The following is a 54,372-nucleotide window of genomic DNA, read 5'->3' on the forward strand; positions in this document are numbered from 1 at the left end:
CGCATCGATCGCTAGTCGCAGCTGTTCCTCGCGCTCGCTCAGCGCAGCCTCGGCCAGTTTGCGGTCGTGGACATCGGTAGATGTACCGAACCACATGACAATCTGGTCCGACTGAGGGTCTCGGTAAGGCTCCGCACGCGCCAGGAACCAGCGGTATTCGCCTGAGGCTGATCGGATACGGTGTTCGACCCCGAAATTCTTCTCGCTTCTTTTGGCAAGCTCCCACGCCTTCATGGTGATACCCTGATCGTCGGGATGTAAGAATTTCCCAGAAATCTCATCAAGTGTATTGTTGTCCGAGACGACGCCGGTATAGGCAGACCACTGCTTGTTGAAATATATGATTCGACCGCTCTCGTCAATGATCCAGACCATCTGAGGAATGGAATCGGCCATCAGCCGAAAGCGAAGTTCGCTTGCACGGAGTTTTTCTTCCGTTAAGCGTTGCGCTTCGGTTCGTGCCATCACACGTTGCTCGAGTGTGTCGTTCGCTTCTCGCAGACGCCTGTTTGCAATCTCGATTTCAATTGCTTGATCGTCGATCTTGCATACCATGCGAGCGGTATTGTCTTTCGCCCTGACAAATTCGGTAACGTCTTCGACGCGGTGAATGATGTGTGTTACCTCCCCGTCGGCACCAAAAACCGGGGTGTTAATCGGGATCCAATAGCGCTCCTCGAAACATGTGCCATGCGGCCCTGGCACCCGAATGTCATATTTTTGGATAGCCATCGTGTCTGCAGACCTGGTTTGCAACACGCGCAGGAGCGACGCCTCCAGCTTTTCAACGCCGTTAGCGGCTGAGTCCGCAGGGTTGTCGGGAAAAACCTCGAACATACCCTTGCCGAGGATATCTTCACGGACTGTACTGGTCGCACGGAGATAAGCACGGTTGACTGAAACAATACGGAGGTCTGATGACAGCACCAGATAAGGAGATGGTGTGGCGTCGAATAGCGCGCTGAAATCCGGTTCAGTTGCTGCTGGGGAACGCAAGTTCGTTTCCATGTTCACGATGTCTGTGCTATGAGCCATAAGTGCCCATACTACAGGCAGTCCGCGTGGCTCTGGTGCAAATTATGGACAAAGGTACGCCAACCTGCCGGTGCGCCGGCTGAGTTTACGCAGCCAGAACAGCTGCCCAGATTTCGGACGAAGTTTGCCCCTGAGTTCCCAGACCTCGTAGGTCGAACTGCCCTTTGCGAATGCGATGCATGAGCTCAATACCTTGTATTGTCGTGGTAGCGGAAGTGAAGCTTTTCAACCCCAGCATCGGTCCAAGTCTGGATTTGACATTGCGATGGTCCTGCTCGATCAGATTGTTCAGATATTTTGACGAGCGAAGCTTCGTCAAGTCAGGAAGACGTCCCTGCTCTTGAAGTTCGCGAACGGCACGGTGGGAAGCGGCATAACCGTCCAGCGTAATAGTCTCGGGCGACCGGCCTTGAGAACGTATGGCTTTACGAAAGAATGCCTTGGCCGAAGCGACGTTGCGCCGCGGGCTGAGCCGGAAGTCGACGGTATTGCCGGTCGAGTCGACAGCCCGGTAGAGATAAGCCCACTGGCCGCGGATCCTGACGTAGGTCTCGTCCACCCGCCAGGAGGTGCCAGCCGACGTCGCGAAGCGGCTCCAGCGTTTGTCGAACTCCGGTGCGTACCGCTGAACCCAACGCAGGATTGTCGTGTGAGCGATCGGCAGGCCTCGCTCAGCCATCATCTCGACCAGGTCTCGGTACGACAGCTTATAACGCAGGTACCAGCGCACGCAAAGGATGATGATCTCTTGTTCGAAGTGTCGGCCCTTGAACAGGTCGCTCGTGCTCGCGTGACTACGCATGTCAGGCAAAGGCCGTCATTCTAGCTGAGCTGCAGGTTTGCACCAGAGCCGCCTGGATCAGGATGTCGAGCGCCTTTGCCGTGATCGCGCCGCCTTGGCGGGCTCCCTGCAGGATGCTGGCGATATGCGGGTTGTGCTCGATGGCCCGTTCGACCAGCCTGTTCCGCATGTCGATGAGCCAGCGCTCCAGGCCCTGTTCGAGCTGGGGGCTGTCTTCGCTGTAGTAGAGGTCAGCGATGCGCTGCAGCGGAATTTTGAGGCAGTAGGCACGCAGGGCCGTATAGTCGGCCCGGTCGTAGGTCAGTTCGGGCAGTTCGACGTCGGTGTGCTGCGTCATGCCACCACCATGAAGGCGATGAGCGGGAGCGCAGTGTGACCGCCAAGCGGTGCGCGTGTGCCGGTCCGGGTTTGTATGAACATGCGGATGGTCAGTATCAGACTGTTTGGGGCAGTACAAACTGCCGGGATACCTCATCCTAAACCTGTTTCACGACCAAAACAAGCAAAAAAGCTTCAATGATAATACCAATTATCACCTAAGCCCAACTCGAGAATTTTTGGCAAGATGTCTGCAATATCACCGGACACCGCCACCAAACGGTTTTTTTCGAGAACGTTTCGTCGTCAGTCGACCCGTGCGTTGAAGATCGCTCACGTGGATCGATGATGTAGCGCTAAACGCATGATCACTGCGCTTTCTCGTGCCGCCTGCCGCGGTCAGACTTCAATCAGCACCACACGGAACGCCAGTTGCTAGCTGCGCTCATATGAGCTATTCTGTAGTCTCAAAGGAGCCAAACATGACTACTCGATCTGCGATCGGCAAGCCTGCCGCCAAGCGCTCAGCGCCGCCGGCGGTAGCAAAAGCTGCAGCGACGCCGGCAGCCCGGAAAACGGCGCGTACGGTGACTGTGTTCAGCCTCAAGGGGGACGCAAAAACCGGACAGTTAACTTCCTGGTACAAAATGGACATTGCCGACAAAATCCACGTTATCCGGTCGGGCGTACCCGCGCAGCGCGTAGGAGAACTGTCTTCGGTTATGAACATGCCGAAAGAAGCGTTGATGGATTCGCTGGGCCTTTCCCGGGCCACTATCAATCGCAAGGTGCAGCGCGAGCAGCGGCTGTCTCCAGACGAGACCGAACGCGTAATGGGAATGCAAGCGCTGATCGGCCAGGTGCAGGCAATGATCGACACAGAGAGTACGCCAGAATTTGACGCCGCGAAGTGGTTGGCAGGCTGGTTAGCAGCTCCCCTGCCCGCGCTGGGCGGCGCCACGCCCGCGAGCTTCATGGACACGGTCGAGGGCCAGAAGTACGTTGGCAATCTCCTGGAGATGGTGCAGAGCGGAGCGTACGCATGACGGTGTCGCTTTGGCGCATCGCAGCCACCACACCAAAGTATGTTGCCGATGATATGTCCGGTACGGGCGCAAAGAACACGGGCGGGCGTTGGAACCCGGTGGGCATGGCCGTCACGTACAGCTCAGAGAGTATTGCGCTGGCCGTACACGAGACGGTCGTGCACCTGCGCAGCGGCGGTTTGCCATTGAACCGCTACTTGGTGCGCATCGATGTGCCGGACGATGTGTGGACCGCGCGCCAAGTGCTGACACCGCCGATTGGCTGGGACGCGCTACCTGCGGGCATGGCCAGCGTACAGACGGGCGAGGCCTGGCTGCTGAGCAAGGCATCCGCGCTGGCGGTGGTTCCTTCGGTGATTGTGCCCGAGGAATTCAACGTGCTGATCAACCCGCTGCATCCGGACGCGACGCGCATTGTGGCCACGGCCGTGCGCAAGTGGCACTATGACCCACGCTACTTCTGAGCAGCGGCAGGAAGTCGGAACGGCCGATGGCCTGCTTGGCACAAAGAAGACTTGGGGATGTCCGCCTTTCTCCCCTGATGTGTTCTGTGGGCTGTGGTGCGAATTATGGATTAGAGACGAGCTGACTTGGGCGCCGTCCTACGAGCTCAGCCAGCCAGGACGGCATTGTCAAGTTGCTGGAATCCGCCACTGCTTCCTAAAATGGAGGCTGTGGTGCAAACTGCCGCTGGGCTAGAATGACGGTCTTTGCCCATCTTCGTTTCGGACGTTCGCCTTGGTGCTACTGCAGCAGTCTCCGTACTGATGCATGAGGTGCCTCATCACATAGGTGATTTGGTTATATTGCGTCAAAACAATCATCGCAGGGCGGCACTGAGGAAACTCTTCATGGCTGGATCCATGACAGCTGTGGGTGGCGTTAGCGGATTCATGCTGGCGGGAAGTCTGCAGCATTGGCAGCCATTTCTAATGGCCGTAGCTGGGAGCAGTTTTATCTTCGTAGCCCTTTCGGACTTGATCCCTCAATTGCAGCAACGCCGATCAACCAAGGAGACCACGATGCAGGTAGTCTGGTTGCTTATCGGCATCCTATCAGTAGTGTTGGTGAATGGAATGCCTCATGAACGTGTCTCTTGAGTGGCAGATTTGAGAGGCGGCTGACGTGGATTTCTAAAATTTAACGAGGTGAAAAAAACACAAATTTCAGCAAAAAATCGGTTGCTTATACTATAGGGCAGTATGGTATAGTGGGGACGCTTAACTAGTAGAGAGGTGTTCGATGCCACATAGTCCGGAAGAAAAGAAACAAGCCCTCACGCGTATCAGGCGTATCAAAGGACAGGTAGCTACTCTTGAACAAGCACTTGATGCAGGTGCTGATTGCCCTGCGATTCTTCAGCAGCTCGCGGCAGTCCGCGGAGCGGTTAACGGCTTGATGGCCACGGTCTTGGAAAGCTATCTGCGAGAAGAATTTCCGAATAGCGAGATCAGAAGTGATTCGCAGAACAAGTCCATTGACGAAACAATCTCTATCGTCCGGTCGTACCTGCGTTAGAGAGATGAAGTGCCCTCGATGAGAACAAATTCACCTAGATTAGAAAGAAACCACATCATGAAATCACGTGCAGCAGTTGCCTTCGGGCCTGGAAAGCCGCTGGAAATCGTTGAGATTGACGTTGAGCCGCCGCGCAAGGGCGAAGTTCTTGTCAAGATCACGAATACTGGCGTATGCCACACCGATGCCTTTACCTTGTCGGGCGATGACCCCGAAGGTCTTTTCCCGGTCGTTTTGGGCCATGAAGGAGCGGGTATCGTCATGGAGGTAGGGGAAGGGGTAACCAGTGTGAAACCTGGCGATCATGTCATTCCACTCTACACCGCTGAATGTGGCGAGTGTCTGTTCTGTAAGTCCGGTAAAACCAATCTGTGTGTCGCGGTTCGTGCGACCCAAGGCAAGGGGCTGATGCCCGATGGCACGACTCGCTTTTCTTATAACGGCCAACCGCTTTACCACTACATGGGCTGTTCGACTTTCAGCGAATATACGGTTGTTGCGGAAGTGTCACTGGCCAAGATCAACCCGGATGCTAATCCGGAGCACGTCTGCCTGCTGGGTTGTGGGGTAACAACCGGTATCGGTGCCGTCCACAACACGGCCAAGGTGCAACCGGGCGACTCGGTCGCCGTCTTCGGTCTTGGCGGCATTGGGCTCGCTGCAATCCAAGGTGCGCGCCAAGCCAAGGCGGGTCGCATAATTGCCATCGACACCAATCCAGCCAAGTTCGAGTTAGCTCGTAAGTTTGGCGCGACCGAATGTCTCAACCCTAAGGACTTCGAGAAGCCGATCCACGAGGTTCTCATCGAAATGACCGGCTGGGGCGTGGACCATACATTCGAGTGCATTGGTAATGTCAACGTAATGCGCTCTGCGCTGGAAGCAGCCCATCGCGGCTGGGGCCAGTCAATCGTCATCGGCGTCGCCGGTGCTGGCAAGGAAATCTCGACCCGTCCATTCCAGCTGGTCACTGGTCGGACTTGGAAGGGCTCGGCTTTTGGCGGAGTCAAAGGGCGCACCCAACTTCCCGGCATGGTGGAAGACGCAATGAAAGGTGAGATCGATCTCGCCCCATTCGTTACCCACACCATGGGTCTCGAGGATATCAACAAAGCCTTCGATCTGATGCACGAAGGCAAGTCGATTCGCACGGTGATCCACTATTGATTCACGAACACTAACTATTCATTTAACATCAAATATCAAGAAAAAGAACTATGTCTACTCCAGTTATTTCCGGTGACAGCATTTTCTCGCACGTCTTTATCGGCGCCGCCGACGTTCAGAAGTCGGCCGCGTTTTACGATGCGACTCTGGGGGCTCTTGGCATCAAGAACCTCGGTCCATTCGGTAACGGTTGGGTGCTCTTCGGCCGTGAAAAGCCGGCTTTTATCATTGCACGTCCTGGCAACGGTGAAGCGCCCTCCAGCAATGGCGTGACGATCGGCTTTGCTGCTGCAACTCCCGCCGAGGTAGATGCATTCCACGCCGCCGGCCTTGCCGCAGGCGGCACCGACGAGGGGCAGCCTGGCCCGCGTGGCCACCTGCCTGGCGCCTACGCAGCTTATCTGCGTGATCCGGCGGGCAACAAGATCTGCTCGTACACCTTTGTCTAAGTAGTCATCCAAAATTTATCGTGAACTTCGTCCCGAAGCTGCTCATCAAGGATTGAATTTCGTGAAGCAGGTCTGCGCCGTTCTTGGCAACGAAGCGGTGCCAGAAATGCTTAGCGTGCTTCCACAAAATCTCGATTCGGTTGAGCTCTGGACTGTAGGGCGGCAAATAGTACAGATGCAGCCCATGTTTAGCCCACTGACGCCGCTTTTTATCCATGATGGCGCCTTTGTGTATGCCGGCGTTATCGATCAAGACGATTCGCGGAACGTTATGCGGAAGCACCGCGATCTGTTCGAAGAATGCAATGACATCGTCTCGTGTCGTCGGTCGCTGCTGAGTTATCCAGGTCGGTTGGCCATCGTGACGCAAAGCCCCAAGCACGTTCACGCGCTGCCGGTGCGCGAGAGGCTCGACGGCTCGGGTCTGGCCGATTTTCCCCCAGCCGTACTGCACCAGCGGATTCGGGCTGAAGCCTGATTCGTCGAAATACAGCAGCTCGCACCGCTGTTCCTGATCGAGCCTGACCAGAGCGTCGATCACTTTGCCGGCGTGCTCGAACGCTTCCTGATCTCGCTTTTTTTAAACTGTACCGATAGCGCTTGTACGTGAAGTCCATCTCCTTGAGGTACCGTTTAGCCGTGCTTTCGCTGATCGAGGCGTGGTCCTGGCCTTGCTCGATCTGGCGCAGCAGTGCCCCCACGGTACCGGATTCCGAATCGGCCAACTTGCCAAGAGCTTGCTGCTGCTCGGGTGTCCATTTCCTGGGGCGCCCGGTATGACGCCCCTCGTACAGCCCCGCCAAGCCGAGCTTGCTCCAGCGTTGTCGCCAATGCTCGACGCTGTTCAAGTGCCCCCCGAACTCGTCCGCCGTTCTTTGAAGCGTCAACCCCTGGCTCAACCGCAAAACTCCTTGCGCTCGCATCCGCGTTCTCGGGTGTGGGTGGAAAACGCCCATCTCACGCAGCGTACGCCGCTCGTCTTCGGACAATTTCAGGTGCTTCATCGTTTAACCTCCGCTGCATCGTCAATTTGGCTTTGACAGCAAAAATTGCGCGACTACTTAGAAGTAGCGAAAGTGACGGCATTCGGAAAGAGCTTGCACAAGCCTCTATAGGGGCGAGCATTACTCAAACCCTTTAGATGGTGTCGGCTCAAAACGGTCGGCCCGCAGCGGTGTACATCGTGCGCCGCTGCGGGTATTTACCGTGAAGCGAGATCCTTTCAATCAATGGTAACTATGAGGGCGTGATGAAAGAACCGGCCAACATTCACATGACGAACGCACAATCTACGGTTCTGTCGCATTAGGGAACGTCGACGGGTCAATCGGGTAAACTGCGGCGCCCGAACCCAGGACGAATCGATATGCTCAACTTCAAAGGGATGCGTTTTCCTATCGACGTGATCCTGGTCTGCATCCGTTGGTATGCAGCCTACCCGCTGAGTTACCGGCACCTCGAGGAGATGATGGAAGAGCGCGGCGTGTCGGTCGACCATTCGTCGATCAACCGGTGGGCGGTTCGTTTCCTGCCGCTCATCGAGAAGATGGCCCGGAAATACAAGCGCCCCGTCGGTGGCAGCTGGCGAATGGATGAGACCTATATCAAGGTCAAAGGGGTCTGGAAATACCTCTACCGCGCCGTCGACAAGCAGGGCAAGACTGTCGACTTCCTGCTAACGGCCAAGCGCGACATGCCTGCAGCGAAGCGCTTCTTCGAAAAGGCGATGGGTGCGAACGGCAATCCCGACAAGATCGCGATGGACAAGAGTGGTGCCAATAAGGCGGCGATCGACGAGGTCAACGCTGGTCGCGACGTCCGGATTGCGGTACGCCAAGTCAAATACCTCAACAACATCGTCGAGCAGGACCATCGCGCTATTAAGCGGGTGACCAGGCCGATGCTCAACTTCAAATCGTTCCGGTCCGCCAGTTCGGTGCTGGCTGGAATTGAGCTGATTCACATGATCCGCAAAGGTCAGTTCGAGATCGACGGCGCCGAGGCGATGTCGTTCGCCGACCAATTTTCTGCGATGGCAGGAGTGGTCCGTCCAGTGTGAGGGGCGCAGCTCCGTTTTCGGCCAATTTCCGCCGTTTGATCAACAACGCGACAGAACCCGACAGCGAGCGCGCCATCATGGCCATGTTGTCGGCAAAGGTGGGCAGCATCGGCGACAACCGCCTGGGTGGCTGGTACAGCTATCGCGCTTCCAAGGCAGCGCTCAATATGATGGTCAAGACAGCCGCCATCGAAGTCGCACGCAGCCAGAAAAACAGTGTGCTCGTTGCACTGCACCCCGGCACTGTCAGCTCACGCCTGTCACAACCATTTCGGGGCGAAACCATCGGGCGCCCCGCACGTGACGCCGCTGCCGACATGCTGCACGTACTCGATGGGCTGACGCCTGCCGACAGCGGCTCATTCCGATCCTACACCGGCGCCGAATTGCCGTGGTAACTTACCGCCCCCTCCTCACGGCTGTACGATTACTGCCATGAAGATGCGCAAGAAATCCGGGCTCCCGTCCAGGGTCTGCGCATACTGCGCGCTGCCTTTTACCTGGCGCAAAAAGTGGGAACGCGACTGGGATCAAGTAAAGTATTGCTCGGAACGCTGCCGCCGCGCCTCCAGGCCGGCAGGAGCAGAATGCCGGCATAACAAGGATTGAACATCCTTGCGTCCCGGCCGGCCCGGGGCTGCGCCGCTGAAGGTGTATGCTGTAAGCCATGCCCACTGCCCCAGGAAACCGCGCCATGACTGCTCCCACCCAGCACTCCCGCCGCGCCGCCCGGCCCTGGCCCACACGGCGGCTGATCGGCCTTGCCTGCGTCCTGGCGCTGGCGCTGCTGCCTGCGGCCAGCCAGGCGGTTGAAGAACCCGCCTTTACCATCGTGCGGTCCTTCCCCACGTTCGAGATTCGCCAATACGCGGCCTACACCGTCGCCGAGGTGGTGATGCCCCCGCCTGCCGATGACGCGGGCAACCGCGCCTTCCCGATCCTGGCCGGCTATATCTTTGGCAAGAACAAGGGCGAACGCAAGCTTGCCATGACCGCCCCGGTGACCCAGGCGCCGGTCCCGGCCAAGCTGGACATGACGGCGCCGGTGACCCAGAGCGCAGGCCCGGACGGCATCCTGGTGCAGTTCGTCCTGCCTAAAGACATCAACATGGACAATGCGCCGCTGCCGCTCGATGCGCGCGTCAGGCTGCGCGAAGTGCCGCCCAAACAGGTGGCGGTGATCCGGTATTCCGGCTTCTGGTCGCAAGCCAATTACGCCAGGCACCTGGCCGAACTCCAGGCGGCGCTGCGCGCAGCCAATATCACCTGGACCGGCGAACCGGTGTTGTCGCGCTACAACGGCCCGATGACGCTCTGGTTCATGCGGCGCAACGAGATCTGGCTGAACCTCGACTGAGCGGCGCCGCCCCTCCTGCGCCCCGCTACCGGGGCGCGGGCATGCGCCCCCATTTGGCCAGGCCGACAACGATGAACATAAGCGCCAGGCCGAGCAGCACGGCAAGCTCCATGCGCACCTCGTACAGGGAGGCGCCCATCTGGTTGGTGGCGACGAAGCCCTGGATGGCGGCAGTCGATGGCAGCAGCGCGCCGAGCGAGCGCAACGGCAGCGGGATGGCGCTCGCCGGCCAGGTCAGGCCGGACAGGAACATGACCGGCAGCGAGGTGGCAACGAGCAGCTGCATGCTGCGCTCGCGGGTGCGGAAGAACATGCCGGTCAACATGCCCAATGCCGCCACGCCATAGGCGAACAGCAGGGTCAGCACGGCCGTGCCCGCCAGGTTGCCGCCGCGCGGATAATCCTGCCACCAGAAGACGAAGCCGAAAAAGTACAGCGCATTCAGGACCACGACCAGCGCGAACGCACTCAGGGCGCCGCAGTACGAGGCCGTGTCGCGCCCGTAGGGGAAGGATTGCGCGCTCGACCAGCTACCGAACAGCAGCCCGATCCCGAGCAGGAAGGTTTGCTGCATGACCAGTACCACGACGCCGGGAACAACGTACGAGGCGTAGCCTTCGCGCACGTTAAACAGGGGCAGTGCCTCGACGGCAAGCGGCTGGCGCGCCGCCTCGGCCTGCACGCCGGACGGGGTCGCCGCGCCCAGGCGCTTGAGTTCGATTCCGGCGGACACCGTGCCGGCAACCTCGGCCAGGCCGTTCAGGACCACCTTGTTGAGCAAGGGATAGGAACCGTGGCCGCTGACCTCCACTTCGGGCTGCGCGCCGGCCAGCACCTTGCGGCTGAAGTCGGCGGGAATGAACATCGCGCCGGCCGCCTGGCCCTGCCAGATCAGCGCCTGGGCGTCTTCCGGCCGCGCGCTGACGCTGGCCACGACAATGCCGGGGTGCGCACCGGCGTAGCGGATCAGCTGGCGCGACAGGGCCGACTGATCCTGGTCGACGACCGCGACCGGCACCCGGCGCACCGTCTCGGCACTGTAGGGCAGCGGATAGAAAAACGAATAGATGATGCCGGAAATGAAGAACAGCAGCAGCGCCGCCTTGTCCCGCAAGATGGCTTGCCAGGTCAGTACGAAGGCGCCCCAGGCGCGGCGCGGGGCGCTCATTGCTTGCCCCAGGTGTCAGGCTGGTGCACGCGCCGCGCCAGGCGCAGCCAGGCGGCCGCGCCCAGCCCGAGCGTAAAGGCCAGCAGGATCGCCAGCGGCGCGATATTGAAGCGCAGCGGCGCGCCCGCCATCCAGGTGTTGTTGAGCATTTGCAGGTAATGGGTCAGGGGCAGCGATTCGGCCCAGATGCGCGCGCCGACGGGCATGGCCAGCAGCGGAAAGCCCTGGCCGGCGAACGCGAACGCGGGCGCCGTGATGAAGGCGCTGGCCGACAGCGCCGCGCGCAGCGACGAGGAGAAGGCGGCGATCACCGCGCCAAGCGCGAGGCAGGCCGTGATGAACAGCGCCGTCCCCGCCAGCATGGCCGTGGCGCTGCCCTGCACCGGCCAGCCAAGCACGACGCCGAACAACAGGAACAGCAACAGTGCATGCACGGCGAAGACGGCGCAGGGGATGAGCAATTTTCCGAGCAGGGCCGCGCCCAGCCGGCCGTGGGCGGCGGCCAGCCATTCGGCCACCGTAGCGGCGCGCAACTCGCGGCCAATGGCTGTCACCGCCGCCAGCGTGACGAACATATGCAGCAGCGTGAAGGCCACCGGCAGCGCCAGCGACGGGATGTAGCTGCCGTTTTCGTTGAACAGCGTGCTGGTGCGAGTACGCACCGGCTCGAACCGGGCGCTGGCTTGGGCGGGGCCGGCGCCGCGCCGCGCACGCCCCTGCAGTTCGATACCCGCCGACAGGGTTGCCACCACGGTGCGCACGTCGCGCGTCATGCCGCCCGAATGCGCCGCGAACTGGGCGTTATAGGCCCATTGCACCCTGGCGCCCCTTCCCGCGAGCACCGACTCCTGCAGATCGGCGGGGATCGACACCAGGCCGAAGGCCTGGCGCGCGCGGATCAGGCGCAGGGCCGCGGCTTCGTTGTCTGCCGCCAGCACCACTTTCAGTCCGGGCGAGGCGTCGAGCATGCGGATCAGGTTGCGCGAGATGGCGGAGTGGTCGCGGTCATGCACCACCAGCGGCAGGTCGCGGGCCACGCCGGCGGAAAAGATCCACCATGTCAGCAGGTAGAGCGCGAGCGGGATCGCGCCCAGCATGGCGATGTCCCACGGATCGGCGCGCAGGCGCGCCCATTCGCGCTGCAGGGACGATGCGATGGCGTTGCCGGAGCGGGTCATCGGCTGCGCTCAGCGGTCGAACACGACCGTCATGCCCGGGCGCAGTCCCGGCACGGGGGCGGTCGGGCGCAGCCTGACCTCGAAGGTGCGCAAATCCGTGCCGCCCGGGCGCGCCGCGCGCCAGGTGGCGAAGGCCGGCAAGGCCGATACTGCGGTGGCCTTGAACGCGGCCCGGGTCTTGAGCGCGGGAATGGTGGCCTGGTGCACGGAACCCTGCGCGTAGGCCTTGAATTCGTCTTCGCGCACGGCGATTACGGCCCAGACATCGGCCAGGTCGACCAGGGTGATGACGGGGAAGCCCTGCGGCGCCAGCTCGCCGGCCTGGATCGCGAGCTTGGTCACTTCGCCCGCGGCGGGCGCCTTGATGCGCGTCTCGTCGAGCGCGACGCCGGCTTCGTCGGCCACGCCGGCCACCTGGCGCGCCTGCGCCTCGGCAGCCTGGCGGTCTTCCGCACGGGCGCCCTGGCGCGCCAGCGCGTATTGCGCCCGGGCGGCGGTGGCCAGCTCGCTCGCCGAGCGCGCCTGGGCTTCGGCGTCGTCGCGTTTCTGGCGCGCGACGACGCCTTCGGCATACATCGCCCCGATGCGCTGGAACGTGACCCTGGCGAGCCTGGCGCCCGCCTCCGCGCGCTCCCAGTTGGCGCGCGCGGCGACGATTTCCTCCGGCCGCGCCCCGGCCTGCACCTTCTGGCTGGTCGCGCGCGCCGCATCGCGCGCGGCTTCGGCCTGCGCGACCTTGGCCCGCACTTCAGGACTGTCGAGCTCGAACAGCAGGTCGCCGCGGGCGACGCCCTGCCCCAGCTGCACATGGACCCGGCCGACCCGTCCCGGCACCTTCGACGCCACATTGATTTCCTGCGCCTCGATCTGGCCCTGGACCGGATCGTGGACGGGCTGGAAGGCCTGGTACAGGCCCCATCCGAGCAGGGCGAGAATGACGATGCCGGCGCCGCCGGCAAGCAGGCCTTTGGTGGAAGGTTTTGCCATGATGCTTATTCTTTCGTGAGGTCGACGATGTGCGTGGCGGTCCGGGAGAGCGCGTACAGGCGGTCAGGATCGCCGCTGGTGGCCAGCAGTTTGGCGAGCGCCATGACGTAGTCGTAAGCCGCCTGGGCACGCTCGAGGCCCGATTTGGTGTAATTGAGCGAAGCGTCGGCCACGTCGGTCGAGGTCGCCTGGCCGTTCTGGAAACCCACCTGCGCCAGGCGCCGCGTCTCGGCCGCCAGCTCGATCGCCGACGCCATCGCCAGGTAGCGCTGGCGGGCGTCTTCCATGGTGCGCCACTGGCTTTCGGCCAGGGTCGGGATATCGCGCCCGGCCTGTTCGGCCGCGACCTCGACGCGCTGCTGCTCGAGCCGGGCGGCGGAGGTCATTTTTGCGCGGTCGATGCGCTCGACCAGCGGGATGCTGACCGACACGCCGACCAGCCAGTTGGCGCGGCTCGAGCTGCCGCGATTGAGGTTGTAGTTGGCCACGCCGATGACGGTCGGGCTGAAGGCGCGGCCCTGCAGCTGCAAGGCGCCGTCCGCCTGCTTGCGCTTGCTTGCGATCTGTTTCCAGGCCGCGTTCGACGCCATGGCCGCGTCGATGAACGAAGCCAGCGAGCCGGGCGGTTGCGCGTTCACGAACAGCGGCGTGGTCGGCGTGATGGCGCCGGGCGCGTCGAGCAGGCGGCGCAGCGCGAGCTGCGCGATCTCGAGGTCGCTGTCCGCCTTTGCCGCTTCCCTGAGCGCATTGTCGACGGCGACATCGGCTTTCAGGCGCTCGACCCTGGCGATCAGTCCAGTCTTCTCCATCTTGAGCGCCATGCGCTGGTGTTCTTTGGCTACTTCTGCCGCAGCGCTGCGCAACTGCCAGGCCTTGCTGGCCAGCTGCACCGTGAAATAGCGTTGCGCCAGCTGCGTCGATGCATCGTCGAGGGCCGCCTGGACGCTCGCGCCGGCCTCGTCGGCGCGGCCCGCGGCGATCTGCTTCACCGCATCCAGCCGTCCGCCCGTGTAGAGCGGCCAGACCGTGTTCAGGCCGAGCGAACGCACATCGAATACGCGGTCGACATTCAGGGCCGGCGGGATGTCCGGCAGGTTCAGCCCCGGCAGGGGCGGCAGGGAGTCGAGCACCGGGTTGGCTAGTTGCGCAATGGCGCCGGTGTCGACGCTGAGGGTGGTCGAGACCCGCCCGGCGAAGCCGGACAGGCGTACGTCGGGGCCGTCGATGCGGCGCAGTGCCTCGGCCTGCAATTGCTTCGCCTGGAAATCGAGCCGGGCCCCATTCACCGATCCCGCACTGGAGCGCACCCAGCGCAACGCCTCGGCGTAGTCGACGCCGGCATCGGCGTGCGCGGCCTGGGCCAGCGCCAGCAGCGCGGCGGCCGCGATTGCCCCAGGCAGGTTAGCCTTCATTCTCATGCATTACTCCGGTATTCGATCGTCGACCCGCCATCCGCGGCGCGGACGCTGTTGCGCCGTTCATGCGTAGTGCATGGCAGGCATTGTAGCCGGAATGATAACGCTTCGAGCGTAAAGACGCCCGCCGGCTTGCGTGCGCGGCTCAGGGTGCGACTGCCTCGGCGCCGACCAGCCAGTCCTGCTCGCGCAGGCGGGTTCTGTCGCGTTGTTGATCAAACGGCGGAAATTGGCCGAAAACGGAGCTGCGCCCCTCACACTGGACGGACCACTCCTGCCATCGCAGAAAATTGGTCGGCGAACGACATCGCCTCGGCGCCGTCGATCTCGAACTGACCTTTGCGGATCATGTGAATCAGCTCAATTCCAGCCAGCACCGAACTGGCGGACCGGAACGATTTGAAGTTGAGCATCGGCCTGGTCACCCGCTTAATAGCGCGATGGTCCTGCTCGACGATGTTGTTGAGGTATTTGACTTGGCGTACCGCAATCCGGACGTCGCGACCAGCGTTGACCTCGTCGATCGCCGCCTTATTGGCACCACTCTTGTCCATCGCGATCTTGTCGGGATTGCCGTTCGCACCCATCGCCTTTTCGAAGAAGCGCTTCGCTGCAGGCATGTCGCGCTTGGCCGTTAGCAGGAAGTCGACAGTCTTGCCCTGCTTGTCGACGGCGCGGTAGAGGTATTTCCAGACCCCTTTGACCTTGATATAGGTCTCATCCATTCGCCAGCTGCCACCGACGGGGCGCTTGTATTTCCGGGCCATCTTCTCGATGAGCGGCAGGAAACGAACCGCCCACCGGTTGATCGACGAATGGTCGACCGACACGCCGCGCTCTTCCATCATCTCCTCGAGGTGCCGGTAACTCAGCGGGTAGGCTGCATACCAACGGATGCAGACCAGGATCACGTCGATAGGAAAACGCATCCCTTTGAAGTTGAGCATATCGATTCGTCCTGGGTTCGGGCGCCGCAGTTTACCCGATTGACCCGTCGACGTTCCCTAATGCGACAGAACCGTTGACACTACCGTCAAGCTTTACGATAGAGTGTTCACTCGGTTGCACTGCAACAAATTATCTCCTAACATACAACTTAATGATGCTTTTAATGCAACTTTTTTAAGGAGTGTCGCTGTGCGTCCTGTTCCGTACTACGCCGATGTGGAAACAGTTTCTGAAGACGAAGCACACCTGACAGACCAGATCGTCGAACAGATGGCGGCCGCCAACGGCCGCGCCTTCGAGCGCCACCGCCATGCAATCCGCGACGCCCATGCCAAGTCGAACGGCCTGCTGGTCGGCGAACTGGAGGTGCATGCGGATCTGCCACCCGAGCTGCGTCAGGGGATTTTCGCCGAGGCGCGCAGCTACCACGTTGTCGCGCGCCTATCCTCGGCACCCGGCGACATCCACTCCGACAAGATTCCGGCACCGCGCGGCTTTGCGCTCAAGGTGATGGGCGTGGAGGGCGAGCGCCTGTCGCCCGGCATTGCTGGCGCCAACCAAGACTTCCTGATGGTGAACTTTCCGGTGCTCGCCTTCGGCACCATCCCCAAGTACAAGCAGATGCTAGCGCTGCTCGAAGCCAATTCACATGCGCCGGATACCTTCCAACGGCTGGTGGCTGGCACCGCGCGTGGCGCGAAAGAGCTAGTGCAGGCACTGGGTATGGAACCAAGCGCAACGCTCGAAGGATTGGCGCGCGATAATTACCATCCGCTCGGCGAGACTTACCACACACAGGCGGCGATCCGCTTTGGCGACTACATTGCCAAGCTCGCGCTCGCGCCCAAGTCTGCAGAGGTGCGTACGTTAACAGGGCAGCCTCTGACAGAGGTGCATGATGCCTGCATGCGCGACGCCGTCAGTGCCTTCTTTGCCGAGCATGGCGCCGAATACGAACTGTCGGCGCAGTTGTGCGTCGATCTGGCGGCGATGCCGGTCGAAGACGCCGCCGTACGATGGAGCGAGGAGCGTTCGCCACACTGCCCTATCGCCACGCTGCGCTTCCCTCCGCAACCGACTGCGACGCCGCAGCGCCAAGTGTATGGCGACGATGTCCTTTCCTTCAACCCCTGGAACGGCATCGAGGCGCACCGGCCGCTGGGCGGCATCATGCGCATCCGGCGCGCGGCCTACGAGCGTTCGAGCGCGTATCGGCACACGATGAATGCGCGTCCGCGCACGGAGCCATCGCAGCCTTCCGACATCCCAGACTGAGGAACCCGAACCATGACCGACAAGACCACCGACCCACGCCTGGACGACGAAACCTGGCTGCAGGAAGTCCGGCGCCGCATCGACGCGGTTGCGCACGACGCGCCGCATCTTGCCAAGATCGCACTGGAAGCGATGGTGCGCAAGCACAATCCCGACCTGAAAGGCAGCGCCAGATCGGCCGGGCGCGCCGGCAAGCAGTCCGGGAACGTGTCCGAGCTGACGGCCATCGCGCCGCTTAAGCCGGGCGGCGCCGACCGTCTGCGCCGCATCTTCGATCTCACCAACGGCAATATGGATGGCGCCCAGCGCGTCTCTACCTTGCACGACATGCGCTTTGTTTTCTTCGACAACGACACACGCATCCTGTTCGCCACCACCTATGACGGCGACTGGGACAGCTACATCAATGACTTCGCGACCAAGATTCCAGAACTGATGGACCTGCTATTCGCGAACGTGGAGGGCTGGCCCGGCATCACCAGCCCGAAGGTGAAAGACTTCATCGCATCGCACCAGATCGACGCCGCCGGCTGGTTTGTCGCCAATCCGCAGGTGACCGTGGTCGACACCCGCCGCTACCAGCGGATGGAAAAGGCGCTGGACACCTTCTTCGACGCCATGGCCCCGCATCCGCCTGCGGACGAGGCGACACGCAAGGCGCTGGACACCCTCACTGCCACGATCTCGCAGCCAGAAGGGGTGGATTACTGACATGGGCCTGCTCAACGATCTGAAAGCGCGCTTCCAGCGTGAACGGGTGACGCTGGCCCTAGGAGTCTGCGCGGCAGAGAGGATCGTGTCATCGGATGAGGCAGGGCAAACGTTGAGGGAGGATGACGACCAGTTATCTTCCCTACGATCCTCAGCAGCAGTTTTTGTTGCCGCCCGCGCTGGAGGAATGGCTGCCCGAAGGGCATCTGGCTTATTTCATCAGCGATACGGTCGATTTGCTCGACCTGAGTGCTTTTCATGTCCGCTACGCCGGCGGTGGTCCGCGCAACCAGCCGTTCCACCCCGGGATGATGGTCAAGGTGCTGCTCTATGCCTACGCGAGCGGTGTCTTCTCGTCGCGCAAGATCGCGCGTAAGCTGCATGAGGACGTGGCATTCCGGGTTCTCGCGGCCGGTAACTTTCCGAAGCACCGGACGATCTGCGATTTTCGCGCCTTGCATCTGGATGAGTTGGCCGGACTATTCGTGCAGGTGGTGAAGTTGGCGCGCGAGTGCGGCATGGTAAAGTTGGGGACAGTCGCAATCGATGGCACCAAGGTCAAGGCCTCAGCGTCGCGCCATAAGGCGATGAGCTACCAGCGCATGATCGACACCGAAGCAGAGCTCAAGGCGCAGATCGATCAATTAATGGAGCGTGCCAAGCAAACCGATGCAGCCGAGCGCAATGAGCCGGAACTGGATATTCCGGCCGAGCTTGAGCGACGCGAGCAGAGGCTGAAGGTGATTCAGGCGGCACGCGAGCGGCTCGAAGCGAGGCAGCGCGAAGCGGATCGCAGCAAGGGGCGCAGCGAGGATGACGAACGCATCCCGCGCGACAAGGACGGCAAGCCAAAGAACAAAAACGGCAACCGCTACAAGCGCGACTTCGGCATTCCGGAAGACTCGGCGCAGGAGAATTTCACCGACCCCGACAGCCGCATCATGAAACGTGCTGGTGGCGGCTTTGACCAATGCTACAACGGCCAGACGGCGGTCGATGCCCATGCCCATATCATCGTCGCCGCTGAACTTACCAATTGTGGAGCCGATGCTGGCAACCTGGCACCGATGCTCGCCGCCGTCGAGGCCGCGACAGGCCATGCTCCATGCATCACACTTGCCGATGCCGGCTACCGGGCCGAGGCGACGTTTGCCCAGTTGGCATCACACCCGACCGACCTATATGTCGCTCTTGGCAGAGAAGGACAGGATCTCGCCAAGATCGACGCCAAGGCCAACCCGCATACGCTAGCCATGCGCAGCAAGATGCAGACGCCTTTGGCAAAGGCGGCATATCGACGACGCAAAGCTATCGTCGAAGCTCCCAACGCCTGGATCAAGCATGTGCTGGGCTTTCGCAGCTTCAGCTTGCGGGGCCTTCAGAAAGTGAAGGCCGAGTGGAAGCTCGTTTGTGCCGCTTTGAATTTGCGGCGGATGGGGCAATTCGCCACCTGAAGTGCGAAAAGGAGCGGGCAAATCCGCCGCTATCAGCCTTTGAAAACCCGCGAGAACGAAAATCCGACACGACGCGGCGAGAATCCGACATCAAGCACCCGGCGCGACCTGATTGCGCAACGCCAACCTCATATCAAACCTTCTGCCGCGCAGACTCCTAGACGACATCCAGGCCCTGATCCTGCGTTCTCGTCCCGAACCCTATGTCGGCATCCACGCGATGCTGCATTTCGAGGATGAGGAAGGAGGACGCGACCTGGTGCGCCGTCTGGCCGCCCACATCCCTTCTGCGGCCGGCTGGACCGACGACCGCGATGCCTGGACCGGCGCCGCGCTCAGCTTCCAAGGCTTAAAGGCCCTGGGCCTGCCGGAGGCCTCGCTCAAGAGTTTTCCGCTGCCCTTCCAGCAAGGCATGGCGGCGCGCGCCGAACAGTTGCGCGACGTCGACGTCAATGCGCCCGAACACTGGGACGAAGCGTTCCGCCCCGGCGCCTGCCACCTGGCGCTGACGATCTATGCACGCGACGACGCCGCGCTCGAAACAGCGCGCGCTAAGGCCATGGGCGAACTGGCGCGCTCGCACGGCGTGACTTTGCTCGGTACCCACACATTCGGCGCTGATGCCGATGCCAAAAACCCCTTCGGCTTTCGCGACTCAATTTCGCAGCCTGCCGTTGAAGGCAGCGGCGTCGATGCGCTACCGGGCCAGGAGCGCGCGATCGCGGCCGGTGAATTCATCCTCGGTGAGAACAGCGAGACCGGGGCGCCAGTGGCGATGCCCAATCCGCCCGAGTTAGGACGCAATGGTTCTTTCGTGGTGCTGCGCAAGTACGCCAGTCAGGTGGGCGCGTTTAACGACTTCGTGCGTAGCCAGGCGGCCAGTGAATCTGACGAAGAGCTGCTTGCTGCTAAGCTGGTCGGCCGCTGGCGTAGCGGGGCGCCACTGATCCTGGCGCCGGGGCGCGACGATCCGGCACTGGGCGCCGACCCGAACCGCAACAACGATTTCGATTTTTCGACGGATCCGCGCGGCCTGGTCTGCCCGCATGCGTCCCACATGCGGCGCCTGAATCCGCGCGACAGCAGGCTGACGATCCTGACCGATGTGAACATCCACCGCATTATCCGGCGGTCCTCGACCTTCGGCCCCAAATGGAGTCGCGAGGTAACGGCGGCAGACGATGCACGGAGCGAGCGCGGCATCTTCTTCATCTTCATCAGTGCACGCGCCTATGACACCATCGAGTTTCTTCAACAGGAATGGATCAACCGCGGCAATTTCATCGACTTGGGCACGGAGCGCGACGCCATCGTTGGCCTGCACGAGACGCCTGGTAGTTTCACGATGCCGCAGGCGCCGGTGCGGCGCCGGCTGGATGGCGTGACCACTTTCAACCGGCTGAAGGGCGGAGAGTACTTGTTCATGCCCTCGTTGGGTGCGCTCCGCTGGATAGGTGAGGCTGGCTGGTCAAGCTAAGGACGACTCGCAACTGCTGACCTACACTATCAGACGAAAGCATTTTGGCTCTGGTGCAAATTATGGATAAAGGCACGCCAACCTGCCGGTGCGCCGGCTGAGTTCACGCAGCCAGAACAGCTGCCCAGATTTCGGACGAAGTTTGCCCCTGAGTTCCCAGACCTCGTAAGTCGAACTGCCCTTTGCGAATGCGATGCATGAGCTCAATGCCTTGTATTGTCGTGGTAGCGGAAGTGAAGCTTTTCAAGCCCAGCATCGGTCCAAGTCTGGATTTGACATTGCGATGGTCCTGCTCGATCAGATTGTTCAGATATTTTGACGAGCGAAGCTTCGTCAAGTCAGGAAGACGTCCCTGCTCTTGAAGTTCGCGAACGGCACGGTGGGAAGCGGCATAACCGTCCAGCGTAATAGTCTCGGGTGACCGGCCTTGAGAACGTATGGCTTTACGAAAGAATGCCTTGGCCGAAGCGACGTTGCGCCGCGGGCTGAGCCGAAAGTCGACGGTATTGCCGGCCGAATCGACAGCCCGGTAGAGATAAGCCCACTGGCCGCGTATCCTGACGTAGGTCTCGTCCACCCGCCAGGAGGTGCCAGCCGACGTCGCGAAGCGGCTCCAGCGTTTGTCGAACTCCGGTGCGTACCACTGAACCCAACGCAGGATTGTCGTGTGAGCGATCGGCAGGCCTCGCTCAGCCATCATCTCGATCAGGTCTCGGTACGACAGCTTATAACGCAGGTACCAGCGCACGCAAAGGATGATGATCTCTTGTTCGAAGTGTCGGCCCTTGAACAGGTCGCTCGTGCTCGCGTGACTACGCATGTTAGGCAAAGGCCGTCATTCTAGCTGAGCTGCACGTTTGCACCAGAGCCATCCGGGCCTATGCCCGTTTTCTGCAGCGTTTAAGCTTGCTCTGGGGCTTCCTTTGCTCAAATTGCAGAAAGTATCGGGCAGCGGTCAGGAGGCGCCACAGCCTTTCCTGACACTCCACAGTTAACCGAACCTTGCTGTAACTGGTCCCGCCGCTCGGTTTTATGTTTTTACACAGCCTGGGCCCATTGCGGACGTTGCATTGCGGTAGGCGACAGGGGCGCTTACCTCAATAGTCACTGTCAGCGTCGTTCTGTTGACGAAGCCAAGGACCCCCTACGCTTTCGTGCAAGGCAAGCCATCCCGGAGGAAGATCAGCAAGCTGGCTCAAGGAGGGGTCCAGATCGACCGCATCACTTAAGTCCAATGCATGACGTTGTCGCACGAGCGAATTCGACTACGGCACAACCATGCACTGCGCATGATCGCGCACGGCAACACATGACACTTGCACTTGGCAGTCGTAATCTCTCTCCATCATGAGGATGCGAGGGTGCTCACATGGATACGATGCTCGACCTTTACCAGGTTATCGCAGAGCGCGAGACTGGGTTTTGGATCACGCTACCGGTGGCAACAGGCCAAACTGTTTCCCGCGACGAGTGGCTTCGCCTAAACCAGGCAGACCCTGATCACTGCCAAATCATCGCATTCGCGCCCGATGCTGGACTTCCACTTCAGTCCATGACGGATGAAATTATAGTCGAGCATGCCCTCGCGGTAACCTGGTCAGACGAGACGCTCCACTAGCGCCCAGCACCATGGCGCGACCGCTTGGCTCTGGTGCAAACTTGCAGCTCAGCTAGAATGACGGCCTTTGCCTAACATGCGTAGTCACGCGAGCACGAGCGACCTGTTCAAGGGCCGACACTTCGAACAAGAGATCATCATCCTTTGCGTGCGCTGGTACCTGCGTTATAAGCTGTCGTACCGAGACCTGGTCGAGATGATGGCTGAGCGAGGCCTGCCGATCGCTCACACGACAATCCTGCGTTGGGTTCAGCGGTACGCACCGGAGTTCGACAAACGCTGGAGCCGCTTCGCGACGTCGGCTGGCACCTCCTGGCGGGTGGACGAGACCTACGTCAGGATACGCGGCCAGTGGGCTTATCTCTACCGGGCTGTCGATTCGGCCGGCAATACCGTCGACTTCCGGCTCAGCCCGCGGCGCAACGTCGCTTCGGCCAAGGCATTCTTTCGTAAAGCCATACGTTCTCAAGGCCGGTCACCCGAGACTATTACGCTGGACGGTTATGCCGCTTCCCACCGTGCCGTTCGCGAACTTCAAGAGCGGGGACGTCTTCCTGACTTGACGAAGCTCCGCTCATCAAAATATCTGAACAATCTGATCGAGCAGGACCATCGCAATGTCAAATCCAGACTTGGACCGATGCTGGGTTTGAAAAGCTTCACTTCCGCTACCACGACAATACAAGGTATTGAGCTCATGCATCGCATTCGCAAAGGGCAGTTCGACCTACGAGGTCTGGGAACTCAGGGGCAAACTTCGTCCGAAATCTGGGCAGCTGTTCTGGCTGCGTAAACTCAGCCGGCGCACCGGCAGGTTGGCGTACCTTTGTCCATAATTTGCACCAGAGCCCTTGATTATCCCATGTCGTCTTTTGGGCTTAAATGAGCACAAAGGCAACGGAATTTGGGATGTACTACGTTAGTATGTAATTCAGTATGTTATTTCGTAGGGTACGTGATGGCTCGCTCAGGTGTGTATTTTTCAAATGTCAAACGCGCCCGTGACGAGGTGATTGCTCAGGGCCGACACCCATCAATCGACGCGGTCCGTGCTGCGTTGGGCAATACAGGGTCCAAAACGACGATCCACAAATACCTGCGCGAAATCGAGGTCGAGGAGGGCGGCTCGACACAGGCTGTCAGTGATGCCATCCTCGCCCTGGTGACGCAGCTGGCAGAACAGCTCAAACGGGAGGCTACGGCTGAGCTCGACGAGGTGCGGGCGCGGATGGACGATCAGCGCGCCGCTGACGAACGTGCCCGGGCTGAACTGGAAGCGCAGCTCGGCGAGGCGCGACGGGCTGTCAACGATGTCTCGCGACGCCTTGAAGCGCGCGAGCAGGACCTTGCGACCGTCCAAAACCAGCTCGGCGCCGAGAAGATCGCGCGGCATACCGCGGAGCAGCGCGTGCTTGATCTGAATGGCAGGCTGGCCGACGCCGAACGGCACCAAGCGTCGCTGGAAGAAAAGCACAAACATGCGCGGGACGGCTTGGAACATTATCGTACGGCGGCCAAGGAACAGCGCGAACAGGAGCAACGCCGGCATGAGCACCAGGTCCATGGGCTACAAACGGAACTGAAGCAGGCGCAGCTTGCGTTTTCGCTCAAGCAGGAAGAGTTGACGCGATTGAACAAGGAGGCGGCCGCGCTCGCGACCGAACTCGGTTCGGTCAAGCAGGCTCTGCATCTTGAACGTGAAGCCAGCCGCAACCAAGCGAAGAAGGTCGAGCAGCTGCAGGCCGTCGAGGCGCGGGCTGCCGTGCTCGAGGCACAACTGGTCGAAAGCAGGACGCGGTTAGCTGAGGCTGGGGAAACGGCCGCGCGCGCGGACATCGCGTCCGACGAATTGCGGCGGCAAATCTCCGCGCTCGAAGTGGAACTGTCTGCGGCGAAAAGTGCAATCGCGTTGGAAGAACGCTTGGCGAAGCTGGACAAAGCAGTGTTTGGTGGTGAACCGACCAGCAGGCTGAACGCGCAGTCGGGAAGCGAGTGACGATGGCAGTGCGGTTGGAGATCGGCGCGCCGTCCGGGTTCGGATTCCTGGCCGGGGCTGACGGCCGCTGGCGCAGTTGAAGATCGACACCAGATCATCTAAGCTGAACGATGCGTCGCCCGACGCATTTCCCGGAAGCGGTTGGAAGCAAATTTGTGAGACAGATGCGGACAGCGGCATCTAACAGTTTTACTTCCAAAGATCTAACAGCTTTGCTTCCGAGAGCTAGAGCTGATACGGCAGACATCTTGCCGAAAATTCTCAAAGAGTCTTAGATGATAATTGGTATTATCATCTAAGGATTATTGCTTGTTTTGGCCCTGAAACAGGTTTAGGATGGGCTATCTCAGCCATTTAAAATCCGCTTCATGCCCGACACGTCCGCGCCGTACATTCCCACCCTCGACGACCTGCAGCGCTGCGGCGCTGACGACCTTCTCACCAATCCGACACCGGCTGCCGCCTATCACGAGATGTGGTCGCGGTTGTTCGCCGGCGCCCAAGCCGCCGCTGCCGAAGACACGCCGAAGGGGGCCGCGCTCGACTTCCTCGCGAAGATCTGTTCGATGATGCTGGTGCCGGACGAACCGGCGACGCCGTTCAAGGCGATGCTCGTAACGCCGAACGGCAGCAGCATGGTTCCCGAGCACCTGACGGCGGCCGATATCAGTCTGCTGGCCGATCTGGCTCCAACCGTAGAGCATGCGCTCTTGCGGGCCCGCTTGGCGGACCTGATCTGGCTAAAGGACCGGCGCAGAGGCGTGGCATTCGCGCACATCGCCATCGAGGCGTATCGCCAGCCCCCGATCTACAGCGAGAAACGCGGCGACGATGTGTTACGGTGTCGGCAGCGTGCAGTCCAGCTGGCGCTGTCGATCGGCAAAGGAGGCGGCGCCCTAGCCGCCCAGGTTGCCGACGAACTGCTCGGGGCGTTTTGGAAAGCGGTGGAGGTCAACGATAGAGCCGCAGCTTTGCGTTACCTGCGCCCTCTTTATACCCAGCGACTATGCCGCGATCACGCTGGACCGATTGCGGGCGCGCTTGAGGCGCTAGCGCGTCTCCAGTTGGAAGCCGATGATCCTTTCGGCTCGTTGCAACTTGCCGAGGCCGCCCAGGAATGGTTCGAACGGGCGCGGGACGACGAGCACCGGGCAGCGGCGCTGATCCTCGTAGCCGAGAGCTGGGTCGCGCAAGGAGACATGGATGGCGTCGGCATCACCCTGCATCAATGCTACACAAAGGCGATTGATGCCTACCGCCGTGTGCCCGCCCGATACCGCGAACAGTTCGGCGTCGCCGGCGCGACCCAAGTGCTGAGGTCCAAGCTGCCTAAAGCCGGGATGGAGATTCTGGCGGGCATGCAAACCTTCAGCCACAGTATCGACATCAGTGACGTGGTGAACGAAGCTGTCGGCAAAGTTCAGGGATTGCCTTTCGATCAAGCGTTATTTTCGTTTTGCCGCATCGCGCGGTGGCCAACGTTGGAGTCACTACAGGCCGACGCTGCGATGTACATGGATGGCATTCTGGGCATGTCTTCTGCCATCAACGTCGACGAGGACGGCCGTGTCATCGCTTATGTGGAAGGCGTCGGTGACGAGGACAGTCGTAAGCGACGCCTGGCGGCCGAGATGATCAAGGCGTGTGCAAGCAGGGTCGATTACGCAGCCCGTGCTTTGATCGACCCGACGCTGGACGTCATCCGCCAGCAATTCCACCTCTATCCCTACGACTTTGTAATCATCGCCCAGCTGTCCGCGCTGGTGCCGGGCGACCGGGTCGACCTGGTCGCCAAGGGGCTGTATGCCGGCTACTGCCGTGACTTTGTCCAGGCCATCCATATTCTCGTTCCCCAGTTCGAGCACATGGTGCGCATGGTGTTGAAGGAGGCCGGTGCACAGACCACGAGCCGTCAGGATGGGATCGAGATGGAATTGGGGCTATCGTCGCTGGTCGACCTGCCGGAAATGAAGGAGCAATTCGGAGAAGACCTGACGTTTACGATCCGATCGCTGATGTGCAAGCCGCTCGGACCAAACCTGCGCAATCAGGTTGCCCATGGCCTGGCCGACTCCAAACTGTGCGCCAGCGGTTACGGTGTCTATGCCTGGTGGCTGATACTCGCCCTTGTTATGGAGGGCTTTCACATGACGCAGCGCGCAGAGAGCGTGAATCATCCTGATACCGCCGGGGAGGCTTGATCATGGCTCAAAACACCGACGTCGAGCTGCCCGAACTCACTTATGACCGCGGCGACTACACCGCGCTGCGCGCTTACTGCCTTAAAATCCCGTTGCAGCGCATCGCTGACCTGTACTACAGCGAAGACAGCCCGCAGGTCGAACAAGGCCTGGAGCGCTGGCTGATCGATATGAGGGCGAACCTGATCGAACGGGCGATCGAGCACAATCCGCTGATGGCCGAGACGCTGCAGGGAGCCCGGCAAGGCGGTGCGATTACCGCCAAGGCACTAGACATCCTGATCCAGGCCGCGGATATGCCGAAACCGGCGCCCAGCCGCACGCACAAGGTTTCGCAATGGTTCCGCCCCAGGACGGCAGGCGCGTTCAAGGCTGAGGGCGTGCTGACGCTCGGCGACCTGGCCGACCTGATCAACCGGCGCGGGCCAACCTGGTGGCGCTCCGTGCCGCGGATCGGCGCCGGCCGCGCCGACGCGATTCTGCGCTTCCTTCACCGTTGGCCAGACCAGCTTGGCGAAGTCGGAGTCGAACGCGCGCATCCGGAACCGGCCGACGACTTCAATCTGCTGCCAGTCCTGAATCCGGCGATTAAGCGCGAGCTTGCGCCGCTCGGTACCTTCCAGCTGCCGGCCTGGCTCTCCGGCCAGGACGGCGCCAACCGCTCGCCGGCGTTCTGCTTCATTTCCGCGCGTAGCGACCTGGAGGCCATCAACAGCTATCTGAACCGCTACGAGGGGCAGCATCACACGCAACGGGCCTACCGCAAGGAACTCGAGCGCTTCATCCTCTGGTGTGCCCTGGTGGTGTGCAAGCCGATGTCGTCGCTGTTGGTCGATGACTGCGAGGCCTACAAGAATTTCCTACGCTCGCCATGGCCGGAATTCTGTGGCCCTCGCACCGTCAAGACCAGCAAGCGCTGGCGACCGTTCGCCGACGAGCCGATGAGCGCGGAGTCGCAGAAACAAGCGGTGCTGGTGCTGCGCGCGGCATTCGAGTGGTTTGTGAAAGTGCGCTACCTGGCCGGCAATCCATGGGTAGCGGTAAAAGACCCGAAAATCGTCAAGCAGGCCGAGCAGATGCAGATTGATCGTGCGCTCACCAGGTCCGCATGGGACACCGTAGTCGACGTGCTCACCCAGATGGCTGCAGCTGCCGAGAATCACCGCGACCGGGTGGCGCTGGCCGCCATCTTGCTCATGGGTGACTCCGGCCTGCGCCGTGCCGAGGTCGCCGGCGCCCGCCGGCACAACATGAAGCCGAGCCGGCATGCCTCCGGCGTGTGGATGCTTTCCGTCCTCGGCAAGCGCAGCACCGTGCGCAAGGTGCCGGTCAGCCAGCGGACGACTGACGCATTGCGTGCGCATTGGCGCGATCGCGGGCTAGACTTCGATCAGCAGCTCGATGACCTTCCATTGCTGGCGCCGGTCATCGTTCCTGGTACCGAAACGGCCAAAGCGAAGCATGCTTCCGGCACGACAAATGGATATGTCGCCAATGCGTTCTACAACCTGGTATCAGGGGCCCTTCGCCGGGTGCGCGACCACGCAGCAGCTATATCGGATACGGATGCACCGCAATTCACGCTGGAGGACCTGGCCCAGCTTGAGAACACGTCGCCCCACGCTTTCAGGCACACGTTCGGCACCCTAGCCGTCGAAGACGACATGCCGATCGTGGTGGCGCAGGACATCCTTGGCCATGCCAGCGCATCGACTACGTCCATTTATGTCAAAGCCAAGGAGAAGCGCATCGCCGAGGCTGCTGAGCAATACTACGCGGGGCGCAGCGCCGGCGATCGCAAGCTGGCTGCCAAGAACAAACCTTAACCAAGGCAACTTCAGGCTGCACTTGTCGATGTGCAGCTGGCATGCCTGTCTGGCGCTGGGTAATGTCCCAATTTGTCCTAATCCAGGACGTGACTGGACATCGCAGCTCCCTTATCGTTCCTTCCATACCAATCAACGTATGGAGAACATCATGACGAAGCAGACTAAAGCAGGCGTTAGCAAGGCCGCAGCCGGGAAGCCCCCAATGACGCAAGAGCGCGCTTCTGCGATCCAAAGCCGGACAATGAAGGAAAAAGGCACAGTGTCAAAAAGTGACTTCGCGGCACGCGCGGCACGGGCCGCCATCCGCAATGGCAAGGCCAGCGGCGGACGTTGAGAACTGGGACGAGCAATGACGAAACATACCATCCAGCTCAATTCGGATAAGGTCCGCCTGCGCATCGCGGAGGCCGGCGGCCCAGTCAAGAAGTACGCCGTCGGTATAGAGGAAAGGACGATCAACCGTATCAAAAAGGGACAGCGCACCACCCTGGCCACAGCACATCGTCTTGCGACGAACCTTGGTACGACCTTCGACGATCTGCTGCACCCGCCCGGACGCGAAGAGGTGGAGCGGCATCTGCCGCGTAACTGGCTTTACGAGAGCATTACGCCGTCCAGCGCATTCCGAAAGCATCTCCCCGCGCAGCTGGCAATCGGCGGCGATTACGAAGGTTACATCGTCGACCAGCCGCCGTCCGGCTGGCATGGGCCACTTGACGCGCTGCTAAAGTGGTATCCGCAAAGCGGGAGGAAGATCATCTTGCGCCGCTCGGAGGACGCATACGTGATCGAGCTGCACTACTTCGAATATACGTCCGATCGAGCGCAGGAACTCGATTATTTCGCGGCCAGCGCCTGCCGATTCTTCCCGCTGGCGCGCAGTAGCGATACCTTCAAAAAAACAGCCTTGAGCGAGCTGAACGCCGATTGGGTATGGGGTGATCTGCGGCGTCTGGCGATGGAAAGGGGAGACATCGTCGACATCGAGGGGCACGACATGCCTGTGCATCCTCGCGACTATATGCCGGTTGCCCGCTTCTACCGTGGCATGATCGTACGGCGCAAACTAGAAGGCGTACGCGTGTTTCGACATTTCCATCGTGACTTCCGAAGGGCGCTGATTGAGTATCTGGAAGGGCTTGATCCGGGCCGCGTGCACGTATCGACGCGCGGCTTGGGCATTGAGATTCGGGTCGTCCCTTTGCGACCGGAGGTGTACGACCCGTATTGGCAGGATAACGAGCTCTGCATTGAGGTGGATTTGGCGTGGTGGAGACCCGACGGACGTCTGGCGCCTGCGCCCTGGCGCCAGGAGCATCGCGAACGCATCGTCGCATCAATCAAGGAGCGCAACTGGAACGCTATTTATTCCCCAGGCCTGCCGATAGGCTATCCAACGGAAAGCGAGGACGACGATGGGGATCCGCCGCTGACGCCCGACCTGCATGTCCCAGCTCGCGTAGCGAAGGCCGTGATGGACCTATACTGTCCAGAGCCCGACGAGTGGCATGTATCGTCCGATGCTGGCGTCTAATGAGTTACAACAGCACTGGCGCCGACCCAAGCCATAATGTCGTCTCCTGAGCAAAGGGTTGGCCAGTGTAAGGCAACTTGACGATCCTGCATCGCAAGGACGGGCGCCGGAGCAGCTCGCTGGAGACTCAGCTTTAGTGCTCTGGTGCTAGGACTAGGTCTCATGCACACCCGCTCGAACGCGCTGGGCACTCTCAGGTACGGCACAACAGAGGCCAGCCGTGCGCCAGGCGCCAGCAACGCTCTAGGGACTTGGCGTGTTCGGCGAAGCCCCATTCTGGACCGAAGTCAGCAGCGGATTTCTGCATCTCGGAATGCAGCGTCACGTATGAGAAACGCCACCGTGCAAGATCATTGACCGCGGATTGCATAATGCGGAGCGAGCCGGTCCTGATGTCCGGCGCGGATATCTCCTGCAGGATGCGCCTGCGAAGCCCGTAGCTGCCGCCGGCGTAACCGCCGATGCCGTTGTAGACCAGCCTGAAGCCATCCTGCTCGATCTGGCAGACGTTCGGCAACAGATGATGCGCCTGCGTTAGACGCGCGATCGGCACTGATGCCCCGGGAAGTTCTGCAATAGTGCACAGCTCATCGATGCTGTATGACGTGTACAGAAAGTACAAGCCGGCGCAGGCGTTGAGCGGTTCGTTGATGACCGGGTACCCTTTGGCGTTTGTGCTGATCGGAAGGAACCGCGTGGTTCGCAGATTGTCGATTTCGTTAAGGATGTCGAGATACATCGGTGCCCGTTCATAGATCCACCGTCAGGACCGAAACTGCGCTGAGGCTACTGCGGCCGGTGACACGGCCGGAAGGCGCGCAATCAAACGGGCGAGTGTAAGGCATGTGCGCCGGTACTGGCAAGGAGTGCCGGTACCATTCACCCGAACGGCCGGGTGTACAGAAAACCGTCCGTTCTGGGCGTCGTTACGAAGCTTGGCCCAGTCGCCTTGCGAAAGGCAGGTATCAGAGGTGGTAGCGCCAGACTCTACTTTCCAAGGCGCGCGTCGTACGCCCATTTTCGGACCTTACGCACCACGAGTTTCGCCGCATCGGCGCGTCAACGGCATGTTGGTATAGAGCGCGGGAAGATCAATAATTCGTCAGGTCGTGGACGATACGTGTAGGCTGCTTTTTGAACGTCACGGACACCTTATTATTGACAATGTCCTTCTTGATCTCGTAATCCGGATTCAAGGTCGCCACGTTATGCGCCACAATCGCGGCAACAGCCGCGACTCCCAGCCCCGTCACTAGCGCGGCCCCGCCCGCTGCCACGATCCTGTTTTCGGTGTAAATCCGGCAGGTCATGCTTTTTTCTTCAATGGCTCGTTCCAACCGGCGCACCATTACCGCTTGGTCGACACAGGCTAGCACGACAAAGGAGGCCGTTCTGCCGATAAGGACTCGTAATAGCGCGTCGCTGAGATCCGTAGCATTCAGCTCTCCCCTGCCGATAACGGACTGCGGGATCAAAACGCCGTCAACCATGACTTCCTTCTCCCACTGGTCTGCGGCCGGTTCATTCATGAAATCCGCGATCTTGTCCTGCCAACTCTTCGATGTCGATGTCATATGTACCATGGCCTTTACGAATATTATTCTCCCGACATTATAGGCAACATACGCAGCAATTTATGTTTAATGGCAAACGATTTGTGCTGCGCGCCAGAGGGTTACGGCACGCGCCCCGGCGCGCCAGTACTCCGGGTTCACTAATCGCACGGATCGATCATGGTCGGCACAATGGCGCGAATGACGGGCTTTCTGCTTATTTGCCTGCAGCGAAGTTCTCTGCACTTGAACCGAGGTTTCCGCTCTTTGGCTGCGATCTGCCTCATGATTCGATAGCGTTTCTCGCCGCTATCGCCTTCAAACACACCTTCGGAACGCTGGCAGTCGAAGATAACATGCCGATTGTGGTGGCGAAGGACATCCTAGGCCATGCAAGCGCTTCGACTACTTCAATCTACATCAAGGTGAAGGACGAACGTATTGCAGAAGCAGCAGAGCAGTACTACGCCAAAAACGGAGGCAACAGGGGCAGCAGCAGGGGTAAAAAGTAGCTTTGGGATCCAAAGCGGTTGCAACTATGGATTGAGCTGGACTGTACACGGGTCCTGCAACTCGGCATAAATTAGTGCGTTCAACAGCTCCCCCGCGCGAACTGCCCGATCGGAAAATGCATTTACATCAGAGAGTGCCCACTCGACTCCTCTTTTGAACAATCGCTGATCATTATTTTGAGCGGTTCCTGGCTTTCCGTGTAAAAGACCATTTCGCTCTCTGACGACTTCACGAAACTCTTTCGCGAACGGGACGATCTTGGCTCGCAAGTTAGCGTCGGAGACGCGAGAAAACAGGGCTTCGAGATCCTGGCCAATAGTGCCAGCCGTTTTCCGCCTCGGCTCAATGCTGTTGATATAGCCAGGCTGGTTCATTGCCGGCTCCGACGGTAGCGACTACTTTTTTAACGCCAATTACGTTCGTGGAAGTGTTCCATCCTCAGGTGCGGAAGTCGAGTTCCAGCCGGAACGGTCTACGCGTGGGTACATTGCGAAAAACGTTAGAGTGCTCGTAACTGCCTAGATCGCGCAAGCAAAATGGCCTGGGTAACCAGGCCATTTTTTCGAGTCAAACCAGCGCAATACCATAGCGGTCCAAGAAGTCAGGAAGTCTTGGGTCAGCCAACAGCTTTATCGTTTCGTCCACCGTTGTCTCGACACGGTCAAATAGCGCTACTGACGGTAGATTGGAAAACCGCGACAAGAAGTACAGCCCATCGTAGTCCTTCGGGTGATCGAAAAAGCCCTTACTCCAACGATTTGGAGCGAAATAATCCGAGCACGCGGAAATAACTGAAGTTCCCCCGAGAGGGAATAGCGGCGCAGTTAAGTCAACTAGCATCAAATCTGTTCGCCCAACAATTCCCAAGGTAGAGATGCTGCGTTCTGCGATCTCGGACTCGTCTAGCACCAAAGGCCAGGTCTGAAACGCATCACGGACCAGCGTCTCAGCCATACATACATCAAATTCTGGGGACGCGTACAGCACCCCATACTCGTCCGCAGGGGCATCAAAACGATAAACTGTCGAGCTCGACGAGCGCCTGTTATAGAACAATGGCGAAAACGCGCTTCTGTGAATGCGCAGCAGAGGGAAGCTGGCAACGTCCAAGATCCGGACAGGGATTTGACGAAGGTGCAAGTCAGAAGGCGGCAGCGGGCAGTCTAGCAAAGGCGATGCGGGAGGTGTGCCAGTCATGAGGCCCCTTGTTGCTGATCTACGCGCCGTCGTGCGACCTCTACAATACGATCAAGTGGGAAGGTGTTGTCAGCGATTACGTCTTTTGGTGCTCTGCTGTCCAAATCTGTATGCGGGCGCCCAAGGAAGCTGTGAAGTGCCCAACAGCTCATTGAAGTCCCGATAAGCACTTGAAGGACAGCGCGAAGCCTCGACGCTTCAACGTCAAATTGCCACTTCGGATATCGGAAGCCACGTGTATTACCCTCGAGTAGAAGTGCGTAGAGTGCACCACGATTTCTCTCTTGATTTATGACGCGGTCTGAACGGCCCGAATACTCACTGGCGGCGGAGAGCGATAGGTTTTCTGGACTGTCAAACTCTGACCGCATGTATGAGGCTCCACGAGCCTTTGCGTTGGCCAGGGAGGGCGATGCGTGCTCTGTTCGAAGATTTACCAGTCCTGTCAGGACAGCTACTTGCTGTTTTAAATCCTCAACCTCTTGTTTCAAGTTTAGAACCGCTTGATGGTCCGTATCTGGTTCCGAGATCGAAACTAGGTCCAGTGTAGCGTAGTCATGAGGGAGAGCGAAGTAGTACAGAATCTTTGGCGCATTACCATGGAGAGCAGCACGACGGATGCGCTCCTCACGTGCCGCAGCGCCGGCAACAGTGGCGATGTGTGCCCAGGTGTTTCCGTCCTGAGCGTCGATCGTTCGTATAGCGGCGTCTACAAGAGCTTTATGCTCAGGTGACTCGTGCTCAACGTCGATTTGTTTGAAGCGGGCATCGCTTTCTAGCCAATTTCGAGTGTTAATGCGGTATCGGTGCGCATCGTTCAGTCCCAAACGTAGAAAACCCCAATCGTCACCAAGGGCATACTCTGGTGAGAGCCAAGAAGTGTTAGAAGATCTGGTCATGAAAGCAGTGTAGTTCATGACTTCCATGACATCAAGCTGGATTTCCGCTATTCCTTTCGGTGTTGAGGCATGACAAGGCGAAAAAAAAGCCTACCCGGTGAGGGTAGGCTATTTGAGCGGTTTGTCGAGTTAGGCCTTGGGGTTAGGTCTGCCCCCTGGGAATCGCCAAGATTGTTGAGACCGCGCCGCTTATGCCATAGCCACCTAGTTCACTTTCATGGGGCTTGTGAATCAGCCGGTCCAGGTACAGTAGGGTTCCGGTTTCGGTTGGCACGCTGCCGAGGACGTTGGCGATCGCCGGCGACGACGATCCCTTCCTGCGGACAACGACGATGCCTTCGCCAAGGTGGACGTTTGCTTCAGGGCTCTGGTGCAAACCTGCAGCTCAGCTAGAATGACGGCCTTTGCCTAACATGCGTAGTCACGCGAGCACGAGCGACCTGTTCAAGGGCCGACACTTCGAACAAGAGATCATCATCCTTTGCGTGCGCTGGTACCTGCGTTATAAGCTGTCGTACAGAGACCTGGTCGAGATGATGGCTGAGCGAGGCGTGCCCATCGCTCATACGACAATCCTGCGTTGGGTTCAGCGGTACGCACCGGAGTTCGACAAACGCTGGAGCCGCTTTGCGACATCGGCTGGTACCTCCTGGCGGATGGACGAGACCTACGTCAGGATCCGCGGCCAATGGGCTTATCTCTACCGGGCTGTCGATGCATCAGGCAAGACGGTCGACTTCCGGCTGAGTCCACGGCGTAACGTCGCCTCAGCCAAAGCATTCTTTCGCAAGGCTGTGCGCTCCCAACGCCGGTCACCTGAGACTATTACGCTGGACGGTTACGCAGCCTCTCACCGGGCCGTTCGTGAACTTCAAGAGCAGGGACGTCTTCCTGACTTGACGAAGCTTCGCTCGTCAAAATACCTGAACAATCTGATCGAGCAGGACCATCGCAATGTCAAATCCAGACTTGGACCGATGCTGGGCTTGAAAAGCTTCACTTCCGCTACCACGACAATACGAGGCATCGAGCTCATGCATCGCATTCGCAAAGGGCAGTTCGACCTACGAGGTCTGGGAACTCAGGGGCAAACTCCGTCCGAAATCTGGGCAGCTGTTCTGGCTGCGTGAACTCAGCCGGCGCACTGCAGGTTCGCGTGCCTTTGTCCATAATTTGCACCAGAGCCTCACATGCTACGTCGAGAATTGAAAACCGTCATAGGGAAACGCTGATTAATTGACGATTTTTGCGTCTCCGAGGTTTTTTTGCGACGCGGTTGCGCTCCAGCTGCGATCTCGTTTTTAGAGATCACTACAGCCTGTTTTTATGCGATATAGCGGTATCCCTTGCGCCTTTTGGCGCTCAGGACGCAACTCGGGTTTCAGTGACCCTAAATCGCCGGCCAGCCAGCACTAAATTGGCGAAGCCAAACAGAGTAAACAGTTGCGCGGTGTTCTTCGCCAGGCCGCGGTAGCGCGTCTTCCGATGACGGAACAGGTTCTTGATGACATGGAACGGATGCTCGACTTTCGCGCGCACGCTGGCCTTCAAATGCTCCAGTTTTTCCGTCATGCGGCCCAGTTTGTTTTTGGGAAGCGCCTTGCGTTTGGAGCGCTTCATGGCGACATGCCAGGTCACTGCTTTGCCAACATTTTCGGGGCGCTTCTCCACGCCCTGATAGCCTGCGTCGCCGAGTGCAGCGGTCTCGTCTCCATGCAAAAGCGCATGTGCTTGCGTCACGTCGGAGACATTGCCAGCCGTGCCCACGACGGTGTGCACCAGGCCAGACGCAGCATCAACGCCGATGTGCGCTTTCATCCCGAAGTGCCAGTCATTGCCCTTCTTCGATTGGTGCATCTCCGGATCACGCTTGCCATCCTTGTTCTTCGTCGATGGTGGCGCGGCGATCAGCGTGGCGTCAACAATGGTCCCCTCGCGCATCATCAGACCCTTTTCGGCGAGGTGTCGGTTGATCGTATCGAAGATCTGGCGCGTCAGATCTTTTGCTTCGAGCAGGTGACGAAACTTGAGCAGCGTCGTCGCGTCTGGCGCCGACTCGCGGCCCAAATCGATGCCGACGAAAGCGCGAATGGCCTGGCTGTCATAGATCGCATCTTCAATACCTTCGTCCGACAAACCGAAGCATTGTTGAGCCACATACATCCGCAGCATTCGCGCCAGCCCGATCGGTGGACGGCCAGCGCCTTCGACCTTCGGATAGAACGGCTCGACCAGTTTGTGCAGCATGCTCCACGGTGTCACGCTTTCGATCTCAGCGAGAAAAAGGTCGCGCCGCGTGAGCTTTTTCTTGGCGGCGTATTCGAGGTCGGAGAAGCTCTTTTGCATGATCGATGGCGGGCGAGGAACGTAGCGTCATTGTCTCAGGTTGCGGCACCGGCGGGAACCGGAGCGGCCGAATTAATCAGCGTCTCCCTAGCTCAGGCAGCGAGGACAGCTGCCCAGATTTCGCACGGACCTTGCCCTTGGAGTGCCAGAGCACGTAAGTCGAACTGCCCCTTGCGAATGCGATGCATGAGCTCGACGCCGCGAATTGTGATGGCAGCGGTAGCGAAGCTTTTGAGGCCAAGCATGGCGCCCAGTCTGGACTTCACATTTCGATGGTCTTGCTCGACCAGATTGTTCAGATATTTCGACGAGCGAAGTCTCGTCAGTTCGGCTAGCATGCCTTGCTGTTGAAGTTCTCGAACGGCTCGGTGAGAAGCTGCATACCCGTCCAGCGTAATAGTCTCAGGCGGCCGGCCTTGAGAACGTACCGCTTTGCGGAAGAAGGCCTTGGCCGAGGCGACGTTGCGCCGCGGGCTGAGCCGAAAGTCGACGGTCTTGCCTGCCGCATCGACCGCCCGGTAGAGATAAGCCCACTGGCCGCGGATCCTGACGTAAGTTTCGTCAACGCGCCAGGACGTGCCTGCCTGCGCCGAAAACCGGCTCCAGTGCTTATCGAACTCAGGCACGTAGCGCCGAACCCAGCGCAGGATTGTCGTGTGAGCGATCGGCAGGCCTCGCTCGGCCATCATCTCGACCAAGTCGCGGTAGGAAAGCTTGTAGCGCAGGTACCAGCGCACGCACAAGACGATGATCTCTTGCTCGAAGTGTCTGCCCTTGAACAGGTCGGTCTTGCTTGGACGGTTACTCATGCTGTGCAAAGGTCATCATTCTAGCCGAGTCGCAGATTTGCACCAGAGCCAGTGCGACAACAACGTACGCTGAGCAATTCTGGATAACCAATATCGCCAGAAGCGGACAGTCCGTGCGGAGCGACGGCGAGCTTTTGGCTTCCTCACCCCATAACGTGAGCTTGGCAGGCTTCGGCGCGGCCTCAGGTGTGGCATGCCGGGCCAGGAGAGGCCGAACGGGTGGGCCATCGGATCGTACCAGCATTCCGTGCATTTTCCTGGTGTAATCATCGAGGGTCAGACGATATTCTGGTTCAGGAAGTCGGCAATCGAGGGCAGATACAGTCGCTGGACGGATTCGGTTGCCTGATCCCTGGACGTCCAGATCAAGAAATCGACATGAACCTTATGCTGGAGCCTTACTTTCTAACAGGGTGGACAGCGTTTTAGCGGCAACACGTACAGAGAAACGTGATCGTAGTGCGTATGGCGTTTTGTCATATAGGACTAAGTCAGTATGATGAATATATATGCGAAAGCCGGACAGAAGGTTCGATATACTGGCCGCGGTGGTTACGAGGAACAGCGGGCGCATATCGAGAGTCTGGGTGTGAGGGCGGGAGACGTTTTGACTGTGTTCTTCACTCAGGTCGGCAGGGGTTCAACCGGCGTCGTCTTCGAGGAAATAGAAGGGATCCATAATTCAGCCATGTTCGACCATTTCAGGGAAAACGTCGACAATACTGAAGTCTAAGTAGCTGTCAGGCCGGCAACAAACTGGCGCAGGGACAGGACCATCCGTCGAAGCAGGGACAGGGCAAGCTAAATGCGCTACGGCGGCTCTGTAAAATAATGGCAGATTCCCTTGTCAGGTTTCGATGCCGGTTCACCAGAACGTTTCATGCTGATCCAGGGTACACCTGGACGCCCATCTCATTGGACGCATATGCCGATCTACCGAGCCGTGCCCATCAGAAATTTCGTGAATAACCGGCGCATTGTGCGTCACCCCGGAAAACGCCTACCGGGTAACATTCCCTATCTCGTCGACAACCTCTGGGAGTTTGCCCGGCCGGAGGCCATGCCCTCCCGGCGGCATGCTGTTTATGCCAGCCCAACCGCTGAGCTTGCACTCGAAAATGCGCTGGTGCCTAACACGAGTGCCGCCGACTATGTCGTCTGTGAAGTAGCATTCGAACGGCCTGCTCCAATGATTCAGCTATCAGTAAAGGACGCACGCTGGCATCCCGACGTGGGTACATTGCAGCGGGCAGTCAACGCAATGATTGAACCCTGGGTCGATATTGCACTGTCGAAGAGGCTGCCCCTAGCGCCGCTGTTCATGCCAGGTGCTACCAAGGTTGACCTGACCGAGGCCATGGAGGGCAGTCCCGAACTCCTATACATCCTCATGCAAGTTTCCAAGCTGGTCACGCTCTGGGACGATGCCGCTGCACCCAGCGGTGAGCTATTTTTTGAGCTCACCGAGGATAACGCGTATAGGCTTACGCATATCTAGAGCGCCTAACAAAACCTCTCGGCATACCTCCAACAGATGAGCGTGTACTCTAGCGAGAGCAACGCTTGGTGAATGTCGGCTCGGCGCTCGAAGCGGATGCCAAGTCGGCGAAACTGGTGGAGCCAACCAAGCGTTCGCTCCACGACCCATCGCCATCGGCCAAGCCGCTCGCGTGACTCCACGCCGTAGCGCGCAATCCTTGCTGCAGTCCCGCGCCCACGCGGCCAAGCTCCATTTGCTCGAGAAGCGTAGGCGCGATCAGCATGCAATTTCCCTGGTCGTTTTCGAGCTTGGCCTGACAGTCCTCCAATGGCCGGGTTCGCCTTGACCAGCGGGACAAGGAGTCGCAAATCGTGCACTTGTGCGCCTGAGATGCAGGCAGCCAAAGGGAGTCCACGCTGATCTACAACTACATGATGTTTGTAGCCAAGTTTGCCTCGATTTGTTGGGTTTCAGCCAATATGTTCACCTCCGAAGGGTGCGGGCACGCTAGCGGCGTCAATGCTCGCTCGATCCCAAGAATCTGGTCGTACTCGCGGGTCGGCGTAAGACCGCGTCATGCATCATTATATGTGCGTCACTTTTTGCCCTAATCAGCTACCCTACTTCGATCCCCAGGTCTCATCGGTAGCTCAACAAGGAGCGTCGCCGTGTCATCAAATCAGAAATCCCAGGCCGCGATTTACGTGCGGATGTCAACGGAAAATCAGAACTACTCGACCGACCATCAGCGTGCCAAGATCTATGAGTACGCGCTCGGCAATGGAATCGACGTCGTCAAGGAATATGTTGACGAAGGGAAGAGCGGACTTGACATTCGGCGCCGCACTGGACTAAGCAACTTGATCCACGATGTCCAGTCAGGGATGGCTAACTTCCAACTCATCATTGTGTACGACGTTAGTCGTTGGGGCAGGTTCCAAGACGTTGACGAAGCCGCTTATCACGAACACACGTGCCGTCGCGCTGGCATCAAGGTCGTCTACAGTGGAGAACAATTCGCTGACGATGGCACACCCCTTGGCGCATTAATGAAGAGCATTAAGCGCACGATGGCTGCCGAGTACAGCCGTGAGCTTTCGACAAAGACGTTTAATGCTCAATGCCGATTTACCCAGTTCGGCTACAAACAGGGCGGTCATGCCGGCTATGGCTTGAGGCGCTTAGCAATCACGAAAGACGGCACACCACGTCGTGTACTAGAGTACGGTGAAGCAAAGGGAGCTGTTACCGATCGGGTTGTTCTCATACCAGGGCCGGCGCATGAGGCTGCTACCATTCGGAGGGTGTATAGGCTCTACTTGGAGCAAAAGCTCAGCGAACCTGCTATTGCACGACTCCTGAATGATGAGGGAGTTGCCAGCGAGTTCGGCAGGCCGTGGACACACTCCATGATCAATTCACTGCTGACGAACCTGAAGTACTGCGGAACGCTGGCGTTCAACCGCAAGTCTTGCAAACTCTCCAGCCGCCGCACAGCCAACCCAATCGACCAATGGATCATAAATGAGGGAGCCGTCGAGCCCCTGATCTCGCCATCACTATTTGCCAAGGCACAAGATGAGCGAGCTAGGCGCCTTCGCCGGTACACCTTAGATGAGTTGCTTAGCCTGCTTCAGGCATGCCACAAGAGGCATGACAAGGTAAACGCGAAGATCATCGCTGCAGATCCTTTTATGCCAGACCCTCAGCTTTTCGTGCGCGGGTTTGGTTCTCTTATCGCTGCGTACGATGCTGCTGGGTTAGACCGCTGCCCATCACATGTCTTTGTCGAAACCAAAAGGGTCATCGCTACCAGGCTACGCGACCTTTTTAAAGAAGTCGCAAGCCACGCACGATCCGCAGGGGTTACCGTTGATGACAGTGAAGCACCTCATCGATTTATTATTAATGACTCAGTCCGCGTAAAAGTAGAGATAGCGACTCGACGCAGGCCAACGAAGGGGTTTGTGAACTGGAGGGTTAAACCCTGTCCAGGAGCTGATTTCGTCATCACAGCACGCCTACATGAGGATACGCATGAGCTGCTCGACTATTTCTTGATCCCAGCAGCAAAGCTGGCTAATGGAGCGCTGTATTTGAAAGAATCGAATCTCGCAGGCTTTGCTGAGATACGGTACACATCGGTCGCAGCAATGTTCGGTAAGTAAGTGCTGGGAAGCGCAACCTCCAGGTGACGAGTAGTTGTTAGCATTTTTAAGGAGTTCGCTATGGTTTTGCCTCCTACACCCGGTGCGGCACTGTACGTCCGAGCGTCAACTGAACATCAGAACTATTCGACTGACCATCAGGAGTCGGCCCTGCGAGAATATGCAGCACAGCACGATTTTGAGGTGGTCGCTGTGTATCGCGACGAAGGACGAAGTGGACTTACGCTCGATGGACGAAACGGGCTCTTACGACTTCTCGAGGACGGTGCGGCATGCGCCTGCGGTCGACTTTATCTTATGGGTGCGAATGAACCAAGCCAATGAAGAGGTGGCCCAAATTTACTTGCTTCCTGTACAAAACTTTCCTGATCATCAGTACTTATGGCCATCGACACGCACGCTGCCCAGCTACCAGCAGTTCGCGCACGCCTCGATGGCGGATGTGTTTGGTCTGAGCTAACTAAAGACTCCTATCAGAAATGATAGCTTCCAGCTCTGCTACTCAGAGCTAGGATTTTGCATCATGCTTACCTAGAGCGAAGCCATGTGTGCCTTGTTCAATACAGCCCTTTCCGATGCAACGCGCACATGCCAATTGGCGGCAGCGCAGGCATCGTTAGAACCCGTGTTAGAAAGCTGCGCTTACGTCGGCTTCATCGTTCAGCTACAGGACTTTCGGTTTGAGAAATACGTCAAACTGCATGAGGCGGTTTCAGCCTTTATACGCGTCATCGAAAAGCGTATAGAAAACCGAGACTTTACTTGCCTCTACATCCACCCCGCGTCAAGTGAGTTGGATTCTGCTGGAGCACCCCGAGTGGTTTTTAATGCCCAAGGTCGTGTTCTCTACAAATGGTAGTGCTGTGCTACCGTAAGCGGCACGAGATACGCTGACTTATAACGGACCCAGTTGGCTGTTTGCTATCGACCAATAATGGGCATCGTTTCTAGTTTCTAGCAGGCAAGCTATTGATCCTACGATTTCGCTATGAACGTGATGACAACTTTTAGTCGACTGGCGCCCAGTCTACTAGACCTGTTGTCAAATGAAAAGCTGTCTACCTTGAAGCTACAAGTAAAGACATGTCAATACATAGTGGAAAATGAAGCGGAACGCAGCTAGCGTTTGGCTACATGTACTAGTAAGGCCTCGCTCCCCTGTTGCAGCGTGGCAACACTTCGAGTTCCTACGTTATAATATCGGTCATGAAAGAGCAAGCCGTCAAACATCTTGGATACGTAGGTATCACAATCGTCACATTCATCGGAGTGAACTGGGTCAACGAAGCTGCGTTTATTTGGCTTGAGCAAAGTCGTGGGATCAACTGGGTGTTTCTGCCTGCAGGCGTCCGTCTTTTGGCAACGCTGCTTTTTGGATTCTCCGGTTTCCTAGGCTTACTCCTGGCGAGCATTTACCTCAATTTCCACCATTTCTCTTTTCAAGATGATGTGCGTGCACTTAGCGGTGCGATAGCGGCGGCAGGTGGTCCTTACCTTGCCTATCTCTTCGCGAAACACTGGTTTGACTTAGGGCCACGCCTAAAAAATTTAACTGCGCAGAGGCTCTTGTTTACCGGGGCGCTGTGTGGACTCGTGAGTCCTATTTTTCACCATGCGTTCATGTGGGTCTCCACTGGTTTAGTAGACTGGACAGCACTTGTGGCAATGATTACCGGCGACATAGTTGGAATTCTTATCGTGCTTCACATCGCAAAGGGAGTGATCACGCTTACCGATCCACGCGACGTAGAGCCGCATCCTTACTAACGCATTCGTCTCGTTACCTCGCTGTACGAAGGCTTGAACATGGTCTGCTTTTGGCCGATTGCAGACTTATTGTGGCATCTGCTTTCAACCCGGAGCGGACCTTTAAGCACTTCGTAACGGGAAGGCGTGCAATATGCGCGCGCACTGTGATGACAGTCGTGCCAAGTAGCTTTGATCGATGGAAAATTCAAATCGGTGTTCTTGGTTCAAATGGTCGGGAGTAATTTTCACTTCCATCGCAATCGCACCCAGCGAACCAGCGGTCAACGTTACCGAAATGTAAGGCTCCATGCACGCTAGTTTTGCTTCGCCTTTCAGGTCAGCGTCCAGCTTGTCGACTGCACGTTGCCATTCCGATATTTCATCGGTACGGACAAAAAAGCCGTGCACCTGGACAGTCGCGCCGGTTGAAGAACAGATCGCAGTAGCGTTTAGCCAGTTGCCGTCCCAGTAGTCGTCAGCGTTTGGGAACGGTTCTGTCGCGTTGTTGATCAAACGGCGGAAATTGGCCGAAAACGGAGCTGCGCCCCTCACACTGGACGGACCACTCCTGCCATCGCAGAAAATTGGTCGGCGAACGACATCGCCTCGGCGCCGTCGATCTCGAACTGACCTTTGCGGATCATGTGAATCAGCTCAATTCCAGCCAGCACCGAACTGGCGGACCGGAACGATTTGAAGTTGAGCATCGGCCTGGTCACCCGCTTAATAGCGCGATGGTCCTGCTCGACGATGTTGTTGAGGTATTTGACTTGGCGTACCGCAATCCGGACGTCGCGACCAGCGTTGACCTCGTCGATCGCCGCCTTATTGGCACCACTCTTGTCCATCGCGATCTTGTCGGGATTGCCGTTCGCACCCATCGCCTTTTCGAAGAAGCGCTTCGCTGCAGGCATGTCGCGCTTGGCCGTTAGCAGGAAGTCGACAGTCTTGCCCTGCTTGTCGACGGCGCGGTAGAGGTATTTCCAGACCCCTTTGACCTTGATATAGGTCTCATCCATTCGCCAGCTGCCACCGACGGGGCGCTTGTATTTCCGGGCCATCTTCTCGATGAGCGGCAGGAAACGAACCGCCCACCGGTTGATCGACGAATGGTCGACCGACACGCCGCGCTCTTCCATCATCTCCTCGAGGTGCCGGTAACTCAGCGGGTAGGCTGCATACCAACGGATGCAGACCAGGATCACGTCGATAGGAAAACGCATCCCTTTGAAGTTGAGCATATCGATTCGTCCTGGGTTCGGGCGCCGCAGTTTACCCGATTGACCCGTCGACGTTCCCTAATGCGACAGAACCCGCGCGCGATCCTGCAGCGCATCATCTACCACTGCCAGCTGGTCGGTGCGCTGCCGGGGACGTCGATCCAAAGAAGGTGCTGGGCCTGTTATGGGCCCATGTCCACGGCTTTACCCTGCTGGCCGCCAACCGCGTGCTGACCGAGCACGAGGTCGGACCGCCGGAACCCTTCCTGGAAGAGGGCGTCCGCATCATCCTGGACGGCTTCCGGCGCCCGGACTGCGCGCTCACGTCGCCAGGCTGAACGCGTAGCGGTCTTCGATCACGGTCAGCGGACCGACCGGCAGTTTCGCCGGCTTGTCCGTGTCGAGCTTGCGGAACTCGACGCCGGCGGCATGCGCTTTCTTGAGAAAATCGCGCACGAAGCCGATGGTGAACAGCTCGCCGGGGCAGCGCCGGTAGCCGAAGCCGAACGGCGCATAGCCCGCGGTGTCCGGCACCGGATAGGCGGTGCCGCCGACCGTGGCGTAGACGGCGCCGTACACGCTGTTCTCGACCTGGCCGCTGCGGCCGTCGCGCAGCGGGCGCGCCGTCTTGGCGAACGGGCAGCGCTGCAGCCCGGCGCCCCGGGCCGCGGCGGCGTCATGGTCGGACGTCAGCGGCGCCGCCAGGTAGCGGTCCGGGTCGAACGCGGCCGGGTCGGGCCAGTGCAGCGGGTTCTCGCTCGACGGCAGGTGCAGCGTCAGCACGCCGTTGTAGCCCTGGCCGCTGAAGCTCTGGCGCGCGTTCGACAGCGAATAGCTGCCGCCGTTCGGCGAAATTGTGCGGAACAGCTCCATCGTATAGCGGTCCAGCGGCGTGAACGGCGGCGTGTCGATGCGGTCCGGGTCGGCCATCGTGCGCGCGAACCAGTCCCGCACGGCCGCATCGCCGTCCTCGCGCGACAGCCGCGCCACGATGTTGAAGAGCGTGTTGCCCCACTGGCTGAACGCGAGGAAGTTGTGGAAGCATTCGAACACGATGTCCTTGCGGCGGAAGTTCTCGCCGAATTCGCCGTTCTTGATCCAGTAATGCACGATGGTCTTGTCGTAGCCCGGCGTACGGCCCTGCAGGATGTCCTCCACGCGCGCATCGACCCATTTCCGCAGGAAGGGCCGCAGCTTGCGCACCGCCATATAGCTCTGGTAGACGATGTCCATGGTCGGGAACCAGAAGCCGATCACGGTATTGAAGGCCTTGCCGATTTCGCGGATCTCGTCGGGGATCGCGTCGCCCGAAACGCCCAGGTGCAGGTCCCAGTACAGATCGAAATAGCTGCCGTAGTAGGCCTGCATCAGCGGCTTGCCGGCGTTCTCCGGCACGAACAGGCGGTCGAGGAAGGCCTGGATCTTGGGCTGGTAGCAGGCCGGGTACAGGTCGGCCGTGAAGGCGGAATAATAGATGCGCTTGCGTTCGTTGTCGGGGCCGCGGTTCTCGTAACCCTGCAGGAAGACGGACAGGCCTTCCTCTTCCATGTTCGGCGTCCAGTGCTCGTACAGCATGCCGAAGATGTGCGGCGGGATCGCCTTTTCCTTCGTCAGCTCGGTGTCGATCATGGGCAGCATCGGCTTTTCGCCGGTGACGATCGAGCCGGCCATGAAGGGCTTCACGGCATGCTCGACGTAATCCTTGTCGAAATAGGGCGGCAGGAAATTGATGGCGTGCTCGTCGGTGCGAGGTACAAACATACGCGGCTCCTTGAAGTGTCTGGTGTTACAAGAGTAACAGCAGGCGTTACTGTCGTAAATTGACTCAAGGTATCGTGCGCGGCGTGCGGGCCGTGTCGTCCAAATGTAAAAAAAGCGTGTACTTGGCCGGGTCGGATTTGTTAATCTTTCAAACTATCGCGGACGCGGCAGCCGCCCGAGACCGGAACCGGCGTCCTGTATTGACCATCGAGTGCAAAAATAATGTCCTATAAATCCGCACGATTCGTCATCGCTGCCGGGGTGCTGTTGCCCTGTGCCGCGCTGGCGCAATCCACCAGCCCGCCCGCACAGCCTGCCGATGCCGCCCAGTCCGCCGCCGATACCGCCGGCAAGAAGGAGGCCGCTGCCGTCAACCGCGCGGCATCCATCCAGACCGTCGAAGTCAAGGGCAAGAACAATTACGACGCGCGGCGCGACGACACGGCCAGCAAGACCGTGCTGAACACGGACGAGATCCGCAAGTACGGCGACGACAACATCTACGACGTGCTCAAGCGCGCGCCCGGCGTCACCGTCACCGGCAAGACGCTGCGCATGCGCGGCCTGGGCGAGGGATACACGCAGATCCTGGTGAACGGCGACCGCCCGCCGCCCGGTTTTTCGCTGGATGCGCTGACGCCCGACCAGATCGAGCGCATCGAGATCGTGCGCGCCGCCAGCGCCGAATATTCGATGCAGGCGATCGGCGGCACCATCAACATCGTGCTGCGCCGCGTGGTGGCCAAGCCGCAGCGCGACGCGCGCCTGGCCGTCATGCATTCGCAGTTCACCGACAGCATGAATGCCGGCGGCACCTGGGGCGAGCGCGTCGGCAGCGTCTCCTACTTCATCAACGGCACGTTCTACGCCGGCCACAACGATTCCGTCTCGACGGGGTCGGACGTCTTCCTCGACCCGGACGGCACCCTGAGCCAGGCGCGCACGACCCGGGGCCAGGGCGGCGGCAGCTACCACGGGCTGGTGCTGTATCCGCGCCTGAACTGGAAGATCGACGAGCGCAACGAATTGAACGTCAGCGCCGGCGTGCAGGCGACGCGCTCGGACTGGGCCGGCCGCTCGCAGAACGACGACCTGGCCGGCACGTGGCCGGCGCCGGACTGGGTCGACGTCCCGTATTCGTCCGCGACCGACCAGGCCAGCGTACGCGGCGAGATCGAATGGATCGCCAAGGTGCTGGGCGGAAAGCTGGACCTGACCTTGTCCGCCGACCGCAGCCGCAGCGACAGCGACAGCCTGAACGACTATTACACGCTCGGCCGTGCCCAGCACCTGGTGCGCGACTGGGACACGACCTCGCACGCCCACCGCACGACGCTGCGCGGCAAGTACAACCGCTCGCTGTTCGACGGCCATGCGCTGGCCGCCGGCTTCGACACGAGCCGCCAGGCCAACGACGACATGCGCGACCGCCACGAGCAGCAGGACGACGCCGCGCCGGTCCACATCGTCGAAGGCTTCGAACCGGAGATCACGCGCCTGGCCGCCTTCGTGCAGGACGAGTGGAACGTGACGAAGGGCTTTGTTGCACAAATCGGCCCATCAGCGGCCGAGGCGCAGCACGGGTAAACTGACGGCATGATTGCTCCCGTAAAGCTGAAGTACCGAACGACCAACTGGAAAGACTACAACGCGGCATTGAAAGCCCGCGGCTCGCTGCTGATCTGGCTGGACAAGGACATGTGCTGGCACGGCAGTGCGAGCGGCAAGCGGGGCCGCAGTCCGAAGTACAGCGAGGCGGCGGTCCAGTTCTGCCTGACCGTTAAGGGCCTGTTCAATCTGCCCTTGCGCCAGGCCATGGGTATGACGCAGAGTCTGCTCGGGTTGGCCGGACTGGACTGGCAAGTGCCCGACTTCAGCACGGTCAGCCGGCGCCAGAAGCGTCTTTCGGTGACGATCGGAGCGCAGCCGACGACGACGGGATTGCACCTGCTGGTCGACAGTACAGGCATCAAGATGCTGGGCGAAGGCGAGTGGAAGACGAAGAAGCATGGTGCCGACTACCGTCGCCAATGGCGCAAGATCCACCTTGGCATTGACGCGGCCACGCTGGAAATCCGGGCGATCGAGGTGACCGACAATGCCACCGGCGATGCCCCAATGCTGCCGTGCTTGCTCGACCAGATACCCACCGAGGAGGTTGTCGCGAGCGTCAGTGGCGACGGCGCCTACGACACGAAAGGCTGCCACGAAGCGATTGCACAACGCGGAGCGCAGGCACTCATTCCGACACGCAAGAACGCCAAGCCATGGAAGGACCAGCGTCCCGGTGCCAAAGCGCGCAATGCCATCCTGGCGGCCACCCGCCGGCTTGGCCGGAAGATCTGGAAAAAGTGGAGCGGGTATCACCGGCGCAGCCTTGTCGAGACCAAAATGCGTTGCTTCAAGCTGCTTGGTGAACGCGTCATGGCGCGCCACTTCGACCGTCAGGTCGCCGAGTTGCAGGTCCGTGCCGCCATCCTCAATCGCTTCACGCGCTTGGGCACGCCCACGACCGTAGCGGTGACCATGCCGTAAATCCGTCTGGGGTTTGGGGTACTACGCGCTCAATTGATTTATGCAACAAAGCCTCCGCACTCTATAAATCAAGAGCGTACGCACTCTCGTACCAACGTTTTTATTCATCCGCTACAACAATGCGTCTACAGAGCGGGCTACGTATCCAGATCAGCTGAGATGGAGCCAAACCGAGGGACGCGAGAGCGATGGCCTGCGGCGCCTGCGGCGGCTCGACCATGACAACGCTGCGCTTGGCTACACCGGCCAGCGCGGGAACAAGTAGGCGGATCTCGCCAATGCCTGGCTGCTGGACAAGTAGGTCGATCAGCGTTCCAACAGGCCAGCCGCCGCCGGGTAGCTGGCCCGACAAGGCAACGTGGCCAGTGTCGACGCATCGCACGTCGGCGCGGACCAGTTGCGATGCGCGCCACAACGACGGATGCAAGGTTTCTGGAGCTGGAGCGCTGGAGGCCGTCATAGCGTCAGATCGGCAGCGGGCCACGCGCGTCCTGGCCGTGACGCCGACCGTCGACAATTTCGCAATACCAACCCATTGCGGTCAGCTTGCCAGACAACTCGTCTCGCTCCTCCCCTCGCAGATGTATTGTGCCGTTCTCGAATACGGAGTCGACATAGCACAGTGGCGGATAGATGTTTTTCGTCCGGTCGTCGCTAAGGAGCCAAGCGCGCTTTATGGTGCGTCCTGTGCGTTTGTCGAGCGCGTCCCGACAAACGAGCCAGCCGCAATCGGTCGGATGAGTGAATGCCAGGTCGTGGCGCAGCATAGGCGCGCCACCGTCGTTATAAATCCTGCAAGCCTTAACATACATAATGCATAGTAGAATACTGTACAAATGTACAGTAATCGCTAGTTCATGTTTTGGCAAGTGGAACTCTGGTTTTCGCGTCCGCGAAAATTCTGGTACCGGCGATCACGCGGCCGGCGTTGTCTCGTCGGCGGCTGCTGCAAGCCTCTTATGATGTTCCCGCCACACAAGCTTGACCAGCGGCTCGGAGCAGCCCGCCAGTTTAGCCGTGGCCGATATGCTGTGGTTTTTCCTTAAAGCGATGATCCGCGCGTGTAGGGCCGTATCTGCCTTCCTGCCTCCCTTGTACTTCCCTTGTGACTTCGCCAAAGCGATGCCTTCACGCTGTCGTCGTCGCATCGTTTCGTAGTTCTCCCTTGCCATCTGCAAGAGGATCTTCAACAACATGTCTTGAACAGCCTCTAGGACGATCTTGGCCACTCCTGACGCTTCAGCTACCAGCTCCGATAGATCGACCAATCCCGGAACGGAAAGCCTGGCGCCTGCCGCGCGAATTTTGGCTATGAGCGCTTCCGCCTCGGGAAGGGGCAAACGGGTAATGCGGTCAATATGTTCAGCTACGACGACCTCACCTGGCTGTAAATCGGCGATTAAGCGCAGTAGTTCCGGACGATCAGCACGCGCGCCACTCGCCTTCTCGGCATAAACAGCGGCCACATAAAACCCTGCTGCTTCGGTTGAAGCACGCAAGCTTGCCTGCCGTGCTAAGTCTTGATCGTCCGTACTTACTCGGATATATATGCGGGCGATCTTCATTCAAAATTCAACCACAAAGATGGAACAAGTTTCTTAGCAAACGGGTGCCAAACAAAACCTGGAGCGGCCGATTTTGAAATCGAATCGATTAACTCTGCCGACAGTCGCTCGCCTGGTGCGTGGGAGCTGGCATTATCATGCGTCAAAACTATCCTTAACGCGCTTCCACCACATAAGCCAATTGCCTCTTTGACGTAGACGGGAACTTCCTCGTCCTGGACGTCTATCCAAATATTCACATTCTCGTCAATTCTGGTTATCGAGCGCATTCCTTCGGCCAGTATCACGGCAATGTTGCGATCAAAAATATTCGCTCGTATGGGTACGAAAACGACGCGTTCGGAGTCGTCATCAATCTCGATCTCGATGGCGCCAAAGATCTCGACAACGCGCGCCCAGTTGGAAATATCTGTATCGTTAAAAGACATGTTGTCATTGTTTCAATTTTCGAACGATCTTACCATTTCTTGCAATATTGGCATGATAAAAAGGGTACACCCAAACTATACACCTAGAACCGAGTGTATAAAAACTTCCTCCCACGGCTCTAATTATACATGTGTTTTTTATCCACCCAAATTATCCAATAAATGCTGACGACAGTAGGCTGAGATACGTTTTTGCCAACAAATCGGCACCGACCGCGAGCTGTGGGACAAGGCCGAGCCGCTGCCGGCGCTGGACCGCACGCGCGCGAGGTTCTGTCGCGTTGTTGATCAAACGGCGGAAATTGGCCGAAAACGGAGCTGCGCCCCTCACACTGGACGGACCACTCCTGCCATCGCAGAAAATTGGTCGGCGAACGACATCGCCTCGGCGCCGTCGATCTCGAACTGACCTTTGCGGATCATGTGAATCAGCTCAATTCCAGCCAGCACCGAACTGGCGGACCGGAACGATTTGAAGTTGAGCATCGGCCTGGTCACCCGCTTAATAGCGCGATGGTCCTGCTCGACGATGTTGTTGAGGTATTTGACTTGGCGTACCGCAATCCGGACGTCGCGACCAGCGTTGACCTCGTCGATCGCCGCCTTATTGGCACCACTCTTGTCCATCGCGATCTTGTCGGGATTGCCGTTCGCACCCATCGCCTTTTCGAAGAAGCGCTTCGCTGCAGGCATGTCGCGCTTGGCCGTTAGCAGGAAGTCGACAGTCTTGCCCTGCTTGTCGACGGCGCGGTAGAGGTATTTCCAGACCCCTTTGACCTTGATATAGGTCTCATCCATTCGCCAGCTGCCACCGACGGGGCGCTTGTATTTCCGGGCCATCTTCTCGATGAGCGGCAGGAAACGAACCGCCCACCGGTTGATCGACGAATGGTCGACCGACACGCCGCGCTCTTCCATCATCTCCTCGAGGTGCCGGTAACTCAGCGGGTAGGCTGCATACCAACGGATGCAGACCAGGATCACGTCGATAGGAAAACGCATCCCTTTGAAGTTGAGCATATCGATTCGTCCTGGGTTCGGGCGCCGCAGTTTACCCGATTGACCCGTCGACGTTCCCTAATGCGACAGAACCCGCCAAGTCAAATACCTCAACAACATCGTCGAGCAGGACCATCGCGCCATCAAGCGGGTGACCAGGCCCATGCTCAACTTCAAATCCTTTCGATCGGCCAGTTCGGTGCTGGCTGGAATTGAGCTGATGCACATGATCCGCAAAGGTCAGTTCGAGATCGACGGTGCCGAGGCGATGTCGTACGCCGACCAATTTTCTGCGATGGCAGCAGTGGTCCGTCTAGTGTGAGGGGAGCAGCTTCGTTTTCGGCCAATTTCCGGCGTTTGATCAACAACGCGACAGAACCTCCCTTTACCATTCCCTACTTCGAGAAAACGCCTTGGAGAGCGTTTTGAGAGGCCGAGTGTCGCCGGCGTGTTGCCCGTTTTGCGTTTTTACACAGCCTGGGTCGATAGCGGACATTCACATTGTCAACTGAGCAAAGTGCCGACGCCGACCCCAACCCGGGTGATAAGCCGGCTGCGCAGACGGCGCAAATCGACCACGCCGCTTGGGAGGGCTAGGCCGTGAAGCTCAATGTGGTAATCGCCGGGTGCCCAAAATAGTTATCGCGCTGAAGTCACCTTATAAAATCGGGGTCTGGCCATGTGTGGATATACCTCAGCAATTACGCCCCAAGCAACTGCCCAGCGTCCCGCTGTATTTCGCTCTGCTTTAGTCTCGACGGTATACCATCGCTCCTGTGCGCGCGACATTCGGCGGCGCGCATAGTCTTTGGCATCGAGCGAAGGTCTCGAATATGAAAAGTGCTCAGCCATTCAATTCCCCTTGTCGTCGATTGTAAACCGCGAACGAGACATTCTCCCTTATACAGCCCATGCACGTGCCCATCTCCATCTTATAGCAGCCCGCCGCGTCTGTTCATCCTCAGCGAAGATAAATCGGTCGAGCGCGAGCGATGATCGGTGCCTCGCGTAAGCATTGGCGTGAGGAAAGGCGGTCGCGCCATGGTGCCGGGCGCTAGTGGAGCGTCTCGTCTGACCAGGTTACCGCAAGGGCATGCTCGACTATAATTTTATCGGTTCTGTCGCATTAGGGAACGTCGACGGGTCAATCGGGTAAACTGCGGCGCCCGAACCCAGGACGAATCGATATGCTCAACTTCAAAGGGATGCGTTTTCCTATCGACGTGATCCTGGTCTGCATCCGTTGGTATGCAGCCTACCCGCTGAGTTACCGGCACCTCGAGGAGATGATGGAAGAGCGCGGCGTGTCGGTCGACCATTCGTCGATTAACCGGTGGGCGGTTCGTTTCCTGCCGCTCATCGAGAAGATGGCCCGGAAATACAAGCGCCCCGTCGGTGGCAGCTGGCGAATGGATGAGACCTATATCAAGGGGTTCTGTCGCATTAGGGAACGTCGACGGGTCAATCGGGTAAACTGCGGCGCCCGAACCCAGGACGAATCGATATGCTCAACTTCAAAGGGATGCGTTTTCCTATCGACGTGATCCTGGTCTGCATCCGTTGGTATGCAGCCTACCCGCTGAGTTACCGGCACCTCGAGGAGATGATGGAAGAGCGCGGCGTGTCGGTCGACCATTCGTCGATCAACCGGTGGGCGGTTCGTTTCCTGCCGCTCATCGAGAAGATGGCCCGGAAATACAAGCGCCCCGTCGGTGGCAGCTGGCGAATGGATGAGACCTATATCAAGGTCAAAGGGGTCTGGAAATACCTCTACCGCGCCGTCGACAAGCAGGGCAAGACTGTCGACTTCCTGCTAACGGCCAAGCGCGACATGCCTGCAGCGAAGCGCTTCTTCGAAAAGGCGATGGGTGCGAACGGCAATCCCGACAAGATCGCGATGGACAAGAGTGGTGCCAATAAGGCGGCGATCGACGAGGTCAACGCTGGTCGCGACGTCCGGATTGCGGTACGCCAAGTCAAATACCTCAACAACATCGTCGAGCAGGACCATCGCGCTATTAAGCGGGTGACCAGGCCGATGCTCAACTTCAAATCGTTCCGGTCCGCCAGTTCGGTGCTGGCTGGAATTGAGCTGATTCACATGATCCGCAAAGGTCAGTTCGAGATCGACGGCGCCGAGGCGATGTCGTTCGCCGACCAATTTTCTGCGATGGCAGGAGTGGTCCGTCCAGTGTGAGGGGCGCAGCTCCGTTTTCGGCCAATTTCCGCCGTTTGATCAACAACGCGACAGAACCAGGCCAACCCGGGCCGTTCATAAACGGTCATTTCTGAACACCTCTAGGCATACGTGGAAATCCGGGATGTAGTTCAGATCGTTGCAAATAGCTAACACATTGCGTTGGTCCCGAATTGGGACTATCATATGCTGATGCGCATACTTTCTCTCCCAACTCTTCGGGCCCTCTACGAACAGCCTGACTACGCTGATTCCAAAGAGCCGCTGCTGACGTGGCATGGTCACGTTCTCAAGGCTACGTGGCAAACCCCGGCTGACGTCAAAGCTGACTTTGGATCGGCGAGTATCCTGAAGGAAGGGCGGGTGGTCTTCAACATCGCTGGCAATAAGTACCGCTTAGTGACGTCTATCAACTATCCGTACGGTATTGTTTTTGTGAAGTTCGTCGGTACTCACAAGCAGTACGATGCTATCGATGCGCAAACAATCGAGGGACATCATTATGGACATTAAACCTATCCGTACTCAAGAGGACTACCTAGCAGCACTGAGTGAGGTTGAGTCGCTTATGACTGCGGAGTACGGCACTCCAGAAGGCGACCGACTAGATGTGCTCGCTACCCTAGTTGAGGCATATGAGGCAAAGCACTTTCCAATGGAAACTGCTGACCCTGTAGAGGCCATTAAATTTCAAATGGATCAAAAGGGGCTTACGGTCAAGGATCTTGAGCCAATGATTGGTCGATCGAATCGGGTGTATGAGGTCCTAAATCGTGTTCGCCCTCTAACTCTTCCAATGATTTGGCGGCTTCACAAAGGGCTAGGAATACCAGCTGAAGCTCTTATTCAACCGCCTAAAATTGCAACTGCTTAACTAGTGCCAGGTAACGGACGACCCCGTTTCGATTCGATCTATCGTTCGATCTCGAGTGCCTGACAACCGTAGCTATGCTGCTCAAGTGGCAACGGGTTGCGCTGACACACCTAATCCAGCTGCGAAATCTTGATCCTTGCAAGTCGCGCCATGCCACGGCTGTGCTTTTGCACGGCCGCGTGCAGTTCGCGAGGGTCAAGTGGGGTGTCGAAATTCAACACGTGCATCAGTTCATTGCGCAATCTTCGATAAATGGTTTCAGTGACAGGCTTGCCTCGGCGGTATCGGGTCTCCACGTCCACGCCCGGCTCATGCATCTTGATGAACTCATCGATCTTTTCTTGATTGTCGGCGTGGTGCGCTGCAAGGATGAAATAGCACCCTATAAAATACGCTACGGGGTCGCCGCCAGCCCCCATGTGATTCAATATTTCTGTCCAGCGGTCTTTGCTGGTTCGTGGCGCCTCCAACAACGACCGTAACGACACGATATCTTCTATCGTTTGGGTAACAACAACTTTGCCCCCACTGCATCTG

General features: G+C 58.9%; 56 protein-coding genes and 6 pseudogenes (2 of these 62 running past the window's edge). 34 read left to right on the top strand and 28 right to left on the bottom strand.

What is annotated here, in order from left to right; all coding sequences use genetic code 11:
* The 3 genes from ACFOPH_RS25080 to ACFOPH_RS25090 all read right to left on the bottom strand — a co-directional run.
* A protein-coding gene (locus tag ACFOPH_RS25080; protein ID WP_379738103.1) for a hybrid sensor histidine kinase/response regulator crosses the window boundary here: on the bottom strand, nt 1–996 show its 5' end (the start). It extends 1,494 nt beyond the left edge of the window; the window shows 996 of its 2,490 coding nt (coding positions 1–996); the start codon lies at nt 994–996; its stop codon lies off the left edge, out of view.
* Nucleotides 997–1,120: 124 nt separating this feature from the next.
* Nucleotides 1,121–1,837, bottom strand: coding sequence for an IS6 family transposase (locus tag ACFOPH_RS25085; RefSeq protein WP_379738200.1), 717 nt, complete (start codon nt 1,835–1,837; stop codon nt 1,121–1,123).
* Nucleotide 1,838: 1 nt separating this feature from the next.
* Nucleotides 1,839–2,174, bottom strand: coding sequence for a hypothetical protein (locus tag ACFOPH_RS25090; RefSeq protein ID WP_379738105.1), 336 nt, complete (start codon nt 2,172–2,174; stop codon nt 1,839–1,841).
* 463 nt (nt 2,175–2,637) lie between these two features.
* Between ACFOPH_RS25090 and ACFOPH_RS25095 the strand changes: the two genes are divergently transcribed.
* The 6 genes from ACFOPH_RS25095 (at nt 2,638) to ACFOPH_RS25120 (ending at nt 6,335) form a co-directional block, all read left to right on the top strand.
* The gene (locus ACFOPH_RS25095; RefSeq protein WP_379738107.1) at nt 2,638–3,201 is read left to right on the top strand and encodes an antitoxin Xre-like helix-turn-helix domain-containing protein; all 564 of its coding nucleotides are present in this window, start codon (nt 2,638–2,640) and stop codon (nt 3,199–3,201) included.
* On the top strand, nt 3,198–3,665 hold the full coding sequence (locus ACFOPH_RS25100) for an RES family NAD+ phosphorylase (RefSeq protein ID WP_379738109.1): 468 nt from the start codon (nt 3,198–3,200) through the stop codon (nt 3,663–3,665). Before ACFOPH_RS25095 ends, ACFOPH_RS25100 begins: the two co-directional genes overlap by 4 nt.
* Before the next feature lie 246 nt (nt 3,666–3,911).
* A complete protein-coding gene (locus ACFOPH_RS25105; RefSeq protein WP_379738111.1) occupies nt 3,912–4,301 on the top strand; it encodes a ZIP family metal transporter in 390 nt (129 codons plus the stop codon).
* Between the two features lie 142 nt (nt 4,302–4,443).
* Nucleotides 4,444–4,719: a formaldehyde-responsive transcriptional repressor FrmR gene (gene frmR, locus ACFOPH_RS25110; protein ID WP_258848425.1), complete on the top strand. Its 276-nt coding sequence runs from the start codon at nt 4,444–4,446 to the stop codon at nt 4,717–4,719.
* A 57-nt stretch (nt 4,720–4,776) separates the two neighbouring features.
* On the top strand, nt 4,777–5,886 hold the full coding sequence (locus ACFOPH_RS25115) for an S-(hydroxymethyl)glutathione dehydrogenase/class III alcohol dehydrogenase (RefSeq protein WP_091877588.1): 1,110 nt from the start codon (nt 4,777–4,779) through the stop codon (nt 5,884–5,886).
* Between the two features lie 50 nt (nt 5,887–5,936).
* The gene (locus tag ACFOPH_RS25120) at nt 5,937–6,335 is read left to right on the top strand and encodes a VOC family protein (protein ID WP_091877590.1); all 399 of its coding nucleotides are present in this window, start codon (nt 5,937–5,939) and stop codon (nt 6,333–6,335) included.
* A 4-nt stretch (nt 6,336–6,339) separates the two neighbouring features.
* On the opposite strand, the pseudogene ACFOPH_RS25125 reads toward ACFOPH_RS25120, so the two are convergent.
* Both ACFOPH_RS25125 and ACFOPH_RS25130 read right to left on the bottom strand, forming a co-directional pair.
* Nucleotides 6,340–6,900: pseudogene (locus ACFOPH_RS25125) on the bottom strand (IS630 family transposase); the annotation flags it as partial.
* A 70-nt stretch (nt 6,901–6,970) separates the two neighbouring features.
* Nucleotides 6,971–7,339 (bottom strand): annotated as a pseudogene (locus tag ACFOPH_RS25130) (helix-turn-helix domain-containing protein); the annotation flags it as partial.
* A 362-nt stretch (nt 7,340–7,701) separates the two neighbouring features.
* On the opposite strand from ACFOPH_RS25130, the gene ACFOPH_RS25135 reads away from it, so the two are divergent.
* The 4 genes and pseudogenes from ACFOPH_RS25135 to ACFOPH_RS25150 all read left to right on the top strand — a co-directional run bounded on the left by ACFOPH_RS25135 (nt 7,702) and on the right by ACFOPH_RS25150 (nt 9,751).
* Entirely contained in the window at nt 7,702–8,394 is a 693-nt protein-coding gene (locus ACFOPH_RS25135; protein WP_081925863.1) for an IS6 family transposase, read from the top strand.
* Between the two features lie 2 nt (nt 8,395–8,396).
* Nucleotides 8,397–8,792 (top strand): annotated as a pseudogene (locus ACFOPH_RS25140) (short-chain dehydrogenase); the annotation flags it as partial.
* A gap of 43 nt (nt 8,793–8,835) precedes the next feature.
* Nucleotides 8,836–9,003, top strand: a complete 168-nt coding sequence (locus ACFOPH_RS25145; RefSeq protein WP_379738202.1) for a DUF2256 domain-containing protein — start codon at nt 8,836–8,838, stop codon at nt 9,001–9,003.
* 85 nt (nt 9,004–9,088) lie between these two features.
* The gene (locus tag ACFOPH_RS25150) at nt 9,089–9,751 is read left to right on the top strand and encodes an SOUL family heme-binding protein (protein WP_379738113.1); all 663 of its coding nucleotides are present in this window, start codon (nt 9,089–9,091) and stop codon (nt 9,749–9,751) included.
* 25 nt (nt 9,752–9,776) lie between these two features.
* On the opposite strand, the gene ACFOPH_RS25155 is transcribed toward ACFOPH_RS25150, so the two are convergent.
* From ACFOPH_RS25155 to ACFOPH_RS25175, 5 genes are all read right to left on the bottom strand, one after another.
* On the bottom strand, nt 9,777–10,919 hold the full coding sequence (locus ACFOPH_RS25155; RefSeq protein ID WP_147937427.1) for an ABC transporter permease: 1,143 nt from the start codon (nt 10,917–10,919) through the stop codon (nt 9,777–9,779).
* Nucleotides 10,916–12,097 (bottom strand): ABC transporter permease, encoded by a 1,182-nt coding sequence (locus ACFOPH_RS25160; protein WP_147937428.1) that lies wholly within the window; start codon nt 12,095–12,097, stop codon nt 10,916–10,918. Before ACFOPH_RS25160 ends, ACFOPH_RS25155 begins: the two co-directional genes overlap by 4 nt.
* A 9-nt stretch (nt 12,098–12,106) precedes the next feature.
* Complete coding sequence (locus tag ACFOPH_RS25165) at nt 12,107–13,084, bottom strand: HlyD family secretion protein (protein ID WP_147937429.1); 978 nt, start codon at nt 13,082–13,084, stop codon at nt 12,107–12,109.
* A 5-nt stretch (nt 13,085–13,089) separates the two neighbouring features.
* A complete protein-coding gene (locus ACFOPH_RS25170) occupies nt 13,090–14,502 on the bottom strand; it encodes a TolC family protein (RefSeq protein WP_229494014.1) in 1,413 nt (470 codons plus the stop codon).
* Between the two features lie 251 nt (nt 14,503–14,753).
* A complete protein-coding gene (locus tag ACFOPH_RS25175) occupies nt 14,754–15,446 on the bottom strand; it encodes an IS6 family transposase (protein WP_081925863.1) in 693 nt (230 codons plus the stop codon).
* A gap of 190 nt (nt 15,447–15,636) precedes the next feature.
* Between ACFOPH_RS25175 and ACFOPH_RS25180 the strand changes: the two genes are divergently transcribed.
* From ACFOPH_RS25180 to ACFOPH_RS25195, 4 genes are all read left to right on the top strand, one after another.
* Nucleotides 15,637–16,722 carry a catalase family protein gene (locus tag ACFOPH_RS25180; protein ID WP_379738116.1) on the top strand — a complete coding sequence of 362 codons (1,086 nt, stop codon included), beginning with the start codon at nt 15,637–15,639 and terminating at the stop codon, nt 16,720–16,722.
* A 12-nt stretch (nt 16,723–16,734) separates the two neighbouring features.
* Nucleotides 16,735–17,433, top strand: coding sequence for a hypothetical protein (locus tag ACFOPH_RS25185; RefSeq protein ID WP_005664110.1), 699 nt, complete (start codon nt 16,735–16,737; stop codon nt 17,431–17,433).
* 122 nt (nt 17,434–17,555) lie between these two features.
* Nucleotides 17,556–18,887 (top strand): IS1182 family transposase, encoded by a 1,332-nt coding sequence (locus ACFOPH_RS25190; RefSeq protein WP_379735573.1) that lies wholly within the window; start codon nt 17,556–17,558, stop codon nt 18,885–18,887.
* A 112-nt stretch (nt 18,888–18,999) separates the two neighbouring features.
* Entirely contained in the window at nt 19,000–20,364 is a 1,365-nt protein-coding gene (locus ACFOPH_RS25195; protein WP_379738118.1) for a Dyp-type peroxidase, read from the top strand.
* 103 nt (nt 20,365–20,467) lie between these two features.
* Here ACFOPH_RS25195 and ACFOPH_RS25200 read toward each other — a convergent pair whose 3' ends face one another.
* Nucleotides 20,468–21,184 (bottom strand): IS6 family transposase, encoded by a 717-nt coding sequence (locus tag ACFOPH_RS25200; protein ID WP_379738120.1) that lies wholly within the window; start codon nt 21,182–21,184, stop codon nt 20,468–20,470.
* A gap of 874 nt (nt 21,185–22,058) precedes the next feature.
* Here ACFOPH_RS25200 and ACFOPH_RS25205 point away from each other — a divergent pair.
* From ACFOPH_RS25205 to ACFOPH_RS25230, 6 genes are all read left to right on the top strand, one after another.
* Nucleotides 22,059–22,775 (top strand): IS6 family transposase, encoded by a 717-nt coding sequence (locus tag ACFOPH_RS25205; protein ID WP_379738122.1) that lies wholly within the window; start codon nt 22,059–22,061, stop codon nt 22,773–22,775.
* Between the two features lie 165 nt (nt 22,776–22,940).
* Nucleotides 22,941–23,978, top strand: a complete 1,038-nt coding sequence (locus tag ACFOPH_RS25210; RefSeq protein WP_379738124.1) for a DNA-binding protein — start codon at nt 22,941–22,943, stop codon at nt 23,976–23,978.
* 368 nt (nt 23,979–24,346) lie between these two features.
* Entirely contained in the window at nt 24,347–26,179 is a 1,833-nt protein-coding gene (locus tag ACFOPH_RS25215; RefSeq protein ID WP_379738126.1) for a DUF4209 domain-containing protein, read from the top strand.
* A gap of 2 nt (nt 26,180–26,181) precedes the next feature.
* Nucleotides 26,182–28,005, top strand: coding sequence for a phage integrase family protein (locus ACFOPH_RS25220; protein WP_379738128.1), 1,824 nt, complete (start codon nt 26,182–26,184; stop codon nt 28,003–28,005).
* 151 nt (nt 28,006–28,156) lie between these two features.
* Entirely contained in the window at nt 28,157–28,342 is a 186-nt protein-coding gene (locus tag ACFOPH_RS25225; protein WP_379738130.1) for a hypothetical protein, read from the top strand.
* Between the two features lie 15 nt (nt 28,343–28,357).
* Entirely contained in the window at nt 28,358–29,542 is a 1,185-nt protein-coding gene (locus ACFOPH_RS25230; protein WP_379738132.1) for a hypothetical protein, read from the top strand.
* 193 nt (nt 29,543–29,735) lie between these two features.
* Here the strand turns inward: ACFOPH_RS25230 and ACFOPH_RS25235 are convergent, their stop codons facing one another.
* Both ACFOPH_RS25235 and ACFOPH_RS25240 read right to left on the bottom strand, forming a co-directional pair.
* Nucleotides 29,736–30,281, bottom strand: a complete 546-nt coding sequence (locus ACFOPH_RS25235) for a hypothetical protein (protein WP_379738134.1) — start codon at nt 30,279–30,281, stop codon at nt 29,736–29,738.
* Nucleotides 30,282–30,633: 352 nt separating this feature from the next.
* A complete protein-coding gene (locus ACFOPH_RS25240) occupies nt 30,634–31,116 on the bottom strand; it encodes a hypothetical protein (RefSeq protein ID WP_379738136.1) in 483 nt (160 codons plus the stop codon).
* Between the two features lie 62 nt (nt 31,117–31,178).
* Between ACFOPH_RS25240 and ACFOPH_RS25245 the strand changes: the two genes are divergently transcribed.
* Nucleotides 31,179–31,607, top strand: a complete 429-nt coding sequence (locus ACFOPH_RS25245) for a hypothetical protein (RefSeq protein WP_379738138.1) — start codon at nt 31,179–31,181, stop codon at nt 31,605–31,607.
* 24 nt (nt 31,608–31,631) lie between these two features.
* On the opposite strand, the gene ACFOPH_RS25250 is transcribed toward ACFOPH_RS25245, so the two are convergent.
* The 3 genes from ACFOPH_RS25250 to ACFOPH_RS25260 form a co-directional block, all read right to left on the bottom strand.
* Nucleotides 31,632–31,982: a hypothetical protein gene (locus ACFOPH_RS25250; RefSeq protein WP_379738140.1), complete on the bottom strand. Its 351-nt coding sequence runs from the start codon at nt 31,980–31,982 to the stop codon at nt 31,632–31,634.
* Between the two features lie 193 nt (nt 31,983–32,175).
* The gene (locus ACFOPH_RS25255; protein ID WP_379738142.1) at nt 32,176–32,805 is read right to left on the bottom strand and encodes an RES domain-containing protein; all 630 of its coding nucleotides are present in this window, start codon (nt 32,803–32,805) and stop codon (nt 32,176–32,178) included.
* On the bottom strand, nt 32,802–33,722 hold the full coding sequence (locus tag ACFOPH_RS25260; protein ID WP_379738144.1) for a hypothetical protein: 921 nt from the start codon (nt 33,720–33,722) through the stop codon (nt 32,802–32,804). Before ACFOPH_RS25260 ends, ACFOPH_RS25255 begins: the two co-directional genes overlap by 4 nt.
* A gap of 395 nt (nt 33,723–34,117) precedes the next feature.
* Between ACFOPH_RS25260 and ACFOPH_RS25265 the strand changes: the two genes are divergently transcribed.
* Nucleotides 34,118–34,834 carry an IS6 family transposase gene (locus ACFOPH_RS25265; protein ID WP_379738146.1) on the top strand — a complete coding sequence of 239 codons (717 nt, stop codon included), beginning with the start codon at nt 34,118–34,120 and terminating at the stop codon, nt 34,832–34,834.
* A gap of 232 nt (nt 34,835–35,066) precedes the next feature.
* Here the strand turns inward: ACFOPH_RS25265 and ACFOPH_RS25270 are convergent, their stop codons facing one another.
* Nucleotides 35,067–36,050 (bottom strand): IS5 family transposase, encoded by a 984-nt coding sequence (locus ACFOPH_RS25270; RefSeq protein WP_379738148.1) that lies wholly within the window; start codon nt 36,048–36,050, stop codon nt 35,067–35,069.
* 92 nt (nt 36,051–36,142) lie between these two features.
* Nucleotides 36,143–36,859: an IS6 family transposase gene (locus ACFOPH_RS25275; protein WP_379738150.1), complete on the bottom strand. Its 717-nt coding sequence runs from the start codon at nt 36,857–36,859 to the stop codon at nt 36,143–36,145.
* 844 nt (nt 36,860–37,703) lie between these two features.
* On the opposite strand from ACFOPH_RS25275, the gene ACFOPH_RS25280 reads away from it, so the two are divergent.
* On the top strand, nt 37,704–38,357 hold the full coding sequence (locus ACFOPH_RS25280) for a hypothetical protein (RefSeq protein ID WP_379738152.1): 654 nt from the start codon (nt 37,704–37,706) through the stop codon (nt 38,355–38,357).
* A 5-nt stretch (nt 38,358–38,362) separates the two neighbouring features.
* Here ACFOPH_RS25280 and ACFOPH_RS25285 read toward each other — a convergent pair.
* Nucleotides 38,363–38,791, bottom strand: a pseudogene (locus ACFOPH_RS25285) (IS5 family transposase); the annotation flags it as partial.
* A 216-nt stretch (nt 38,792–39,007) separates the two neighbouring features.
* On the opposite strand from ACFOPH_RS25285, the gene ACFOPH_RS25290 reads away from it, so the two are divergent.
* The 3 genes from ACFOPH_RS25290 to ACFOPH_RS25300 all read left to right on the top strand — a co-directional run bounded on the left by ACFOPH_RS25290 (nt 39,008) and on the right by ACFOPH_RS25300 (nt 42,274).
* Nucleotides 39,008–40,507, top strand: a complete 1,500-nt coding sequence (locus tag ACFOPH_RS25290; protein ID WP_379738154.1) for a recombinase family protein — start codon at nt 39,008–39,010, stop codon at nt 40,505–40,507.
* Between the two features lie 60 nt (nt 40,508–40,567).
* Nucleotides 40,568–40,831 (top strand): recombinase family protein, encoded by a 264-nt coding sequence (locus tag ACFOPH_RS25295; protein ID WP_379738155.1) that lies wholly within the window; start codon nt 40,568–40,570, stop codon nt 40,829–40,831.
* 882 nt (nt 40,832–41,713) lie between these two features.
* The gene (locus ACFOPH_RS25300; protein ID WP_379738156.1) at nt 41,714–42,274 is read left to right on the top strand and encodes a hypothetical protein; all 561 of its coding nucleotides are present in this window, start codon (nt 41,714–41,716) and stop codon (nt 42,272–42,274) included.
* Between the two features lie 102 nt (nt 42,275–42,376).
* On the opposite strand, the gene ACFOPH_RS25305 is transcribed toward ACFOPH_RS25300, so the two are convergent.
* Nucleotides 42,377–42,808 (bottom strand): WapI family immunity protein, encoded by a 432-nt coding sequence (locus tag ACFOPH_RS25305; RefSeq protein ID WP_379738157.1) that lies wholly within the window; start codon nt 42,806–42,808, stop codon nt 42,377–42,379.
* Nucleotides 42,805–43,497: an IS6 family transposase gene (locus tag ACFOPH_RS25310; protein WP_081925863.1), complete on the bottom strand. Its 693-nt coding sequence runs from the start codon at nt 43,495–43,497 to the stop codon at nt 42,805–42,807. Before ACFOPH_RS25310 ends, ACFOPH_RS25305 begins: the two co-directional genes overlap by 4 nt.
* Nucleotides 43,498–43,646: 149 nt before the next feature.
* On the opposite strand from ACFOPH_RS25310, the gene ACFOPH_RS25315 reads away from it, so the two are divergent.
* The gene (locus tag ACFOPH_RS25315; RefSeq protein WP_379738159.1) at nt 43,647–43,814 is read left to right on the top strand and encodes a hypothetical protein; all 168 of its coding nucleotides are present in this window, start codon (nt 43,647–43,649) and stop codon (nt 43,812–43,814) included.
* Here the strand turns inward: ACFOPH_RS25315 and ACFOPH_RS25320 are convergent.
* Complete coding sequence (locus ACFOPH_RS25320) at nt 43,798–45,237, bottom strand: hypothetical protein (protein WP_379738161.1); 1,440 nt, start codon at nt 45,235–45,237, stop codon at nt 43,798–43,800. The genes ACFOPH_RS25315 and ACFOPH_RS25320 overlap by 17 nt on opposite strands.
* Before the next feature lie 222 nt (nt 45,238–45,459).
* On the opposite strand from ACFOPH_RS25320, the gene ACFOPH_RS25325 reads away from it, so the two are divergent.
* Nucleotides 45,460–46,824 carry a TonB-dependent receptor plug domain-containing protein gene (locus ACFOPH_RS25325; RefSeq protein ID WP_379738163.1) on the top strand — a complete coding sequence of 455 codons (1,365 nt, stop codon included), beginning with the start codon at nt 45,460–45,462 and terminating at the stop codon, nt 46,822–46,824.
* Nucleotides 46,825–46,833: 9 nt separating this feature from the next.
* A complete protein-coding gene (locus ACFOPH_RS25330; RefSeq protein WP_379738165.1) occupies nt 46,834–47,772 on the top strand; it encodes an IS5-like element ISEcl7 family transposase in 939 nt (312 codons plus the stop codon).
* A 100-nt stretch (nt 47,773–47,872) separates the two neighbouring features.
* Here the strand turns inward: ACFOPH_RS25330 and ACFOPH_RS25335 are convergent, their stop codons facing one another.
* The 5 genes from ACFOPH_RS25335 to ACFOPH_RS25355 all read right to left on the bottom strand — a co-directional run bounded on the left by ACFOPH_RS25335 (nt 47,873) and on the right by ACFOPH_RS25355 (nt 50,785).
* A complete protein-coding gene (locus tag ACFOPH_RS25335) occupies nt 47,873–48,232 on the bottom strand; it encodes a hypothetical protein (RefSeq protein ID WP_379738167.1) in 360 nt (119 codons plus the stop codon).
* Nucleotides 48,233–48,236: 4 nt separating this feature from the next.
* Entirely contained in the window at nt 48,237–48,539 is a 303-nt protein-coding gene (locus ACFOPH_RS25340) for a hypothetical protein (RefSeq protein ID WP_379738169.1), read from the bottom strand.
* Nucleotides 48,540–48,686: 147 nt separating this feature from the next.
* Nucleotides 48,687–49,337, bottom strand: coding sequence for a recombinase family protein (locus tag ACFOPH_RS25345; protein WP_379738171.1), 651 nt, complete (start codon nt 49,335–49,337; stop codon nt 48,687–48,689).
* Nucleotides 49,334–49,765 (bottom strand): hypothetical protein, encoded by a 432-nt coding sequence (locus ACFOPH_RS25350; protein ID WP_379738173.1) that lies wholly within the window; start codon nt 49,763–49,765, stop codon nt 49,334–49,336. The genes ACFOPH_RS25345 and ACFOPH_RS25350 overlap by 4 nt, the downstream gene beginning before the upstream one ends.
* 327 nt (nt 49,766–50,092) lie before the next feature.
* Complete coding sequence (locus ACFOPH_RS25355; RefSeq protein WP_081925863.1) at nt 50,093–50,785, bottom strand: IS6 family transposase; 693 nt, start codon at nt 50,783–50,785, stop codon at nt 50,093–50,095.
* A gap of 73 nt (nt 50,786–50,858) precedes the next feature.
* On the opposite strand from ACFOPH_RS25355, the pseudogene ACFOPH_RS25360 reads away from it, so the two are divergent.
* The 5 genes and pseudogenes from ACFOPH_RS25360 to ACFOPH_RS25380 form a co-directional block, all read left to right on the top strand.
* Nucleotides 50,859–51,086 (top strand): annotated as a pseudogene (locus tag ACFOPH_RS25360) (DDE-type integrase/transposase/recombinase); the annotation flags it as partial.
* 865 nt (nt 51,087–51,951) lie between these two features.
* A pseudogene (locus ACFOPH_RS25365) lies at nt 51,952–52,194 on the top strand (IS6 family transposase); the annotation flags it as partial.
* 74 nt (nt 52,195–52,268) lie between these two features.
* A complete protein-coding gene (locus tag ACFOPH_RS25370; RefSeq protein WP_081925863.1) occupies nt 52,269–52,961 on the top strand; it encodes an IS6 family transposase in 693 nt (230 codons plus the stop codon).
* A 186-nt stretch (nt 52,962–53,147) separates the two neighbouring features.
* Nucleotides 53,148–53,474 (top strand): type II toxin-antitoxin system HigB family toxin, encoded by a 327-nt coding sequence (locus ACFOPH_RS25375; protein ID WP_449288638.1) that lies wholly within the window; start codon nt 53,148–53,150, stop codon nt 53,472–53,474.
* The gene (locus tag ACFOPH_RS25380) at nt 53,458–53,835 is read left to right on the top strand and encodes a helix-turn-helix domain-containing protein (protein ID WP_449288639.1); all 378 of its coding nucleotides are present in this window, start codon (nt 53,458–53,460) and stop codon (nt 53,833–53,835) included. Before ACFOPH_RS25375 ends, ACFOPH_RS25380 begins: the two co-directional genes overlap by 17 nt.
* Before the next feature lie 110 nt (nt 53,836–53,945).
* Here the strand turns inward: ACFOPH_RS25380 and ACFOPH_RS25385 are convergent, their stop codons facing one another.
* Nucleotides 53,946–54,372, bottom strand: the 3' portion of a protein-coding gene (locus tag ACFOPH_RS25385) for a hypothetical protein (protein WP_379738177.1). It continues 185 nt past the right edge of the window; the window shows 427 of its 612 coding nt (coding positions 186–612); its start codon lies beyond the right edge, outside the window; its stop codon occupies nt 53,946–53,948.

Origin of the sequence: Massilia haematophila (genome assembly GCF_042647645.1) — a bacterium.
Lineage (GTDB): Bacteria > Pseudomonadota > Gammaproteobacteria > Burkholderiales > Burkholderiaceae_D > Telluria > Telluria haematophila.

What these genes read in the sequence shown, in the direction of transcription:
- ACFOPH_RS25085 (WP_379738200.1), bottom strand. Translation starts at nt 1,837, where the DNA reads ATGCGTAGTCACGCGAGCACGAGCGACCTGTTCAAGGGCCGACACTTC.
- ACFOPH_RS25090 (WP_379738105.1), bottom strand. Translation starts at nt 2,174, where the DNA reads ATGACGCAGCACACCGACGTCGAACTGCCCGAACTGACCTACGACCGG.
- ACFOPH_RS25095 (WP_379738107.1), top strand. Translation starts at nt 2,638, where the DNA reads ATGACTACTCGATCTGCGATCGGCAAGCCTGCCGCCAAGCGCTCAGCG.
- ACFOPH_RS25100 (WP_379738109.1), top strand. Translation starts at nt 3,198, where the DNA reads ATGACGGTGTCGCTTTGGCGCATCGCAGCCACCACACCAAAGTATGTT.
- frmR (WP_258848425.1), top strand. Translation starts at nt 4,444, where the DNA reads ATGCCACATAGTCCGGAAGAAAAGAAACAAGCCCTCACGCGTATCAGG.
- ACFOPH_RS25115 (WP_091877588.1), top strand. Translation starts at nt 4,777, where the DNA reads ATGAAATCACGTGCAGCAGTTGCCTTCGGGCCTGGAAAGCCGCTGGAA.
- ACFOPH_RS25120 (WP_091877590.1), top strand. Translation starts at nt 5,937, where the DNA reads ATGTCTACTCCAGTTATTTCCGGTGACAGCATTTTCTCGCACGTCTTT.
- ACFOPH_RS25135 (WP_081925863.1), top strand. Translation starts at nt 7,702, where the DNA reads ATGCTCAACTTCAAAGGGATGCGTTTTCCTATCGACGTGATCCTGGTC.
- ACFOPH_RS25145 (WP_379738202.1), top strand. Translation starts at nt 8,836, where the DNA reads ATGCGCAAGAAATCCGGGCTCCCGTCCAGGGTCTGCGCATACTGCGCG.
- ACFOPH_RS25150 (WP_379738113.1), top strand. Translation starts at nt 9,089, where the DNA reads ATGACTGCTCCCACCCAGCACTCCCGCCGCGCCGCCCGGCCCTGGCCC.
- ACFOPH_RS25155 (WP_147937427.1), bottom strand. Translation starts at nt 10,919, where the DNA reads ATGAGCGCCCCGCGCCGCGCCTGGGGCGCCTTCGTACTGACCTGGCAA.
- ACFOPH_RS25160 (WP_147937428.1), bottom strand. Translation starts at nt 12,097, where the DNA reads ATGACCCGCTCCGGCAACGCCATCGCATCGTCCCTGCAGCGCGAATGG.
- ACFOPH_RS25165 (WP_147937429.1), bottom strand. Translation starts at nt 13,084, where the DNA reads ATGGCAAAACCTTCCACCAAAGGCCTGCTTGCCGGCGGCGCCGGCATC.
- ACFOPH_RS25170 (WP_229494014.1), bottom strand. Translation starts at nt 14,502, where the DNA reads ATGAGAATGAAGGCTAACCTGCCTGGGGCAATCGCGGCCGCCGCGCTG.
- ACFOPH_RS25175 (WP_081925863.1), bottom strand. Translation starts at nt 15,446, where the DNA reads ATGCTCAACTTCAAAGGGATGCGTTTTCCTATCGACGTGATCCTGGTC.
- ACFOPH_RS25185 (WP_005664110.1), top strand. Translation starts at nt 16,735, where the DNA reads ATGACCGACAAGACCACCGACCCACGCCTGGACGACGAAACCTGGCTG.
- ACFOPH_RS25190 (WP_379735573.1), top strand. Translation starts at nt 17,556, where the DNA reads ATGACGACCAGTTATCTTCCCTACGATCCTCAGCAGCAGTTTTTGTTG.
- ACFOPH_RS25200 (WP_379738120.1), bottom strand. Translation starts at nt 21,184, where the DNA reads ATGCGTAGTCACGCGAGCACGAGCGACCTGTTCAAGGGCCGACACTTC.
- ACFOPH_RS25205 (WP_379738122.1), top strand. Translation starts at nt 22,059, where the DNA reads ATGCGTAGTCACGCGAGCACGAGCGACCTGTTCAAGGGCCGACACTTC.
- ACFOPH_RS25210 (WP_379738124.1), top strand. Translation starts at nt 22,941, where the DNA reads ATGGCTCGCTCAGGTGTGTATTTTTCAAATGTCAAACGCGCCCGTGAC.
- ACFOPH_RS25215 (WP_379738126.1), top strand. Translation starts at nt 24,347, where the DNA reads ATGCCCGACACGTCCGCGCCGTACATTCCCACCCTCGACGACCTGCAG.
- ACFOPH_RS25220 (WP_379738128.1), top strand. Translation starts at nt 26,182, where the DNA reads ATGGCTCAAAACACCGACGTCGAGCTGCCCGAACTCACTTATGACCGC.
- ACFOPH_RS25225 (WP_379738130.1), top strand. Translation starts at nt 28,157, where the DNA reads ATGACGAAGCAGACTAAAGCAGGCGTTAGCAAGGCCGCAGCCGGGAAG.
- ACFOPH_RS25230 (WP_379738132.1), top strand. Translation starts at nt 28,358, where the DNA reads ATGACGAAACATACCATCCAGCTCAATTCGGATAAGGTCCGCCTGCGC.
- ACFOPH_RS25235 (WP_379738134.1), bottom strand. Translation starts at nt 30,281, where the DNA reads ATGTATCTCGACATCCTTAACGAAATCGACAATCTGCGAACCACGCGG.
- ACFOPH_RS25240 (WP_379738136.1), bottom strand. Translation starts at nt 31,116, where the DNA reads ATGACATCGACATCGAAGAGTTGGCAGGACAAGATCGCGGATTTCATG.
- ACFOPH_RS25245 (WP_379738138.1), top strand. Translation starts at nt 31,179, where the DNA reads ATGTTTAATGGCAAACGATTTGTGCTGCGCGCCAGAGGGTTACGGCAC.
- ACFOPH_RS25250 (WP_379738140.1), bottom strand. Translation starts at nt 31,982, where the DNA reads ATGAACCAGCCTGGCTATATCAACAGCATTGAGCCGAGGCGGAAAACG.
- ACFOPH_RS25255 (WP_379738142.1), bottom strand. Translation starts at nt 32,805, where the DNA reads ATGACTGGCACACCTCCCGCATCGCCTTTGCTAGACTGCCCGCTGCCG.
- ACFOPH_RS25260 (WP_379738144.1), bottom strand. Translation starts at nt 33,722, where the DNA reads ATGAACTACACTGCTTTCATGACCAGATCTTCTAACACTTCTTGGCTC.
- ACFOPH_RS25265 (WP_379738146.1), top strand. Translation starts at nt 34,118, where the DNA reads ATGCGTAGTCACGCGAGCACGAGCGACCTGTTCAAGGGCCGACACTTC.
- ACFOPH_RS25270 (WP_379738148.1), bottom strand. Translation starts at nt 36,050, where the DNA reads ATGCAAAAGAGCTTCTCCGACCTCGAATACGCCGCCAAGAAAAAGCTC.
- ACFOPH_RS25275 (WP_379738150.1), bottom strand. Translation starts at nt 36,859, where the DNA reads ATGAGTAACCGTCCAAGCAAGACCGACCTGTTCAAGGGCAGACACTTC.
- ACFOPH_RS25295 (WP_379738155.1), top strand. Translation starts at nt 40,568, where the DNA reads ATGGTTTTGCCTCCTACACCCGGTGCGGCACTGTACGTCCGAGCGTCA.
- ACFOPH_RS25300 (WP_379738156.1), top strand. Translation starts at nt 41,714, where the DNA reads ATGAAAGAGCAAGCCGTCAAACATCTTGGATACGTAGGTATCACAATC.
- ACFOPH_RS25310 (WP_081925863.1), bottom strand. Translation starts at nt 43,497, where the DNA reads ATGCTCAACTTCAAAGGGATGCGTTTTCCTATCGACGTGATCCTGGTC.
- ACFOPH_RS25320 (WP_379738161.1), bottom strand. Translation starts at nt 45,237, where the DNA reads ATGTTTGTACCTCGCACCGACGAGCACGCCATCAATTTCCTGCCGCCC.
- ACFOPH_RS25325 (WP_379738163.1), top strand. Translation starts at nt 45,460, where the DNA reads ATGTCCTATAAATCCGCACGATTCGTCATCGCTGCCGGGGTGCTGTTG.
- ACFOPH_RS25330 (WP_379738165.1), top strand. Translation starts at nt 46,834, where the DNA reads ATGATTGCTCCCGTAAAGCTGAAGTACCGAACGACCAACTGGAAAGAC.
- ACFOPH_RS25335 (WP_379738167.1), bottom strand. Translation starts at nt 48,232, where the DNA reads ATGACGGCCTCCAGCGCTCCAGCTCCAGAAACCTTGCATCCGTCGTTG.
- ACFOPH_RS25340 (WP_379738169.1), bottom strand. Translation starts at nt 48,539, where the DNA reads ATGCTGCGCCACGACCTGGCATTCACTCATCCGACCGATTGCGGCTGG.
- ACFOPH_RS25345 (WP_379738171.1), bottom strand. Translation starts at nt 49,337, where the DNA reads ATGAAGATCGCCCGCATATATATCCGAGTAAGTACGGACGATCAAGAC.
- ACFOPH_RS25350 (WP_379738173.1), bottom strand. Translation starts at nt 49,765, where the DNA reads ATGTCTTTTAACGATACAGATATTTCCAACTGGGCGCGCGTTGTCGAG.
- ACFOPH_RS25355 (WP_081925863.1), bottom strand. Translation starts at nt 50,785, where the DNA reads ATGCTCAACTTCAAAGGGATGCGTTTTCCTATCGACGTGATCCTGGTC.
- ACFOPH_RS25370 (WP_081925863.1), top strand. Translation starts at nt 52,269, where the DNA reads ATGCTCAACTTCAAAGGGATGCGTTTTCCTATCGACGTGATCCTGGTC.
- ACFOPH_RS25375 (WP_449288638.1), top strand. Translation starts at nt 53,148, where the DNA reads ATGCTGATGCGCATACTTTCTCTCCCAACTCTTCGGGCCCTCTACGAA.